Origin of the sequence: Candidatus Pelagibacter communis (assembly GCF_001179965.1) — a bacterium.
GTDB lineage: Bacteria > Pseudomonadota > Alphaproteobacteria > Pelagibacterales > Pelagibacteraceae > Pelagibacter.
Window position 1 is genome coordinate 1 of sequence record NZ_CVSH01000060.1, and the last position, 56,618, is coordinate 56,618.

The 56,618-nt window shown below is 28.0% G+C and carries 64 protein-coding genes and 1 tRNA gene; 30 read left to right on the top strand and 35 right to left on the bottom strand.

Annotation, left to right across the window (positions count from 1 at the left end; translation table 11 throughout):
- The first annotated feature begins 68 nt into the window (after positions 1-68).
- From AMN73_RS03990 to AMN73_RS04000, 3 genes are read left to right on the top strand one after another with little or no spacing between them, the layout of a single operon-like run.
- Positions 69-1,070: a 3-deoxy-D-manno-octulosonic acid transferase gene (locus AMN73_RS03990; protein ID WP_256997845.1), complete on the top strand. Its 1,002-nt coding sequence runs from the start codon at positions 69-71 to the stop codon at positions 1,068-1,070.
- Positions 1,067-2,005: a tetraacyldisaccharide 4'-kinase gene (lpxK, locus tag AMN73_RS03995; RefSeq protein WP_075534989.1), complete on the top strand. Its 939-nt coding sequence runs from the start codon at positions 1,067-1,069 to the stop codon at positions 2,003-2,005. The genes AMN73_RS03990 and lpxK overlap by 4 nt, the downstream gene beginning before the upstream one ends.
- The gene (locus AMN73_RS04000; protein ID WP_075534990.1) at positions 2,002-2,865 is read left to right on the top strand and encodes a lysophospholipid acyltransferase family protein; all 864 of its coding nucleotides are present in this window, start codon (positions 2,002-2,004) and stop codon (positions 2,863-2,865) included. Before lpxK ends, AMN73_RS04000 begins: the two co-directional genes overlap by 4 nt.
- A gap of 4 nt (positions 2,866-2,869) precedes the next feature.
- On the opposite strand, the gene AMN73_RS04005 is transcribed toward AMN73_RS04000, so the two are convergent.
- Positions 2,870-3,058 carry a DUF2093 domain-containing protein gene (locus tag AMN73_RS04005; RefSeq protein WP_075534991.1) on the bottom strand — a complete coding sequence of 63 codons (189 nt, stop codon included), beginning with the start codon at positions 3,056-3,058 and terminating at the stop codon, positions 2,870-2,872.
- Between the two features lie 26 nt (positions 3,059-3,084).
- Here AMN73_RS04005 and purD point away from each other — a divergent pair, with 26 nt between their 5' ends.
- Both purD and rsmD read left to right on the top strand, forming a co-directional pair.
- Positions 3,085-4,344 carry a phosphoribosylamine--glycine ligase gene (purD, locus tag AMN73_RS04010; RefSeq protein ID WP_075534992.1) on the top strand — a complete coding sequence of 420 codons (1,260 nt, stop codon included), beginning with the start codon at positions 3,085-3,087 and terminating at the stop codon, positions 4,342-4,344.
- Between the two features lie 3 nt (positions 4,345-4,347).
- The gene (gene rsmD / locus AMN73_RS04015; protein WP_075534993.1) at positions 4,348-4,908 is read left to right on the top strand and encodes a 16S rRNA (guanine(966)-N(2))-methyltransferase RsmD; all 561 of its coding nucleotides are present in this window, start codon (positions 4,348-4,350) and stop codon (positions 4,906-4,908) included.
- Here the strand turns inward: rsmD and AMN73_RS04020 are convergent.
- Genes AMN73_RS04020 through AMN73_RS04045 form a run of 6 tightly spaced genes read right to left on the bottom strand, consistent with a single transcriptional unit; the run spans position 4,905 to position 11,299 of the window.
- Positions 4,905-6,017 (bottom strand): glucose-6-phosphate isomerase, encoded by a 1,113-nt coding sequence (locus AMN73_RS04020; protein ID WP_075534994.1) that lies wholly within the window; start codon positions 6,015-6,017, stop codon positions 4,905-4,907. The two genes, rsmD and AMN73_RS04020, sit on opposite strands and share 4 nt — an antisense overlap.
- Complete coding sequence (locus AMN73_RS04025) at positions 6,017-6,334, bottom strand: DUF3035 domain-containing protein (protein WP_075534995.1); 318 nt, start codon at positions 6,332-6,334, stop codon at positions 6,017-6,019. The genes AMN73_RS04020 and AMN73_RS04025 overlap by 1 nt, the downstream gene beginning before the upstream one ends.
- Positions 6,327-6,827 (bottom strand): signal peptidase II, encoded by a 501-nt coding sequence (gene lspA, locus AMN73_RS04030; RefSeq protein ID WP_102133242.1) that lies wholly within the window; start codon positions 6,825-6,827, stop codon positions 6,327-6,329. Before lspA ends, AMN73_RS04025 begins: the two co-directional genes overlap by 8 nt.
- 7 nt (positions 6,828-6,834) lie before the next feature.
- Positions 6,835-9,561, bottom strand: a complete 2,727-nt coding sequence (gene ileS / locus AMN73_RS04035) for an isoleucine--tRNA ligase (RefSeq protein ID WP_075534996.1) — start codon at positions 9,559-9,561, stop codon at positions 6,835-6,837.
- Entirely contained in the window at positions 9,558-10,490 is a 933-nt protein-coding gene (locus AMN73_RS04040) for a bifunctional riboflavin kinase/FAD synthetase (protein ID WP_256997841.1), read from the bottom strand. The genes ileS and AMN73_RS04040 overlap by 4 nt, the downstream gene beginning before the upstream one ends.
- The gene (locus AMN73_RS04045; RefSeq protein WP_075534997.1) at positions 10,484-11,299 is read right to left on the bottom strand and encodes a TIGR01459 family HAD-type hydrolase; all 816 of its coding nucleotides are present in this window, start codon (positions 11,297-11,299) and stop codon (positions 10,484-10,486) included. Before AMN73_RS04045 ends, AMN73_RS04040 begins: the two co-directional genes overlap by 7 nt.
- Before the next feature lie 122 nt (positions 11,300-11,421).
- Between AMN73_RS04045 and groES the strand changes: the two genes are divergently transcribed.
- The 4 genes from groES (at position 11,422) to AMN73_RS04065 (ending at position 14,909) form a co-directional block, all read left to right on the top strand.
- Positions 11,422-11,715, top strand: coding sequence for a co-chaperone GroES (gene groES, locus AMN73_RS04050; protein WP_075534998.1), 294 nt, complete (start codon positions 11,422-11,424; stop codon positions 11,713-11,715).
- 19 nt (positions 11,716-11,734) lie between these two features.
- Positions 11,735-13,387 carry a chaperonin GroEL gene (gene groL / locus AMN73_RS04055; protein ID WP_075534999.1) on the top strand — a complete coding sequence of 551 codons (1,653 nt, stop codon included), beginning with the start codon at positions 11,735-11,737 and terminating at the stop codon, positions 13,385-13,387.
- 98 nt (positions 13,388-13,485) lie between these two features.
- Positions 13,486-13,848: an HIT family protein gene (locus AMN73_RS04060; protein WP_075535000.1), complete on the top strand. Its 363-nt coding sequence runs from the start codon at positions 13,486-13,488 to the stop codon at positions 13,846-13,848.
- Positions 13,849-13,853: 5 nt separating this feature from the next.
- The gene (locus tag AMN73_RS04065; RefSeq protein ID WP_075535001.1) at positions 13,854-14,909 is read left to right on the top strand and encodes an HNH endonuclease; all 1,056 of its coding nucleotides are present in this window, start codon (positions 13,854-13,856) and stop codon (positions 14,907-14,909) included.
- A 26-nt stretch (positions 14,910-14,935) separates the two neighbouring features.
- Here the strand turns inward: AMN73_RS04065 and AMN73_RS04070 are convergent, their stop codons facing one another.
- The 3 genes from AMN73_RS04070 to AMN73_RS04080 form a co-directional block, all read right to left on the bottom strand.
- Positions 14,936-15,376 (bottom strand): hypothetical protein, encoded by a 441-nt coding sequence (locus AMN73_RS04070; protein WP_143323197.1) that lies wholly within the window; start codon positions 15,374-15,376, stop codon positions 14,936-14,938.
- A 319-nt stretch (positions 15,377-15,695) separates the two neighbouring features.
- On the bottom strand, positions 15,696-16,379 hold the full coding sequence (locus AMN73_RS04075; RefSeq protein ID WP_075535003.1) for an FkbM family methyltransferase: 684 nt from the start codon (positions 16,377-16,379) through the stop codon (positions 15,696-15,698).
- An 18-nt stretch (positions 16,380-16,397) separates the two neighbouring features.
- The gene (locus tag AMN73_RS04080) at positions 16,398-17,045 is read right to left on the bottom strand and encodes a membrane protein YczE (protein ID WP_075535004.1); all 648 of its coding nucleotides are present in this window, start codon (positions 17,043-17,045) and stop codon (positions 16,398-16,400) included.
- Between the two features lie 49 nt (positions 17,046-17,094).
- Between AMN73_RS04080 and AMN73_RS04085 the strand changes: the two genes are divergently transcribed.
- Positions 17,095-17,781 (top strand): DUF6134 family protein, encoded by a 687-nt coding sequence (locus AMN73_RS04085; protein ID WP_075535005.1) that lies wholly within the window; start codon positions 17,095-17,097, stop codon positions 17,779-17,781.
- On the opposite strand, the gene AMN73_RS04090 is transcribed toward AMN73_RS04085, so the two are convergent.
- Genes AMN73_RS04090 through AMN73_RS04100 form a run of 3 tightly spaced genes read right to left on the bottom strand, consistent with a single transcriptional unit; the run spans position 17,771 to position 21,042 of the window.
- On the bottom strand, positions 17,771-18,943 hold the full coding sequence (locus AMN73_RS04090) for a hypothetical protein (RefSeq protein ID WP_075535006.1): 1,173 nt from the start codon (positions 18,941-18,943) through the stop codon (positions 17,771-17,773). The two genes, AMN73_RS04085 and AMN73_RS04090, sit on opposite strands and share 11 nt — an antisense overlap.
- A gap of 24 nt (positions 18,944-18,967) precedes the next feature.
- Positions 18,968-20,161 (bottom strand): SAM-dependent methyltransferase, encoded by a 1,194-nt coding sequence (locus AMN73_RS04095; protein WP_075535007.1) that lies wholly within the window; start codon positions 20,159-20,161, stop codon positions 18,968-18,970.
- A gap of 17 nt (positions 20,162-20,178) precedes the next feature.
- Positions 20,179-21,042 carry a dihydrodipicolinate synthase family protein gene (locus AMN73_RS04100; RefSeq protein ID WP_075535008.1) on the bottom strand — a complete coding sequence of 288 codons (864 nt, stop codon included), beginning with the start codon at positions 21,040-21,042 and terminating at the stop codon, positions 20,179-20,181.
- Positions 21,043-21,088: 46 nt separating this feature from the next.
- Here AMN73_RS04100 and AMN73_RS04105 point away from each other — a divergent pair, with 46 nt between their 5' ends.
- Complete coding sequence (locus AMN73_RS04105; RefSeq protein ID WP_075535009.1) at positions 21,089-22,054, top strand: glycosyltransferase family 9 protein; 966 nt, start codon at positions 21,089-21,091, stop codon at positions 22,052-22,054.
- Here the strand turns inward: AMN73_RS04105 and AMN73_RS04110 are convergent.
- Positions 22,051-22,560, bottom strand: coding sequence for a DnaJ domain-containing protein (locus AMN73_RS04110; protein ID WP_075535049.1), 510 nt, complete (start codon positions 22,558-22,560; stop codon positions 22,051-22,053). The two genes, AMN73_RS04105 and AMN73_RS04110, sit on opposite strands and share 4 nt — an antisense overlap.
- A gap of 13 nt (positions 22,561-22,573) precedes the next feature.
- Between AMN73_RS04110 and AMN73_RS04115 the strand changes: the two genes are divergently transcribed.
- Positions 22,574-24,649: a S9 family peptidase gene (locus AMN73_RS04115; RefSeq protein ID WP_075535010.1), complete on the top strand. Its 2,076-nt coding sequence runs from the start codon at positions 22,574-22,576 to the stop codon at positions 24,647-24,649.
- 94 nt (positions 24,650-24,743) lie between these two features.
- Positions 24,744-25,190 (top strand): Hsp20 family protein, encoded by a 447-nt coding sequence (locus AMN73_RS04120; protein WP_075535011.1) that lies wholly within the window; start codon positions 24,744-24,746, stop codon positions 25,188-25,190.
- Between the two features lie 36 nt (positions 25,191-25,226).
- On the opposite strand, the gene AMN73_RS04125 is transcribed toward AMN73_RS04120, so the two are convergent.
- The gene (locus tag AMN73_RS04125) at positions 25,227-25,520 is read right to left on the bottom strand and encodes a hypothetical protein (protein ID WP_075535012.1); all 294 of its coding nucleotides are present in this window, start codon (positions 25,518-25,520) and stop codon (positions 25,227-25,229) included.
- Between the two features lie 125 nt (positions 25,521-25,645).
- Here AMN73_RS04125 and AMN73_RS04130 point away from each other — a divergent pair, with 125 nt between their 5' ends.
- On the top strand, positions 25,646-26,956 hold the full coding sequence (locus AMN73_RS04130) for an NCS2 family permease (protein ID WP_075535013.1): 1,311 nt from the start codon (positions 25,646-25,648) through the stop codon (positions 26,954-26,956).
- A 26-nt stretch (positions 26,957-26,982) separates the two neighbouring features.
- Here AMN73_RS04130 and AMN73_RS04135 read toward each other — a convergent pair whose 3' ends face one another.
- The gene (locus AMN73_RS04135) at positions 26,983-27,510 is read right to left on the bottom strand and encodes a phosphoribosyltransferase (RefSeq protein WP_075535014.1); all 528 of its coding nucleotides are present in this window, start codon (positions 27,508-27,510) and stop codon (positions 26,983-26,985) included.
- Positions 27,511-27,552: 42 nt separating this feature from the next.
- On the opposite strand from AMN73_RS04135, the gene AMN73_RS04140 reads away from it, so the two are divergent.
- Genes AMN73_RS04140 through AMN73_RS04165 form a run of 6 tightly spaced genes read left to right on the top strand, consistent with a single transcriptional unit; the run spans position 27,553 to position 33,260 of the window.
- The gene (locus AMN73_RS04140; protein ID WP_075535015.1) at positions 27,553-28,443 is read left to right on the top strand and encodes a glycosyltransferase family 17 protein; all 891 of its coding nucleotides are present in this window, start codon (positions 27,553-27,555) and stop codon (positions 28,441-28,443) included.
- 1 nt (position 28,444) lies between these two features.
- Positions 28,445-29,056 (top strand): phosphoribosylanthranilate isomerase, encoded by a 612-nt coding sequence (locus AMN73_RS04145; protein WP_075535016.1) that lies wholly within the window; start codon positions 28,445-28,447, stop codon positions 29,054-29,056.
- A gap of 15 nt (positions 29,057-29,071) precedes the next feature.
- The gene (locus AMN73_RS04150; RefSeq protein ID WP_075535017.1) at positions 29,072-30,262 is read left to right on the top strand and encodes a pyridoxal-phosphate dependent enzyme; all 1,191 of its coding nucleotides are present in this window, start codon (positions 29,072-29,074) and stop codon (positions 30,260-30,262) included.
- On the top strand, positions 30,255-31,058 hold the full coding sequence (trpA, locus tag AMN73_RS04155; RefSeq protein ID WP_075535018.1) for a tryptophan synthase subunit alpha: 804 nt from the start codon (positions 30,255-30,257) through the stop codon (positions 31,056-31,058). The genes AMN73_RS04150 and trpA overlap by 8 nt, the downstream gene beginning before the upstream one ends.
- Positions 31,059-31,117: 59 nt before the next feature.
- Complete coding sequence (locus AMN73_RS04160) at positions 31,118-31,990, top strand: acetyl-CoA carboxylase carboxyltransferase subunit beta (protein WP_143323198.1); 873 nt, start codon at positions 31,118-31,120, stop codon at positions 31,988-31,990.
- A gap of 13 nt (positions 31,991-32,003) precedes the next feature.
- Complete coding sequence (locus AMN73_RS04165) at positions 32,004-33,260, top strand: folylpolyglutamate synthase/dihydrofolate synthase family protein (protein ID WP_075535020.1); 1,257 nt, start codon at positions 32,004-32,006, stop codon at positions 33,258-33,260.
- Here AMN73_RS04165 and AMN73_RS04170 read toward each other — a convergent pair.
- On the bottom strand, positions 33,257-33,559 hold the full coding sequence (locus tag AMN73_RS04170) for a thioredoxin family protein (protein ID WP_256997842.1): 303 nt from the start codon (positions 33,557-33,559) through the stop codon (positions 33,257-33,259). The genes AMN73_RS04165 and AMN73_RS04170 overlap by 4 nt on opposite strands.
- A gap of 114 nt (positions 33,560-33,673) precedes the next feature.
- On the opposite strand from AMN73_RS04170, the gene AMN73_RS04175 reads away from it, so the two are divergent.
- The gene (locus AMN73_RS04175; RefSeq protein WP_075535022.1) at positions 33,674-34,438 is read left to right on the top strand and encodes a PD-(D/E)XK nuclease family protein; all 765 of its coding nucleotides are present in this window, start codon (positions 33,674-33,676) and stop codon (positions 34,436-34,438) included.
- A 4-nt stretch (positions 34,439-34,442) separates the two neighbouring features.
- On the opposite strand, the gene AMN73_RS04180 is transcribed toward AMN73_RS04175, so the two are convergent.
- From AMN73_RS04180 to AMN73_RS04210, 7 genes are read right to left on the bottom strand one after another with little or no spacing between them, the layout of a single operon-like run.
- The gene (locus AMN73_RS04180) at positions 34,443-37,775 is read right to left on the bottom strand and encodes a TM0106 family RecB-like putative nuclease (protein ID WP_075535023.1); all 3,333 of its coding nucleotides are present in this window, start codon (positions 37,773-37,775) and stop codon (positions 34,443-34,445) included.
- 29 nt (positions 37,776-37,804) lie between these two features.
- A complete protein-coding gene (locus tag AMN73_RS04185) occupies positions 37,805-38,365 on the bottom strand; it encodes a hypothetical protein (protein ID WP_075535024.1) in 561 nt (186 codons plus the stop codon).
- A 7-nt stretch (positions 38,366-38,372) separates the two neighbouring features.
- Positions 38,373-39,512: a DNA recombination protein RmuC gene (locus AMN73_RS04190; RefSeq protein WP_075535025.1), complete on the bottom strand. Its 1,140-nt coding sequence runs from the start codon at positions 39,510-39,512 to the stop codon at positions 38,373-38,375.
- Between the two features lie 23 nt (positions 39,513-39,535).
- A complete protein-coding gene (locus AMN73_RS04195; protein ID WP_075535026.1) occupies positions 39,536-41,125 on the bottom strand; it encodes a hypothetical protein in 1,590 nt (529 codons plus the stop codon).
- A gap of 6 nt (positions 41,126-41,131) precedes the next feature.
- On the bottom strand, positions 41,132-41,425 hold the full coding sequence (locus tag AMN73_RS04200; protein WP_075535027.1) for a hypothetical protein: 294 nt from the start codon (positions 41,423-41,425) through the stop codon (positions 41,132-41,134).
- Between the two features lie 2 nt (positions 41,426-41,427).
- Positions 41,428-41,664 (bottom strand): WGR domain-containing protein, encoded by a 237-nt coding sequence (locus AMN73_RS04205; RefSeq protein WP_075535028.1) that lies wholly within the window; start codon positions 41,662-41,664, stop codon positions 41,428-41,430.
- Positions 41,665-41,675: 11 nt separating this feature from the next.
- Entirely contained in the window at positions 41,676-42,092 is a 417-nt protein-coding gene (locus tag AMN73_RS04210; protein WP_075535029.1) for a hypothetical protein, read from the bottom strand.
- Between the two features lie 115 nt (positions 42,093-42,207).
- Between AMN73_RS04210 and AMN73_RS04215 the strand changes: the two genes are divergently transcribed.
- From AMN73_RS04215 to AMN73_RS04230, 4 genes are read left to right on the top strand one after another with little or no spacing between them, the layout of a single operon-like run.
- Entirely contained in the window at positions 42,208-43,515 is a 1,308-nt protein-coding gene (locus AMN73_RS04215) for a hypothetical protein (RefSeq protein ID WP_075535030.1), read from the top strand.
- A 3-nt stretch (positions 43,516-43,518) separates the two neighbouring features.
- On the top strand, positions 43,519-44,982 hold the full coding sequence (locus AMN73_RS04220) for a hypothetical protein (protein ID WP_075535031.1): 1,464 nt from the start codon (positions 43,519-43,521) through the stop codon (positions 44,980-44,982).
- A 4-nt stretch (positions 44,983-44,986) separates the two neighbouring features.
- Entirely contained in the window at positions 44,987-45,544 is a 558-nt protein-coding gene (locus tag AMN73_RS04225) for a hypothetical protein (protein ID WP_075535032.1), read from the top strand.
- A complete protein-coding gene (locus tag AMN73_RS04230) occupies positions 45,537-46,175 on the top strand; it encodes a hypothetical protein (RefSeq protein ID WP_075535033.1) in 639 nt (212 codons plus the stop codon). Before AMN73_RS04225 ends, AMN73_RS04230 begins: the two co-directional genes overlap by 8 nt.
- A 6-nt stretch (positions 46,176-46,181) precedes the next feature.
- Here the strand turns inward: AMN73_RS04230 and hisG are convergent, their stop codons facing one another.
- From hisG to AMN73_RS04280, 10 genes are all read right to left on the bottom strand, one after another.
- On the bottom strand, positions 46,182-46,862 hold the full coding sequence (gene hisG / locus AMN73_RS04235; protein WP_075535034.1) for an ATP phosphoribosyltransferase: 681 nt from the start codon (positions 46,860-46,862) through the stop codon (positions 46,182-46,184).
- Positions 46,859-47,902 carry an ATP phosphoribosyltransferase regulatory subunit gene (locus AMN73_RS04240; protein ID WP_075535035.1) on the bottom strand — a complete coding sequence of 348 codons (1,044 nt, stop codon included), beginning with the start codon at positions 47,900-47,902 and terminating at the stop codon, positions 46,859-46,861. Before AMN73_RS04240 ends, hisG begins: the two co-directional genes overlap by 4 nt.
- On the bottom strand, positions 47,880-49,268 hold the full coding sequence (hisS, locus tag AMN73_RS04245; protein WP_075535036.1) for a histidine--tRNA ligase: 1,389 nt from the start codon (positions 49,266-49,268) through the stop codon (positions 47,880-47,882). The genes AMN73_RS04240 and hisS overlap by 23 nt, the downstream gene beginning before the upstream one ends.
- A 317-nt stretch (positions 49,269-49,585) precedes the next feature.
- Positions 49,586-49,801 (bottom strand): cold-shock protein, encoded by a 216-nt coding sequence (locus AMN73_RS04250; protein ID WP_075535037.1) that lies wholly within the window; start codon positions 49,799-49,801, stop codon positions 49,586-49,588.
- Positions 49,802-50,084: 283 nt separating this feature from the next.
- Positions 50,085-50,297, bottom strand: a complete 213-nt coding sequence (gene infA / locus AMN73_RS04255; RefSeq protein ID WP_256997843.1) for a translation initiation factor IF-1 — start codon at positions 50,295-50,297, stop codon at positions 50,085-50,087.
- Positions 50,294-51,565, bottom strand: coding sequence for a histidinol dehydrogenase (gene hisD / locus AMN73_RS04260; RefSeq protein WP_075535038.1), 1,272 nt, complete (start codon positions 51,563-51,565; stop codon positions 50,294-50,296). The genes infA and hisD overlap by 4 nt, the downstream gene beginning before the upstream one ends.
- Positions 51,552-51,959 (bottom strand): DUF2948 family protein, encoded by a 408-nt coding sequence (locus AMN73_RS04265; protein ID WP_075535039.1) that lies wholly within the window; start codon positions 51,957-51,959, stop codon positions 51,552-51,554. The genes hisD and AMN73_RS04265 overlap by 14 nt, the downstream gene beginning before the upstream one ends.
- Positions 51,956-53,233, bottom strand: coding sequence for a UDP-N-acetylglucosamine 1-carboxyvinyltransferase (gene murA, locus AMN73_RS04270; protein ID WP_075535040.1), 1,278 nt, complete (start codon positions 53,231-53,233; stop codon positions 51,956-51,958). The genes AMN73_RS04265 and murA overlap by 4 nt, the downstream gene beginning before the upstream one ends.
- Positions 53,234-53,236: 3 nt before the next feature.
- Complete coding sequence (gene dcd, locus AMN73_RS04275; protein WP_075535041.1) at positions 53,237-53,794, bottom strand: dCTP deaminase; 558 nt, start codon at positions 53,792-53,794, stop codon at positions 53,237-53,239.
- 101 nt (positions 53,795-53,895) lie between these two features.
- Positions 53,896-54,051: a hypothetical protein gene (locus AMN73_RS04280; protein WP_256997844.1), complete on the bottom strand. Its 156-nt coding sequence runs from the start codon at positions 54,049-54,051 to the stop codon at positions 53,896-53,898.
- Between the two features lie 127 nt (positions 54,052-54,178).
- On the opposite strand from AMN73_RS04280, the gene AMN73_RS04285 reads away from it, so the two are divergent.
- Positions 54,179-54,256 (top strand) — tRNA-Thr (locus AMN73_RS04285).
- A 7-nt stretch (positions 54,257-54,263) separates the two neighbouring features.
- Here AMN73_RS04285 and AMN73_RS04290 read toward each other — a convergent pair.
- Positions 54,264-54,974: a TVP38/TMEM64 family protein gene (locus tag AMN73_RS04290; RefSeq protein ID WP_075535043.1), complete on the bottom strand. Its 711-nt coding sequence runs from the start codon at positions 54,972-54,974 to the stop codon at positions 54,264-54,266.
- A 96-nt stretch (positions 54,975-55,070) separates the two neighbouring features.
- Here AMN73_RS04290 and rpmH point away from each other — a divergent pair, with 96 nt between their 5' ends.
- The 4 genes from rpmH to yidC all read left to right on the top strand — a co-directional run.
- Complete coding sequence (gene rpmH, locus AMN73_RS04295) at positions 55,071-55,205, top strand: 50S ribosomal protein L34 (RefSeq protein WP_075535044.1); 135 nt, start codon at positions 55,071-55,073, stop codon at positions 55,203-55,205.
- A complete protein-coding gene (gene rnpA / locus AMN73_RS04300; protein WP_075535045.1) occupies positions 55,202-55,546 on the top strand; it encodes a ribonuclease P protein component in 345 nt (114 codons plus the stop codon). Before rpmH ends, rnpA begins: the two co-directional genes overlap by 4 nt.
- Before the next feature lie 8 nt (positions 55,547-55,554).
- Positions 55,555-55,779 carry a membrane protein insertion efficiency factor YidD gene (gene yidD, locus AMN73_RS04305; protein WP_075535046.1) on the top strand — a complete coding sequence of 75 codons (225 nt, stop codon included), beginning with the start codon at positions 55,555-55,557 and terminating at the stop codon, positions 55,777-55,779.
- On the top strand, positions 55,779-56,618 hold an 840-nt coding region (yidC, locus tag AMN73_RS04310), incomplete at its 3' end, for a membrane protein insertase YidC (protein WP_143323199.1). The genes yidD and yidC, both read left to right, overlap by 1 nt.

Consider the following 56,618-nt stretch of genomic DNA (forward strand, 5'->3'; position numbering starts at 1 on the left):
AAAACCGTTTTTCCAATTAATTCTTTCAAGAATTTTTAAAGCGTCTTTTTTGCTACTCTCAAATATTAATTACAAGTTCAACTATTAGCTCAGCTAAGGTTTTTAATAAATTTAAATTTAAAAAAACTGTTCATCAGTTTTTTCCAATAGATGCAAATATAATTTCAAAAAAATTTCTTAATTATTGGAAACCGTGTATGGCAATTTTTATAGATTCTGAAATTTGGCCAAATACAATACACAACTTGAATAAAAGAAAAGTTCCTACAATATTATTAAATGCAAGAATAACTAGAAAATCTTTTAAAAGATGGCGCCATCTGGGAAATTTTGGAAAAAAAATCTTTCATAGTTTTACATATGCATTCCCTTGTAATAAAGAAACTCTTAATTATTTGAAATTTCTAGGAGTGATTAATATCAAACTGATTGGAAATTTAAAATTTACTCAAAAAAGATTTAAAAAAGATATTGCTCCATCTAAATTAATTAAATTTTTAAGTAAAAAGGTTTTTTGGTGTGCATCTAGTACCCATAAAGGTGAGGAGGAGTTTTGTATTGAAATACATAAAGGGTTAAAAAAACTTCATAAGAATATAGTTACAATCATTATTCCCAGACATGTGAATAGAAAAGATGAAATAATTCAAATTATAAAAGAAAAAAACTTAAACTTTTATTGTCATAGTTCTAATAAAATAATTCCAGTTAATACCGATATATATTTAGTTGATACTTATGGTGAAACTGAGATTTTTTATAATCTTAATAAAATTGTTTTTATGGGTGGATCAATTGTAAAGCACGGTGGTCAGAATCCATTAGAGCCTGTTAGATATGGATGTAAAATCATACACGGACCAAATGTAGAAAATTTTAATGATGTTTATAAATTATTAAATATAAATAATTTATCAAAAAAAATTTTGTTAAAAAAAAATTTTATCAGTGAAATAGAAAAATCTTTTAAAACAAAAAAAAGTTCAAGTTTGATTGTTAAAAAAATAGAGGATATAGGTATAAAAATACTTAAAAATACTACAAAGGAATTAAAAGCATTTATTAAATGAAATTTTATAAGCCGAAATTTTGGGATAAAAAAAAACCAAATCTTCTTGCTTTAATTCTTCTTCCATTAACCATTCTACTTTTAGCTAATAATTTACTTAGAAATTTTTTTAAAGCAAAAAAAAGTATAGATATCATAAAAATATGTATAGGAAATATTTATGTTGGAGGCACAGGAAAAACTCCTTTAGCAATAAAATCTGAAAATATAATGAATGCTGCAAAATTAAATTCTGTGATAATTAAAAAATTTTATAAAAATCAACTTGATGAACAGTTACTTATTAAAAAATATTCAAAACTTATTTGTAAAAAAAAAAGATTGGATGCTGTCAAAGAGGCTAAAGTCAAAAATTTTAAATACGCTATATTTGACGATGGATTGCAGGATTATTCAATTGATTATGATATAAAAATTGTTTGTTTTAATAATATTCAATGGATAGGAAATGGCTTTCTTATTCCCGCAGGACCTTTAAGAGAAAAATTAGACTCAATAAAAAAATACGATGCAATTGTTATTAATGGCGATCCAAGACTCAATGGTGACTTAGTTAATGAGATAAATAAAATAAAAAAAGATTTGCAGATTTTCGAAACTAAGTATGAAATATCTAACCTGGAAGAATTTGATAAGAAACTTAACTATGTTATCTTTTCTGGAATTGGAAATCCAAAAAACTTTTTGAAAATTTTAAAAGAAAATAACTTAAATATATCGAAAGAATTTATTTTTCCAGATCATCACAATTATACTGATAATGATTTGGGAGACATTATAAATTATTCTAAAACAAACAATCTAAAAATAATCACCACAGAAAAAGATTATTTTAAACTTAATGAAAAGTTTCAAAATGAAATGTTATATTTAAAACTAAAACTTAAAATATTTAATGAAAAAAAATTTCTAGAATTTTTAACACACAAAAAATGAAAATTATTCTTTATTTTTTACAATATATTTTTATTAAATTATTTTTTTTAATTTGTAAAACTATTGGTTTTAAAAAAGCATCTAACTTTGGAAAATTTGTTGGTGAAAAAATTGGTCCTATATTCAAATCAAAAGAGATTATTAAAAAAAACATAAATTTAATTTTACCTAACACAAGCCAAGAGAATATAGATATAATTACAAAAAAAATGTGGGGAAACTATGGAAGAATATTATCAGAATATGTTTTTTTAAAAGGTTTTAGAAAAGGCAACTTGGAAAAATATCTCAATATATCTGGACTAGAGTATTTGAATGAAATAAAGAAAAAAAATATCCCTGTTGTTTTTATATCTGGTCATTTTAATAACTTTGAGTTAATGGCGATGCAAATTGAGAAATCTGGTCTAGAACTTGGGGCAATATATAGACCTCTAAATAATTTTTTCTTGAACAGCACTATGGAGAATATTAGAAAAAAATTTATTTGTAGAAATCAAATTAAAAAAGGATTGTCTGGTATTAGAGAAATTTTAAATTTATTTAAAAAAAATATTTCAATAGCATTAATGATTGATCAAAGAGTTACTGAAGGTATAAAATCTAACTTTTTTAAAAAAGAAGCTTTCACTACTACAATACCTGCTCAATTAGTCAAAAAATTTGGTTGTCCAGTAGTTAGTATTTATATCGAAAGAATTGATGGGCATAATTTTAGAATGACTATAGAAAAACCAATATATTTTTCTAAAGATAAAAGCACAGAAGATATTACTCAACATTTAAATTATTTACTTGAAAAGATGATTTTAAAAAATCCCGAACAATGGATTTTAACTCACAATAGATGGAAAATTTAATTACTTATTTGCTTTCCTTTTTTTTTGATGCCTCCACATAAGAGTAATAAGCTTCTTGGTCTTCAACATTCCAGTAAGTCAAGTTTTCTATAGGTATTTTTTTATTTGAAATAGCGCATAATACGTAATCACCAGGCTCAATAATTTCAAAATTATTAGGCAAATATCTCAATTTAGCTAATTTATTTTCCATACTTAAGTTATATAAAATATATATATATGAATATTGGAATTATTGGAAGTGGTGGACGTGAACATGCGCTGTGTTTGAAATTGAAAGAGTCAGACCTCGTTAACAAAATTTATTGTTTTCCTGGAAACGCTGGAACAGAATTACTAGCAGAGAATATTGATATAAATATTGACGACTTTAACGAGATTAAAAAAAAATCTCTAGAAAAAAATATTACCTTATTAGTTGTTGGCCCTGAAAAACAACTCGTTAATGGAATAGTAGATTTTTTTAAAAATACTGGTATCCAAGTGTTTGGTCCAAATAAAATTTCTTCTCAACTTGAAGGTTCAAAAATTTTTACAAAAAAACTTTGTAAAAAGTTTAATATCCCAACTTCAAAATTTGAGATATTTATAAAAAAAAGTGATGCTATTAATTATTTGGAAAATTCAAAATACCCTATAGTGATCAAGGCCGATGGCCTGGCATCAGGAAAGGGCGTTTATATTTGTAAATCAAAAAATAACGCAGAAGAAGCCGTAAATGAAATATTTAATGGAAAATTCGGTAAAGCTGACTCAATTTTAATAGAAGAATTTTTAGAAGGAGAGGAAATGAGTTATTTTGTTATATGTGATGGAAAAGATTATAAATTTTTTCAAACTGCACAAGATCATAAGAGAGTTGGTGAGGGAGATACAGGTCCTAATACTGGTGGGATGGGAGCATACTCACCATCTAGATTGAATAATGATAGTCTTCAAGACAAAATCAATAAAAAAATTATAGATCCAACCATGGCTGGGTTGAAAGAACTTAATACAAATTATATCGGCTTCTTGTATGTTGGACTTATGATATGTGAAAATGAACCATACCTAATTGAATTTAATGTTAGAATGGGAGATCCAGAGTGCCAAACAATTCTCCCACTACTAAAGTCAGATTTAGCAAAAATCATTCTATCATGTTGTAATCAAGAGCTAGGGGTGGAAAATATTGAATGGCTAGAAAAAAAAAGTTTGTGTATCGTCTTATGTTCAAATGGATATCCAGGTGATTATAAAAAAAAAGTAATTATAAATAATGTAAAAAATTTAAGAGTTAAGGAGGGTCAATTTATTATTCATGCTGGTACTAAATTTATAAAAGAGGATTTATATTCTTATGGGGGTAGAGTGTTAAATATAGTGGTAACCTCGGATAGTTTTGAGAGTAGCAAAAAAGACGCTTTAAAAATTCTTGAAAGAATTAATTGGAAAAACGGTTTTTATAGAAAAGATATTGGATACAAAGTTACATAATGCATGAGAATAATATCTGGAAAATTTAAAGGGAAAAAATTGCATCATCCTTTAGATAATTTAACTAGACCATTGAGAGACATGGTAAAAGAGGCGATCTTTAATTTTCTTGCTCACTCAGAACATATCAAAATCAATATGAAAGAAGCTTGTATTTTAGATCTTTTTTCTGGTTCAGGATCTTTTGGTATTGAATGTATTTCAAGAGAGGCGAAAAAGGTTGTTTTCTGTGAAAATTATGAGCCAGCATTACGTGTATTAAAAAAAAATATTAAATCTCTTAACGAAGTAAAAAAAATTGAAATAAATACACAAGATATTTATGAAATGCTGGATTCTCAAAATTTTAAAAATAGATTTAATTTAATTTTTTTAGATCCGCCATTTAAAGAACAAAAAGTCAATGAGCTTTTGTCATTGATAAATAAATCAGATATTTTGGAGAAAGATGGTCTAATTATTTTGCATAGAAACAAAAAAAGTAAAGATACGTTAAATATGAAATATGATATTTTGTTAGAAAAAATATATGGAATATCAAAGATATATTTTATTAAATTTTAGATGTTTAATATTTTTTTAGTTTCAATTTTTATTAATTCGACTGCTGGCTGATCAAAAGGATCTAGATTTAAAGCCTCTCCTATCAAAATTGTTTCCAACATAAAGAAGGTAAACATCTCTCCTAAAGAACTCTCGGATCTGTCTAATAAATCAAAAGATCTAAACGGTATTTTTTTTCTCTTAAAGATCGTTTGTGTTGCATATTTTTGTGCTAATTTTATATTTGCTAGATGATTATTTTTTGAATGATCTAGAACATCGAAAAAAGTGTAAAAATTTGTGCTTGGTCCATCTAAATATAGTTGCATCATACTGTGGTTGTCTCTTGGTAAATTTGAGACCACTGGCAAAAGTCCTTTTGATTTTTTTCCTAAACTTTCTGCTATAAGTTGCTGATACCAATGAAATAAACCTTCTGAGTTTTCATCAAAATTCAGAACGATTGAATTATATTTTTTTTTTCTAATTAAAGCGACAGTTGAAATTACATTGCTAATTAATGAATTAATAAATCTTTTATTTTTAATTAAATTATCAAATCTCTTAAATTTTTTTGGATTAAGACCCATTAATAAAGCTGGCAGCATACCAACTTCAGACAAAACAGAATACCTTCCTCCAATATAATTTCTATGATCAATTATATCACTTTTAAGTTTTTTTGCTAAATTTCTAATTTGATTGTTTGAATTTTCACAAATAAATAAATTATTCTTTTTATTTTTTAAAGACTTGAAGTTAGAAATTGTTTCTAATGTATTTCCAGATTTTGAAATTACTAAATTTAATGGTTTTAAGTTTTGATTGTAGTTTTTTTTTAAATTTATATTATCAACAAAAGTAAATTTTTTTTTTATTTTAGGGCTAAAAAAGTTATAAATTGCTTTAGCACCAAGCGCCGATCCCCCCATTCCGATTAAATTAATATTTTTAAAATTATTATATTTTTTAAAGTTAATATTTTTATATGAATATTTATATTTTTGAGAAAAGCTTTTTATAAGTTTTTCTTGAACACAGGTATCAAGTTTTTTTTTTAGCTTTATTTCAAGATTTCTGTTTTTTTTTATGTTTACAAAATTTTTAAAATTTACAAAATGCTTTTGCATTAATCTTTATTTATTTGATCTATTACAAATTCTTCAGCAGATCTGTTACCTGTCTCGTTGCTCTTCACACTTTTCGAATTAATAGATTTAATTAAGTCTTTAATTTCTTCATCAACTAACTCAGATTGATCATTTATTTTTTCTGATTGTGGAACTGGTAGTTCGTCAAAATTTGGTGGAATTTCTAATGGATTTTTTTTTATTACTAAAAATTCATCACTATTCTCCTGTTTTTTTCCTGTTAAACCATCTTTAACGGTTTGACAGGAGTATAAAAATAAAAAACAGGAAAAATAGAGTAAAATTTTTTTATTCATTAGCTTTCTTTTCAACTTTATTAAAAATTATTTCAACAAAAATAAGGCATACAACACCTAATGTGATAAAAACATCTGCTACATTAAATATAAACCAATGAAAATCATTGTAATTTAAATCAATAAAATCTGGAACTGCAGAATAATAAAGTCTGTCGAATAGGTTGCCAAGTGATCCACCCAAAATGACAAAAAATATAAGTCCTTTTAAATTACTTGACTTTACACCAAGGTATAAAATTACAAAATTAACTAATACAATTATTAATGTTATTAAATTATAAATAAATTGTTTTTCAAATGACAATAATCCAAACCCAATTCCTGTATTCCAAACTAAAATAATATTTACAAATTGATTTAGATAAATATCCACTTTGCCATATGTTTCAGCAATATTTATTACATAAATCTTTGAAATTCTATCTAAAGTAAAAATTAATAATGTAATTAAAAAATAAATAATAATTTTCTTATTTATAAAATTTATCATTTAATTTTTATGTTGGATGCCTTTCGCATTCTGCTTCAGTAATTTTCCAACAAACAGGACATTTTTTTCCTTTTGCTTTTGAAGTTTTTACTTCTATGTTGTCTTTTGCATTTTCATCCAAAATAGTATTTGCAAGTGAAGTTATGCATATTTCTGAAAAATCATATTTTTTTGCAAGGTCATATAGATCCTTGGTCAATCTGATATCAATTGCGGTTTCTAAACTAGATCCTATCGTTTTGGCTGCTCTTTTTTCCTCAATACTGATATTTACTATATCTCTTATTTTATTTATTTTATTCCAGTTGTTGTTAAGCTCATCATCTTTCCAAGATTTTGGAAATTCTGGAAACTTTTTTAAATGAATGCTATTTTTTTCATCTTTGTTTAAAAGACTGAAAATTTCCTCTGTAGTAAAAGATAAAATCGGTGCAAACCATTTTAGCAAGGCGTCTAATATCGTATTTAATATTAAAATACAACTTTGTCTCTTATCTGAATTTTTTTTATCACAATATAAAGTATCTTTTCTAATATCAAAATAAAATGAAGAAAGATCTACAGTGCAGAAGTTTAATAATTCTTTGTACAAAACATGAAAATTGTACTCTCTAAAATTTGCTTTAAATTTTTCATTCAAAATATACAATTTGTGTAGCATTAATTTTTCGAGTTCTGGAAGTTTGCTAATATCAATATTAGCATATTCTTGCTCTGAATAATTGTCATTTATATTTCCCATTAAGTATCTAAATGTATTTCTTATCTTTCTATATGCTTCAGCATGTTGCTCTAAAATTGAGTAGTCTATTCTTAAATCTTCAGAGTAATCGGATGCAGTCACCCAAACTCTAAGGATATCTGCTCCATATTTTTTTAGAATATCCTCAGGAAAGATCTGGTTCCCTAAAGACTTTGACATTTTCAAACCTTTACCATCCATCACAAATCCGTGAGATAAGATACTTTCAAATGGAGCTCTGCCTCTTGTTCCACAAGATTCTAATAATGAGGAGTGAAACCATCCTCTATGTTGATCAGATCCTTCTAGGTACATAGATGCAGGCCATTTTAAGTCTCCTCTTTTTTCAAGAACAAATGAATGTGTAGATCCACTGTCAAACCAAACCTCAACGATATCTTTTAGTTTAACAAAATCTTCAGCTTTATAATGATCTCCTAAAAACTTTTGAGGGTCATCTGAAAACCAGCAATCTGATCCTTCTTTTTCGTAAATAGACGCAATATTTTCAAACACATCCTCATCTACTAAAACCTTGCCATCTGATTTAGAAATAAATATAGGCAATGGTACGCCCCAAACTCTTTGTCTAGAAACACACCAATCTGGTCTTGTTTCAATCATTGATCTCAATCTTTCTTTCCCTTTTGCAGGATAAAATTCTGTATCATCAATGGCTTTTAAAGCTTTATCTCTTAATTTGTGGCTTTCCATAGAAATAAACCATTGAGGTGTAGCTCTATGGACTAACGGAGCTTTAGATCTCCACGAATGAGGATATGAGTGGTTTAGTTTTCCATTCGCTAATAAATTTTTTTCATTTTTAAGCTTCTCAATAACAATTGGGTTTGCTTTAAAAATATGAATGCCTTCAAAATTTAAAACATGTTTTGTATACTTTCCATCATCATCAACTGTTTCAACAGCTTTAATATTATTATTTAAACATAAATTAAAATCATCTGGTCCATGGCTTGGGGCGCAATGTACTATTCCTGAGCCTTGTTCTGTCGTAACAAACCTTGCCTCAAGCATCGGTATATCATAATTGTAGCCTATGCTCTTAAATGGATGGGAGCAAACTACTCCATCAAAATCGGATCCATTTATTTCAGTAATAATTTTGTAGTCGTTAATTTTACAATCTGCAACTACACTTTTTAAAAGATCTTTTGCAACTATAATTTTTCTTGTGTTAAAATCACCTTTATCGTTAATTTGTATTATAACATATTTCAAAGATTTGTTGTAAGCTAAAGCTTTATTTGCTGGTATCGTCCATGGTGTAGTTGTCCAGATAATTACCTCAGTATCTAAAAGATTTTTTAATTTTGATTTTTGAATAGGAAACGAAACATAAATTGTATCCGATGTATGATCCATATATTCAACCTCTGCATCAGCTAGAGCGGTTTTCTCTACAGTGGACCACAAAACTGGCTTGTAGCCTCTATATAAACTACCTTCTTTTAAAAATTTACCTAATTCTCTTACTATTTGAGCCTCAGCGTCATAACTCATTGTAGAATAATAATTTTCCCAGTCTCCAACAACTCCAAGCCTTTTAAATTGTTCTTTATGAACTTTGATCCATTTATTAGCAAAATCTCTGCATTCTTTTCTAAATTCAACGACTGGAACGTCATTTTTATTTTTTTTATTTTTTTTATATTGTTCCTCTATTTTCCATTCAATCGGCAAACCATGACAATCCCATCCTGGAACATATACTGAGTCTTTACCATCCATTTGATGAAATTTTGTGATTATGTCTTTAAGAATTTTATTAAAAGCCGTACCCATATGAATATTACCATTTGCATAAGGAGGCCCATCGTGAAGAACGAACTTTTCTTTGCCTTTATTATTTTCTCTTAATAAATTGTAAAGATCAATTTTATTCCAATGTTCAACGATTTTAGGTTCTTTCAATGGAAGATTTGCTTTCATTGAAAAAGCCGTTTTTGGAAGATTTATTTGATCTTTGCTCATTTTAGTTTTTTAGCTATTTTAACATCTATATTTATCTGTTTTTTTAATTCATCTATACCATTAAATTTTTTTTCACCTCTGATAAAGTTTAAAAACTCAACTGTTAGCTTTTTATTATAAAGATTTTTTTTAAAATTAAAAATATTTACCTCAAGAAGAATTTTATTTTGGTTAAATGTAGGTCTATAGCCCAAGTTTGCTATTCCACTTAGTTTTTTTTTTGTATTATTAATTAAGATTTTAACTGCATAAACTCCTGGTTTAGCTATTACATAATTTCCAATATCTATGTTGCAAGTTGGGAATCCGATAGTTTTACCCAATCTTCTTCCAGGTTGTACAATTCCCTGGATTGACCAATTTCTGTCTAAGTATTTATTGGCAGTATGGATTTGTCCTTTTTCTAAAAGTTTCCTTATAGATGTTGAGGATATAATCTTTTTCTTTTTTTTTAAAGGTGAAGGATTTATTATTCTATAATTAAATTTTTCTTCAAAAAACTTTAATAATTTTACATCTCCCTCGCGCTTATTACCAAATCTAAAATTATTACTTACAAAAATTAATTTTGCAGATAATTTTTTGTAAAGGAATTTTTCAATAAATTGATTACATGTTATCTTTGAAAATTTTAGGTCGAATTTTTTGTTAATAACAAAATCAACTTTAAATTTTTTTAAAATTTCTAACTTTTGATTTAAGTTGGATATTCTATAATTTCTAATTTTTTTAAAAAAAAACATTTTAGGGATTGGATCAAAAGTCACTACCCCAATTTTATATTTTTTTCTTCTTTTTAATATTAAAGCTTTTTTAAACAATTTTTGATGTCCTAAATGAACACCATCAAAATTACCAATTAATATAATTGAGTTTTTGTGTTTTTTGTGAACATCAAAATTTTTGTAATATTTTATTTTACTTACCATTTTAAAAGTGATTGATAATAATTAATCTTTACATTGTATTTTAATTGAACTTTTTCAATATTTTTATCTATTTCTTTTTTATGTATACCTGAGGATATTAGCATAGAGTCGAAATTTTGAATATTAGCACCTTTAATATCAGTATTAAGATTATCTCCGATACATAATATTTTTTTATCTTTTATGTCTATAGCTTGTTGATATACAGGTGGATAAGGTTTTCCAAAATATTCAACCTTTCCTCCAAGATCCTCAAATATTTTTGCTACTGAGCCTGCACAATATTCTGTAATATTGCCTCTATCTACAATCAAATCAGGATTTGTACATATCATTATTTTACCAATTACACTTTTAAATAATTCTTTGTAATATTTTAGATCTTCTTCATATTCTTCGAAAAGTCCAGTGCACAATATAAAGTCGGATTGTTCTAAATTATCAATTTTATTTTTTTCAAACAGTTTAAAAAGATCAAAATCTCTTGGGGGTCCGATATGATAAAATTTTTTTTCTTTATAATTTTTTTCTAGATGTTTAAGTGCAGACTCCCCAGATGTATAAACTTTTTTACATTTATTTTCGTCTAATCCCATATTTTTTAAGAATTCAATTACTGTCCTATTTGGTCTTGGTGCATTAGTAAGCAAAATATAATTCTTATTTAATTTTTCTAATTCGTTTAAAACATTAACAGAATTTTGATACAGATTTATTCCGTTATGAAGTACTCCCCAAATATCTATAAAAAACACATCGTAGCTGTTCGCTACTGACTTCAGTCCTAAATCATCTAAATTTTTTGGCATTTAGGAGATATAGCTTAAAAATACCTATATTTCTTTGATTTTTTTACTTGATATATTTCTATGAATATCTTGAAAAATTATATGCTTACCTCTATATGACATTCATATTTTAAGGAGTTTTTATGAAATTTAAGCCTTTGCACGATAGAGTGTTAATAGAAGTTTTGGATAGCAGTGAAAAAACTGCTGGAGGAATAATAATACCAGATACCGCTCAAGAAAAACCACAAGAGGGAAAAGTTGTTGCCGTAGGTGGAGGCGCAAAAACTGAGGATGGTAAAATAATACCTATGGATGTTAAAGTAGGTGATAAAGTCTTATTTGGTAAATGGTCAGGAACAGAAGTCAAAATAGACGGTAAAGAATACAGTATAATGAAGGAATCAGACATTATGGGTATTTCAAAAACAAAATAATAATCTAAGGAGATTTATAATGGCAAAAATAGTTAAATTCGACTCTGATGCAAGAACATCAATGCTAAAAGGTGTTGATATTTTAGCAAACACAGTAAAAGTAACATTGGGTCCTAAAGGAAGAAATGTAGTTATTGATAAATCTTATGGTGCGCCTAGAACTACGAAAGATGGTGTTTCAGTGGCAAAAGAAATTGAGCTCGAGGATAAATTCGAAAATATGGGTGCTCAAATGGTTAAAGAAGTTGCAAGTAAAACAAATGACGAAGCTGGAGATGGAACAACAACTGCAACTATACTTGCACAAGCAATTGTAAAAGAAGGCTGTAAATATGTAACTGCTGGAATGAATCCAATGGATGTTAAAAGAGGTATAGATGCGGCAGTTGATCATGTTAAAGAAAAATTAATCTCATCAGCAAAGAAAGTAAAAGATAGTGATGAAATAGCTCAAGTAGGTACAATTTCTGCAAATGGTGATAAGGAAATTGGAAATATGATTTCAAAAGCAATGCAAAAAGTTGGTAATGAAGGAGTAATTACTGTCGAGGAAGCAAAAGGTATTGAGACTGAACTTGATGTTGTTGAAGGAATGCAATTTGACAGAGGTTATTTATCTCCATATTTTATAACTAATGGTGACAAAATGACAACGGAATTAGAAAATCCATTAATTCTTTTGCATGAAAAAAAGTTAACAAACTTACAACCAATGGTTCCACTATTGGAAGCCGTAGTACAAGCTGGACGACCTTTGATGATAATTTCAGAAGATGTTGAGGGTGAAGCTTTAGCAACACTAGTTGTAAATAAATTAAGAGGTGGTTTAAAAGTTGTAGCAGTTAAAGCACCTGGCTTTGGAGATAGAAGAAAAGCAATGTTGGAGGATATTGCGATTTTAACTGGTGGACAAGTTATATCTGAGGACTTAGGGATTAAACTTGAAAATGTAAAATTAAATGATTTAGGATCTGCAAAAAGAGTAAAGGTCGATAAAGAAAATAGTACAATTGTAAGTGGCTCAGGTAAAAAGTCAGATATAGAGGCAAGATGTGCTCAGATCAAACAGCAGATTGATGAAACTACATCAGACTACGATAAAGAAAAGCTTCAAGAAAGATTGGCTAAGTTAGCTGGAGGTGTTGCAGTAATTAAAGTTGGTGGTGCAACTGAAGTTGAAGTTAAAGAAAGAAAAGATAGAGTTGAGGACGCACTAAATGCAACAAGAGCAGCAGTTGAAGAAGGAATAGTAGTCGGTGGTGGATGCGCATTACTTTATGCATCACAGGATCTTGACAAAGTAAAAGTTAAAGGTGATGATCAAAAAGCTGGGGTTGAAATTGTAAAAAGTGCACTTCAAGCACCAATAAGACAAATTACAAAAAATGCTGGGGTAGACGGATCAGTAGTAGTAGGTAAGCTTTTAGAAACCAATAAAACATCTAATGGTTACGATGCGCAATCTGAGCAATATGTTGATATGTTTAAAGAGGGAATTATAGACCCAGTTAAAGTTGTAAGAACAGCGCTTCAGGATGCTGCTTCAATTTCTGGATTATTAGTAACTACTGAAGCAATGGTAGCCGATAAACCAGAAGAAAAAGACTCAACACCTGCAATGCCCGGCGGTGGAATGGGTGGAATGGGTGGAATGGGTGGTATGGGAATGTAATACGTTTCCATTTAGAGAACACTCCAAATACATACACTAAACAAAATTAGAACCCTCGGAGCGAATGTTTCGGGGGTTTTTTTATGGTATAATTTTTTATGAGCAGTCCTTTTCTCAAAGTAAAAGAGAGAATATTTGAAAATTCAGTTGGGTTTGTAATCTATGACAAATTTGCTGTAAACAAGGGTCATTGTTTAATCATTCCTAAAAGAGAATATGCAGATTACTTTGATTCAACGGATGAAGAGATAATAGGTCTAAATAAGTTATTATTTCAAACAAGAGAATATTTAAAAGAGAAATATAATCCCAATGGTTTTAATGTTGGAATAAATTCTGGTGAATATGCGGGTCAAACAGTATTTCATATGCATATTCATCTTATTCCAAGATATAAAAATGATGTTAAAAATCCTCGTGGAGGAGTAAGAAATATTATCCCTGGTAAAGGTGACTATTAATATTAATGTATAGAAAAACATTTTCAGATTTTAAAAAAACTTTAGATAACGATATTAGAACAATAATACATAAAGGTAAGAACGTAGCGTGTTATAAATTTCCATGGTTTCAAACAATATTAACTTTTGCAGAGCAGGGAAAAACTCATATTAAAAAAGAACAATTATCAAAACCTTTTGTTGAAAAAATAATAAAACATACAAAAAAAAGTCCATTTCAAGGTCAGACTAAAGTTAGAGATGGAAAGATGCTTAAAAGTGTAAAAGACCATGTTGATGGAAAAATCAATATGGAAGAGTTATTGTTAATAACAGAAAAAGAAGGATTTAAGGACGTAGTTAGAGCATTACCAATTATCGGTTCCAAAAAAATCACCGACGATTTGTATATTGATGAAATGAAAGTGAATAAAAGAATAATCCTTCAGGACAGTTTCTTAAAATTGGCACAAGATAAAAACCTAGTTAAATTATTAGATGCAGGAACCGACTCAAGATGGGATCTTCAACAAAGAGTGTGGGAAAAGAAGATACATCCTAGCGCACTAATATCATTTGATGAAAATAATGAAATGCTTTTTGAAGAACGTTTCAATCAAAGAATTTACCTTACATCCACCAAACCAACATTAACTAATTATCAAGGAGATGTTTGTTTTTACTGCAGAAAACCATATTCATTAAATGACTTAGAGGTAGAGCACTTTATTCCATTAGATTTGAATAAACAATTTTATTTACATAAAAAGAAAAAATTAAATTACAATCTTAATAATATTGGAAATCTAGTTAATGCATGTCAAAAGTGTAATGGACCAAAAGGAAAATGGCATATTTACTTTCCCAAAAAAGAGTTTTGGTATGAACTTCACTCAAGAAATGAACAAATGTGTAACTCTGAAAAACCTCTTGAATTAACTCTTCAATCGAACTTAGGAAAAACAACAGAGCAAAGGTTGCAAAAACTTATAGAATTAAGAGATTTATGTTTTGAACTTTATTTGAAAGAATGGGAAGGTCCAATAGAAATATATGGTCCATTGCATTATTACAAAAATTAAAAAATAAAAATTTATAAGTTTTATTTCTACGATCTACTTTTATGATGTTCAATCATATCTTTTAAATAAATTCCCGCAGGAGTACCAACTAGTAAAGAGTATAAATAATCAGAGGAATTTTTAAATTCAACAAATAAAAATCTTAGCACCGGGAAATCTCTTTTTAATTCTTCTAAACGTGATATCTGATCATCTGTTAATTTTCTCAATTCAACACTAATTTCGTCAATAATCTTTCTTTGCATTTCTTTTTCCAAATCTCGATAAATTGGAGCAATATACCTTTTTTCTTCATCAGTTTTTGATAATTTTGTAATATTGGGAATTTTCCTATAAATTTTTAATTTAGAAATTAGAGTTGCTCTAAATGCAATTGCACCACAAGTTCCGCAATTCCATTTTGTACAAAATTCACCTTTTTTTTCCTTTTCAATTATATCCAACAAAAACTTATACAACCAACTCATTTTACTATTAATCACATTTTTAAAAACCAAAAAATAATTTAGCAATATAAAACAACCCAAAACCTAGAATAATAAATAATATTATTCCACTTAATAATTGCCAAATAAAACTGAACATTGAGTTTTAGATATTAATTTTTTTTTAAAATTCAAGATTACTTGAAAGTTGTATCTTTTAACTTACTTTTAAATTAGAGGGTTTTCTCAATGAAGTTTTCAATGAAGTTCTTAAATAAATGAGTATTGGCGTACTAGAAATGAGAATGTAGGCGAATGTAATCCCCCATTTATTTCAAACAAAATTCAAAAAGGGCAGTTTTTACTGCCCTTTTTTTTTATTTCTATAAAGTACATCTTTATAATGTAACGTAGGATAGTAAAAACTCTTTACTGCCTCAAAGTCATTCTTTTTTAAAAAATTGTCTACTAAACTAAAATTATTGTGATATTGGCTAAACGTATGTTTCTCAATAAGTAGGAAAGGAATTTCTTTAATCTTATTTTTTGCTCCCAAAAGTACATTAAGCTCGTATCCTTCAACATCAACCTTAAGAAAGCTTTCTTTAAGTGAAATATTTTTAAAAACTGTATCAATTTTTTTTTGGTTTACTGATTGATATAAATTAGTTTTATTTCTATCACCAACAATAAATTTTTTAATTTTGAACCATAATGACTTATCATTGATTTTAGACATTGTAGAAAGAGATGTAAGATTTGATAAATAAATTTTTTTTTTACTATTACTATTTCCCAATGAGCAGTTATTCATTATTATATTTTTATTATTTTTAAATTTTTCTTTTAAATATTTAAAAATTTTTTTTTGTGGTTCAAAACAATAAAACTTGGTAAATTTTTTTGTTTTTAAAAAACTATTTAAAAAATCTCCTTTATGGCAGCCAACATCTATAAGGGTTTTGCAACCTAAATTTTTTGCATATGATGAAATTTTGTGATGGTGATAGTAACTTATAAAATCAAATATTTTCTCTATAAACATATTTCTTCTACTAAACTATTACGAAAAAATTCTATTCACAAGATAAAGTCCAAGAGCAACTGCGGGGCCTATCCCAAACGCGAATATTAATGTTCCTGGGCCTACAGTTCCACCTAAGTACCAACCAATACTTACTACTGATATTTCTAAAAAAGCTCTTACAGAAGCAATTGGTAGATTTGTTTTCTTTTGCAAACCAACCATTAAACCGTCTCTTGGTCCCGCACCAAGATTAGCAACAAGATAAATTCCACCTCCTAAACCAACTGTTAAAACTGCAATAATGCCTAAAAAAATTTGATAATAATAGTTTTCTGGTGTCGGTACAAATTTAATACAAAGGTCTATCATAATTGCAATTATAAAAGCATTTAGAATTGTACCTATTCCTGGTTTTTGCTTTAGAGGTATCCAGAAAATTAGAACTGTTATGCTAATTATGAAAGTCATTAAACCAATTGATAAATTAACATTTAATGAAATTCCTTGAGCAAGTACGCTCCAAGGAGATGCCCCTGAATTAGAAACAATTAGTAAGCCCTCTCCAAAGCCAAAAATTATAAGACCTAGACAAAGAAAAAATAGGGATGAAATTTTTGGTTTTAGGTTAAGTGGTTTCTTTGAGCTCCAAAATACCTGTGGAATTTTTTTAATTTTGAGAAACATTTTTTAATGTGGTGTTTACAATTTGTTTATATGAAATACCATAACTTTTATGAAAAAAATTTTACTGTGTTTTATATTGCTTATATATCCCCAAGCTTTAAGCAGCCATGTATCTCACTATAAAAATATTAAAAAAATTGAAATGGAGATTTTTAAGGATGGGAAAAATATAGGATACTGTAATTATGAATTTTCAAAAAATAATGGCACTATAGAAATATTTAATGAAACAAATTTTGAAGTAAAATTACTTGGTATCAAAGTTTTTTCAATAATAAGCAAAGGTAGAGAAGTTTATAAGAATAATAAATTATTTTCATTTAGCTCAAACACACTTCAAAATGATAAAAAAAAATTTGTAAATTTAGTATTTGATGAAACTGAAAATGTATTTAATATTAAAGGTTCCTCCTACACTGGTAAAGCTAATCGAAACTATATTATTGGTAATTGGTGGAATCATAGAATTTTAGAAAGCGAAACTCAAATAAGTCCAATGTCAGGAAGTATTAAGGATCAGGTTGTAACATTTTTAAAAAAGGAAAAAATTCAAATTTATGGAAAAGAATACCTTGCTCATAAATTTTCTTTAAAATCTAAAGATGAAAGCTTAAATGAGAATAAAAAATTAGACTTTGAAATATGGTTTGAGCCAAAAAAAAATTTAATATTAAAAGTAAGGTATAATAAAATGGGTACTTGGGAGTATGTTTTAAGAAATGTTATCACAAATTGACATTTATTTTTTTCTTTCTAATTTTAGATATTAATTGTGTTAAAGAATCTACCATCAAATCTGAGGCTTTAAAAATCTCTGTATGTTTAAATTCGTGAGATATATTTCTATCCGGATTTGTTTTATCCTCAATAATTATACCTTCATCTGGTGAGTTGTTCTTAATATATATTAACAAAAGCCATTTATCATCCTCGCTTTCGTCCCATTTAATAAAAATTTCTCCAGTTTCAAATCTTCTATCTATGCATCTTAGAATTGACATATGTCGTGTTATATGTCTTTTATTTAATTGAAATACAAGACTACTTGAACTTCTATAAAAACTCTCAAGTGCAAACTCTATTTTTTGTCTGGCTAAAGTATAATCTCTTTCTTTTTGTAATAGAGTTTCTCTATCCTCATCTCCTAAAGTTTTTATACCAAGAGCCTCTACTCTTTCTCTGATTTTTTGGTCTCTAATAATCTGATATTTTTGTTTTAAATTATCTATTCTTTCTTGAAGACTCGCATAATCTTCGCGTTTCTCTTTTAGAGAGATCTTTTCTAACTGCTCCAACTCTTTAATTTCTCTAATTCTAAACTTTTCGATTTGCTTCTCTATTTTAATTTGTTCTAAAAATTTTCTCTGTTTTTCTGCTTGCTCTTGACGAATAATTGCCTGCTCTTTTCTAAGGAAAAGTTTTATATCTTTTGCCCTTTCTTTCTCTAATTTTACCTCATCTTTTAAAATTTGTTCTTTTAGTTTAGACTGAAGATCTTTCTCTTCTTTGATTCTTTTTTCTTTTTCTAGTTTTTCTTTTTCAATCCTCTCAAGCTCCTTGATCTTTGAAATTCTTTTTTGTTCTTTCTTAAGTGATTTATATTCAATAATAGTATTAGACACATTCTCAAAAAATCTTTGTAAAAATCTGTCAATTGATACAAAGGGGTTAAATTTGATTTTGATATTTGGTTTAATTTTTTCTTGAAAATTAATTATATCTATAAGTATTTTTTTTTTCCCTTTTAAACTAAAATTATTTTTTTTTTTTAAAGATGTTTTTTTTTTCTTGAACTTCTTAATTTTTCTTTTTACTGAAAATTTTTTCTTATTTTTTCCTAATTTTTTAATATTTTTTTTTTTTGTTTTATTGACTTTCTTTTTACGCTTTTTTTTCATTATCAGAGCTTAAAACTTATCAATTTATAACTGATAAATATAGTCTCTTATATTTGGAATGGTGTTATTTTTTTTTGTAAGTTGAAATTGAAATACAACCTGGTCGCCCCATTTAAATGCCATTTCACAACCTGCTAGATAAAATTCCCACATTCTTAAAAAACGTTCATCAAACATTTCTAAAACCTCGTTTTTTTTGCTTAGGAACCTTTCTTTCCAATTTTTTAAAGTATACGCATAATGCATTCTTAAAACTTCGAGATCTGTAATAATCAAACCTGACTTTTCTATGGGAAGAGAAACTTCACTTAAACTAGGAGTATATCCTCCAGGAAAAATATACTTGGTTATCCATGGATGAGGGTTTCTGGGTGGCATACTTGAACCAATTGTATGTATTAATGCAACACCGTTATCATTTAGTAGCTTTGAAACAATATTAAAATACGTTTGATAAAATTTTCTACCTACATGTTCAAACATACCTACACTTACAATCCGATCAAACTTTTCGTTTAGTTGTCTATAATCAATTAGACGAAAATCTACCTGATTTTCTAAATTCAATTCTTTTGCTTTTTGCTTGCTATATTTAAGTTGATTTTCTGAGAGAGTAATCCCAACAACCTCACATTTAGATTTTTTTGCTATTTCAATAGCTAGTGTTCCCCATCCACTTCCTATATCTAAAACTCTTTGATTTGGTTTCAAATTAAGTTTTTTTATTATATGATTCATTTTATTCTCTTGAGCTTGTTCTAAAGTTTCATTTTCATTTTTAAAGTATGCACATGAGTATTGTCTGTTCTTATCTAAAAAGAGATCATACAATTTTTCAGATATATCATAATGATGAGCAACATTTTGTTTTGATTTTTTAATTAAATTAAAGTTTGTTAAAGATCTATATAATCCTTTTATTTGATTTAACGCTCTGCTGTAAAAATTTATTTCACCTCTACCAACATTTTTTAGAATAATTTCTAAAAATTCAGTTAGACTTCCATTTTCTATTAATACTGATCCGTTTGTATAAGCCTCTCCAAAATATAAATCTGGATGCAATAGAAGCTTATGATGCAAATTTTTATCCAAGATTTTTAATTTTATTGGGTCTTTTTTTTCTGGTTTGCCAATAATGTACTGATTTTTGTCAGCATCTATTAGCATAAAACCATCTTTTTTAATAAGCTTATTTAAAAAGTTAATAAGTTTCATCGGCTACTTCCAAAAAACTAATTAAAATCTAATTTTTTTAATTCTTCAAGTAGTTTTTTTTTATCATTTTCTTTAAGTAAACTAAGCGGTGGTAATAAATTTTGAAAAGATTTATCTTTTTTAGATAAATAAGTATGTAATCCAGAGATTAGGTTGTATCTATCAAAAGCTATTCTTACATTGCATAATTTATTATTATGTGTTTGATTTTTTTTATTTATAAAATCATCATAAACTTTCCTCGATAAACTAGCTGTAACGTTACATGTAGCTGTTATAATGCCAGAACAACCTATTTCTAATCCTTTAAGAAGTTTTAATTCAGATCCAGGTAAAATAGAGAAGTTTTTTAATTTTAAATGCTCAAATAAATTATATGAACTATCTTTTACACCAATTATATTTTCAGGAAAAAGACTTGCTAATTTTTCTACACTTTCTTTACTAAATTTATAACCAGAAAGTTTTTCAAAGTTGTATAAAATTATTTTACAATTAGATAACTTTTCAATTAATTTTATATAAAATCTAATTACATCTTTATCTTCATACATATAATAGGCTGGTGGCATTATCAAAAAATTGTTAAAATTATATGAGTTGCTTATTTTAATTAGGGATATAGTGTCTTGTAAGGAATTAAGTCCAGTCCCAATTATAAATTTATCTTTAAATATACTTTTTGAAATATTTTGAATTAACTCAAATTTTTCCTCTAATGAAATTAGTTGAGACTGCCCAGTGCTACCAAATATTACAACCCCGTGACATCCACTCTTTATTAAATTTTCTGCGTGTCGAATTGTTTTGTGTATATCTAATTTGAGATTTTCATCTAAAATAGATACTGAAGCCGCATAAATGCCATTAATTTTACTCATAAATTAAGCTTATATAAAAAGAAAAAATTAGTAAACATATTAGAAAATGAAAATTTTAATTGTTCAAAATAAAAAAGGTATTGGCGATTTAATTATTTTTTTACCGTTTATTGAGGCTTTAGCAAAAAAATTCGAAACCCAAGTTTATCTTCTTGTAAAAGAAAATTCTAAAGCTTTGGATATAGTAGAGGATAATAAATACATTAAAGAAATAATAGTATTAGATAGAGATAATCAAAGTAATGATGGTATTCATGAAGGAGTATTTGGGACTTTTAGATTAATTAAAAAACTTAAACAATATAAATTTGATAAAATTTTCATTTTTAATTCTTCTCTAAGATTTAATTTAATAGCAAAACTATGTTACATTAAAGATGTATATCAATATCCATTATTCTTTAAAAAAAATCAAAATATTACACTCGCAGCTCAAAAATTACTTGAAAGTAAAATGGGTATTAAGGTTAAGAGTGATCCTCAAATTCTAGTCGATGAGAAAAAAATAAATAGCATAAAAATTATTAATAATATTTCTAGTAATGAAAAAAACATTCTACTTGGCATTGGGGGATCTGGTTCCACAAAGCGTATCCCAGCAAAGACTTTTTTAAAATTTATGGATTATTGCGATGAAAATTATAAGTGTCGTTTTTTTTTAGCTACTGGCAAATTACATGAAGAGCAAATTATATTAGATGAGATTTTAAATTCTAAATTCAAACAAAAGTGTATAAGACTGGATAATCTAAGATTAAAAGAAACATTGCCTTATATAAAAAATTGTAACATTTCGATTTGTAATGACTCAAGCTTTAGTCACTTATCAGCTGCATTAGGTATACCAACAATTGTTCTAATGGCTGATACTCCAATTATATATGGAAGTTACAGTCCTAGAATGCATCCAATACTACCTGATGGAGTTAAAGAGGTTAAGCATGATACTTTGGGTAAAGATAAAATAAATGCGCAAAAAATTTACGAAAAATTCGAGTTTTTAATTAATTAAGCTATATCCTTAATTACAATTTCTTTTGCTTCATTGACAATCGATGCTAGCCTTGACAACTCAGGGCTAACATCAGGGTGAATTTTTTTCATAATTTTTTTGTATGAGTTCAGAATTTCCTCTTTTGAATATTTTTTACCTGGTTCTAAATTTAAAATTTTATAAGCTTCATCACGTGACATATTTTGATTATTTAAGTTTGAACCTGTCTGATTAAAGTTAAATCTTCCTGAATTTTTTAGAATTCTTAATAAGCTCCAAAACCTCAAAACCTGTAGTAATGTAAAACCAGCTTTTGTTTTAACTAAAGGTAATATCATCATTAAAAAAGGTAATGAAAAAATGAACCTTCCCGCATAAGCCATTATCACGGCCAAAACTATTGAGGAAATAATAACAAAAGTTCTTATGCTCTTTGAAATTTTGGCACTAGACGTTTTTATAAACCAGTTAAGAACTAGGTAAATTAGGACAAAAATTAATAGTGTCAAAAAAAAAATATTCATATAATAAGCTCTCATGAAAATACCACAATTAGCAAAAAAACCTGAGAAAAAATCTTGTCACGGTATTGAATGGGAGGATAATTATAGCTGGATACATCAAAAGAATATTCTTGAAGTTTTAAAAGATGGATCAAAATTAATACCAGAGGTTAGGGATTATTTAGAAAAAGAGAATGCCTATACGGAATTTCATCTTAAAGATACGAAGGAAATTCAAAAAAAACTTTTTGACGAGATAAAAGGTAGAATTAAACTAGATGACGAGTCGTTACCGTTTAAAGATCTAAAATATTTCTATTGGACCAAAACAACTGAAAAAGGAAATTATTCTATAAAGCTTAGAAAAAAAATTGGAACTGATGAAGAGGAAGAGATTTGGAATGGAGATAAAGAGAAAAATAAATTAAAAACCGAATATTTTGGTGTGGGTGATCTTGAGGTTAGTTGGAATGATGAGTTTTTAGGATACTCCTTGGATTTAAAAGGATCCGAGTATTATACAATTTTTGTTCGAAATATAAAAACCGAAAAATTTGTTACTGAAGAAATAAAAGATACTTCTGGTTCAATTTTATTTAGTCTGGATGATAGATATATTTTCTATTCGAAACTAGATGAAAATCATCGACCAAGAAAAATTTTTAGACACAAATTAGGTACATCCGTCAACGAAGATGTTTTAATATTTGAGGAAAAAACTGAAGCATTTACTGTAAGTATAGGATTAAGTTCAGATGAAAAATATTACTTTATATCAACTTCAGATCATAACACATCAGAACAATACTATTTTTCTGTGAATGAGGAAAAACCAAAGCCTAAGTTAATTCAAAGAAGGGAGAAAGGTATTATTTACAGTGTTAACTCTTGGAACGATAGTTTTTATATGCATACAAATAAAGATGCCGAGGACTTCAAAATTGAAAAAACTAAAGACATAAATTTTAAAAAATGGGACACCTATGTGCCTGCAAAAGATGAAACATTAATTGGTGGTTTAACCTTTCTAAAAAATTGGGAAATTAGATCAGAAGTAACAAATGCATTAGGAAAAATATTCGTTAAAAATTTAAAAGATAATAAAGAGGAAGAATTAATTTTTTCAGATGAGGAAGTATTTGATGGTGGGGTTTCTTTAGTTCAAAAAGATAAAAATACTGATTTAATTCATATTTCTTACTCAACTCCAAAGACACAATCCAGAGTTTATTTATATAATTTGAGAACTAAGGAGAAAAAATTAGTAAAAGAACAGATTATCCCATCAGGACATAATTCAAATGATTATGTTGTTGAAAGACTAGAATGTTTGTCTCATGATGGAAGAAAAGTTCCATTAACTATTACAAGACACAAAAAAACTAAAATTGATGGAAATGCTAATGTATTGCTTTATGGATACGGATCTTATGGAAATTCCATGTCGCCTAATTTTTCATCTACAAGACTTAGTTTAATAAATAGGGATATTATTTGGGTAACAGCCCATATTAGAGGTGGATTGGAGAGAGGCATGAAGTGGTGGAAAGAGGGAAAACTGCTTAATAAAAAAAATACATTTAAAGATTATCTAGCAGTTGCAAAATTTTTGATTGAGAAAAAGTATACATCAAAAGGTAAAATTGTTGGAATGGGTGGTTCTGCAGGAGGGTTATTAATGGGAGTAGCAGTAAATGAATCTCCTGAATTATTCTGCGCAGTTGTTATGGCTGTCCCATTTGTGGATAGCTTGACGACTAATTTAGACCATTCCTTACCTTTAACTATTGGCGAGTTTGATGAATTTGGTAATGCAAAAGATAATGAAGAGCATTTTAATTATATTTATTCTTATGCTCCATATAACAATATAAAAAAAATGGATTATCCAAACATTTTAATTACAACAAGCTTAAGCGACAATAGAGTTCTTTTTGATGAACCTGCAAAATTCACTGCAAAATTAAGAGAATATAAAACTGACAATAACATTTTATTGCTCAAGACAGAAATGAATGCTGGTCACGGTGGAAAATCTGGAAGAGATGGTGCAATCGAAGAAATAGCTTTTGATTATAGTTTCATTCTTAAAATGACAAAAAAAATATAATTTTTGTAGCTTGAATTATTAAAATTTATTCCCATATAAATAATGTAAATCGCCTAATGGGGTTTACGCTAACCTTGCTAACAAAGGAGGAAAAATGACAAGTAAGGATCTATCTATATTTAATTCTCTACGACCTTTTTCAATTGGTTTTGACGACATGTTTGACCAATTTGAAAATATGTTAGGGAATGGGAATTTGGCTATGCAGTCAAATTATCCACCATATAACATAAGGAAAACAGGTAATGATAAGTACTCAATTGAGGTTGCTTTAGCTGGTTTTTCAAAAAAAGATGTAGAGGTTGAGTTTGAGGATAATTTGTTAACAGTTAGAACAAAACAAGTTAACAAATCAGAAGATAAGAATGTAAATGGTGAAATTCTTCATAAAGGCATTTCACAAAGACAATTTGCAAGATCATTTACAATAGCTGATGATGTTAAGGTAAATGGTGCTGAGCTGAAAGATGGTCTTTTAACAATTGCATGTGAAAGAATTGTGCCAGAGTACAAAAAAAAGAAGTTAATAGAAATTAAGTAATCTTTAACCTTGCTTGTGGGGGTAACCCCACAAGTTTTAAAAACAGCCTTTAGACATAAATCCTATTACAATTTCTTTGTTATTTATCTCAAATTTTCTCTCGCAAGGGATTCCATATTTTTTAGTTTTATATACAAAGATTTTTTTTCCTGTGTCACTCAATTCTTCCGAATCCGGTATTCCCATTTCTATTTTTAATTCCTTTGATGATTTTCCTATAAATTGACTTAGTTTTTCGTTTTCTTTCTCAACAATCTCATCCGTTTTATTTTTTACAGTGCTACAGTTTGAAATTATTAAAAATATTACAATCAGAGCAATTTTTTTCATAATTTTTAATTTATCATGATTTTCTTAACAAGAAACTAACTCTTGAGTTGAAAAATGTTAACAACCAAAAGTTTTAAAGAGATAAATTTCAGAGAATCGAATAATTTTAACATTTAGGAGGAATTATGCTTGATAAATATTTTGAATATAAAAAACATAAAACTGATTTTAAAACTGAAGTAATTGCCGGTGTAACGACTTTTTTAACAATGGCATACATCATGTTTTTAAATCCATTTATATTAAGTGGTGAGTTTGCTGGACCTGACGCAGGATTTTTTGATTTTGGTGCAGTTTTTACAGCTACAATTTTAGCAACTGCTTTGGCTTGTTTTATAATGGCTTTCTACGGAAAAACTTGGCCAATTGGTTTAGCGCCAGGGATGGGAATTAATGCTTTTGTTGCATTTGGTGTTGTCGCTGGAATGGGTTATACCCCTCAAGCAGCGTTAGGAGCTGTTCTTGTTGCGGGTATATTATTTTTAATTATTTCATTAACACCGATTAGAGCATGGTTAATTAACTCAATACCAAGAAGTCTTAAACTTGGAATTGGAGCTGGTATTGGATTATTTTTAGCGATAATTGGATTAGAAATCATGGGCGTTGTTGGAGATCATCCCGTTACTTTAGTCACCTTAGGAGATATTAAAAATCCACTAGTTTTGTTAGGTTGTTTAACATTCGTAGCAATTGTTGTTTTGGAAAAACTTAAAGTAAAAGGAAATATTATTATTGGTATAATTGCCTTTAGTATAATTGCGTGGGTCACAGGTCTTGCAAAATTTAATGGAGTAGTTGGTTCAATACCTCCAATGACATATTTATTTGATTTTGATATTAAAGCTGCACTTACTGCAAGTATGTCTACTGTGGTATTTACTTTATTGTTTATAGATTTTTTTGACACTGCAGGTACTCTAACATCTGTTGCAAATGTAGCTGGTAAAGTAGATAGCAAAGGAAGGGTTAAAGACATTAACAAAGCAATGTTGTCGGACAGTGTTGGAACAGTTGCTGGAGCGTTAATGGGAACTACAACCGTTACAAGTTATGTTGAGTCTGGTGCTGGAGTAAAAGCAGGTGGTAGAACTGGTATGACATCTTTGGTTATTGGAATTCTTTTTTTAATGTGTTTGTTTTTTGCACCTTTAGCTACAAGTCTACCAAAAGAAATTGATGGTGCAGCACTTCTATATGTTGCAGTATTATTTGTAAGAAACATAACTGATATTGAGTGGGATGACATAGCAGAGTCAGCTCCTGCTATAGTAGCTATGATTGCTATGCCATTAACTTACAGTATTAGTAATGGAATAGCTTTAGCATTTATAGCTTATGCTCTTATAAAAATTTTGACAGGTAAATTTAGTTCAACTTCTCCTGCAATATGGGTGATTGCAATTTTAAGTGTAATAAGTTTTGCAGTTGCTTAAAATTTTCTAAAAAGGGCTAGAGAGATCTAGCCCTTTTTTTGTTTAGAAATTATTTTATCGATAGATAGCTCTTCATAATGCTCTGTGGGTTGTACAATCCAAGGATCGCTATTAAGCATCACTGGGCAATAATCTGGATTAAATTTCGAGGATTTTTTCTTCCATAAACAGGCTGTTTTAATATCTTTAATATAATTTTTAACTGGCTCGTATTTTTTTAACCAATCAATACTTTTATTTAAAGTTAAACCAGTATCTGAAAGATCATCTACTAGTAAAACCTTTTCAAAATCTTTTTCGCTAGCTATTGAGCTTATCTCACGTGCAAAAATTAATTCACCTTGTCTATCTTCTGTGCCTTTTCCTGAATAGGATTGAATAACTATGTAAGCAGTCGGTAATTTAAAAATTCTTGATAAAATATCTATTATTTGTGCTCCACCTCTCATAATACCAACTAGAACTGTTGGTTTAAAACTTTTACTCACATCTATTGCGAGTTTTTCTACAGTATCAAGATACTCATCAAAGCTAATTATTAATTTTTTTCCCATTTAATTCTTTTAATATAGTATTAAGTTGAATTAAATAAATTTATGAAAGTATACGACTGTTTCATGTATTTTGATGAAGATTTAGTTTTAGATCTAAGACTTAATTTGCTTGATAAATATGTTGATTATTTTGTAATTGTAGAGAGTAAATATAACCATAAAGGGGAGACTAAAAAACTTAATTTTAATATTCAAAATTACAAAAAGTTTGAAAAAAAAATAATATATTTAGTCTTCGATCAAGAGCCATCAGATCTTTTTAAATTTGAAAAAAGTGATACTCAATCAGATATTACCAGTAAGTACATATTTAATGCAGGCAAAAGAGAAAATGGACAAAGAAATTTCATTACTCAAGGTTTAAAAGATGCAGCCAATGAAGATATAATTATAATTTCAGACTTGGATGAAATACCAAATCTTACGGAAATAAATTTTAATACAATTAAAAACGAAATAATAATATTTAGGCATGAGATGTTTTACTATAGGTTTAATCTGAAACTACCTAATTATAAATGGACAGGTTCAAAAGCCTGTAGGATGAAGAATTTAAAAAGTCCTCAATGGTTAAGAAACATTAAAGATAAAAAATTTGGTTTTTACAGAATAGATACTTTTTTTTCAGATACAAAGTACAGAAATCTAATTATTGTTGATAATGGTGGTTGGCACTATACAAATATTAAAACTGCAAAAGAAATTGAGCACAAATTAAGATCATATTTGCATCATCAAGAATTTGATCAAAATCCACTTAGTGTAGAGCAAATTGAAAATATAATTAAAAATAGAAGAGCAATTTATAATCTGGAAGTAGATCAAAGACAAAATAAATTTGGAAATGGACCATCTCTTATTAAAATTGGGCAACAAGAAATTCCTGATTATTTAAAAAATAATCCTGATATTTTTAATAAGTGGTTAGATTAAAATGAAAGCAAAAATTTGTGGTATTAAAGATGAAAATACATTACGATTTTTAATAGATCACAGCTACCCACCTGAGTTCATAGGCTTCATATGCAATTTTCCAAAATCAAAAAGATTTGTTGAAATAGAAAAGCTCAAATATTTAACAAATATAAATAAAAAAAATTCTAAATTTGTGGCAGTTTTAGTTAATCCTTCAGAAAAAACCCTTGAGGAAATTAAAAATTTTAACTTTGATTTTTATCAACTTTACGATGTTCCAGCAGAAAGAACAAAAGTTATTAAAAATACTTATAAAAGAAAAATCATCACCGCATTGACAATAAAAGAAAAAAACGACGTCAGTAAGTACAAAGATTACTTAAATATTTCTGATATTTTTTTATTTGATGGAAAAGGTTATGAAAAATCAATAAGTTTTCAGCACTCTTTTTTAGAGGACTTGCCAAATAATATTGAAAAAATGATAGCTGGAGATATAAAATACGATGACAACTTTGATAATTTAAAAAAATTTGCAGAAATAATTGATTTATCAGGAAGTCTCGAAACTAAAGATAATAAGGATTTTAAAAAAATTGATAAGTTTTTGAATACAATACATAATATATAATTATTTAAAAAAAATATGACAAAAAACTCACTTAAAACTGGTCCAGACGAACTAGGATATTACGGAGAAGATGATAACGCTATGGGCGGAATGGCGGTTGGAGAAACGTTAATGCCAGCTTTACACGAGTTAAATAAAGGTTTTGAAGATGCAATTAAAGATCAAGAATTTTTAGATGAATATGCTTACTACTGCAAACACTACATAGGAAGACCTTCGCCTTTATACTTTGCTGAAGGCCTTACAAATAGTTTGGGTGGTGCAAAAATATTATTTAAACAAGAACATCTTAATCACACAGGGAGCCATAAGATAAATAATAGTTTGTTTCAAGTTTTGCTTGCAAGAAGAATGGGGAAATCTCATTTAATTTGCGAGTCTGGTGCGGGTCAACATTTTTCTGCAACTGCTGCTGTGGCTGCTAAATTCTCAATGCCTTTAATTGGGGTGATGGGAAAAACCGATGTCGCTAGAGTCAATCAAAATGTAATAAAAGCTAAACATTATGGTGCTAAGTTGAAAACTGTCCCAGGAAGTCTTCGGGAAGCTATAACTTTTGCAATTAAAATGTGGACCAGTAATCCTGATTATGCATATGTAATTGGATCATGTGTTTCTAGCTCGCCCTTTCCAAAGATAGTAACTTTTGCGCAAAGTATTATTGGTAAAGAAATAAGAGAACAGTCAATGGCTCAAGAAGGAAAAATTCCTGATATGATAATTGGTTGTCTTGGCGGCGGCTCTAATTTTGCAGGAAGTATTTATGAATTTTTAGATGAACCGAGCGTTAAAAAAATTGGAGTGGAAGCTGCGGAAACGGCTGCTTTAAGTAATGGAACACCCGGGATAATGCAGGGTATGAAAACGTATATGCTGCAATCCAAAGATGGTTCAAAATCATTGGGAGGTTCGTCGCTGGGAGCAGGGATACAATATTTTAGCGTTGGTCCAATGCATGCATATCTTAAAAATTTAGGGGCAGTTGAATATACGTCTGCAACTGATAAAGAAATTTTAGATGCTTATAAATTAGTAGCTAAAACTGAAGGAATTTCTTCAGCACTAGAACCAATGGCAGGAGCAGCGGAGGTAATCAAGCAGGCAAAAAATAAATCAAAAGATTATATAATATGTCTAAGTCTGTGTGGGAGAGGTGAAAAGGATTTAGACACAATTCAACAACATATTGGTAAAGACTTTGAGTAAAAGGCTTAAAAAAATTTTTGAATCTAAAGTTCCAAAAACGAAATTAATTGCATATTTTGTTGGATGTTACCCAAATTATAAAACTAGTCTAGAAATAATTAAAAAAGCAATTGATAATGGAGTTTCAGTGGTAGAAGTTGGTTATGTTACATCAGAAGCTTCAAGCGAAGGGCCAATAATTAAAGAGGCTCATGACCACGTTTTAGCGAATGGAGGGACACTTAATGAAACAATAAAATTAGTTAAAGAAATAAGAAGCTATAATAATGATGTTGGAATATTATTAATGGGATATATTGCAAACTTATATAAATACCCAATAAACAAATTTGTAAAAGATATTAGAGATGCTGGTGCAGATGCATGTTTAGTTGTTGATGCCCCTCACGAGCTTAAAGAGGAAAATCAATTAAGAGAACAATTAGATAAGCATAATTTATCATTAATTAAATTGGTTGCTCCAACAACTGATGATAAACGGTTAAGGGATATAATAAATATTTCATCTGGATTCATTTACCAGGTCAATGTAGCAGGTGTGACGGGTGTAAAAGATGCAAAAAATGAAGATGTAAGAAATTTCATAAAGAGAATTAGAAAACTAACAGATATTCCTATTTGCTCAGGTTTTGGGATAAAAACACCGAAAGATGCAAAAAATATTGCTAACAGCGGTGCAAATGGAATTGTAATTGGATCTGCATTTGTTAAATATATACAAGAGAATATGAAAGCCACAAATTTACCACAAAAGCTGGGTACTTACATCTCATCTTACTCGAGGATACTAAAGTGAATTGGATAACGCGGATTATAAAAGCTGGTCAAAATTTAAAGACCAAAATCAAAAAAACAATGGCAACTAAAGCTGAACAAATGGCTAGTCCATATATGTCTTGTCATGGTTCGCCTGTACTTAAAAAAAATATTTATGATAATGATTTTGTTTGTCCTGAATGCAACTTTCACCATAAGATGGAGCCTAGGGACTATTATGAAAGAATTTTTTTTGGAAAAAATAATTATACAAAAATTAATCATGGCATTCCTTACGAGGATGTTTTGGGTTGGGAAGATACAAAAAAATATACTGATAGATTAAAACAGGCAAAAAAACTATCTGGACTTGAATGTGGAATTTTATCAGTTGAGGGAAAAATTAAAAATATTGAAGTAGTCATGTCATGTCAGTCTTGGTCCTTTATAGCTGGATCAATCTCCATGCCAGAATCAGAAAGTGTACTTGCGGCTGTTCAGAGAGCTATAGAAAAAAAAGTGCCATACATTTTTATAGCAAAGTCATCCGGCATGAGAATGATGACAAATAATCTATCATTAATACAAATGAGCCGCATGACGATGGCAATAAATGAACTAAAAAGAAATAATTTACCATTTATTTCAATAATTACGAATCCCACCACGGGTGGAACTTCTGCGAGTATTGTTCCAATCGCCGATATTATTGTTAGCGAAAAAAATGCAGTTTACGGTTTTGCTGGAAAAAAAATTGTTCAAAATTCAAGCTCGGAACCTTTACCAGAGGACTTTCAAAGTTCTGAATGGGCTCAGAAAAATGGGCAGATTGATAAGATCGTAGACAGAAAAGAACTAAAAGACACTATCTACAATTTATTATCAATTCTACTTAAACGTGATTCAAATTTGAATTCCTTAAAAAATGATGATGTTTCTGAAATAAATATTAAAATAGAAAAAGCCTCTTAATTAGTTAATCAAAATGATTAACTCAGAGATTTATTACAATCATTTACAAAAAAAATATTCTAGGAGTATTACATTAGGAACATCAAGAATTAAGAAAGCGCTTACATTGCTTAATAATCCCCATGAAAAATTAAACAATCCTATAAACATAATAGGTAGCGATGGTAAGTTCACTTGTATTAAAGCGCTCCAATATTTCTTTGAAGCAAATGGCAATACTGCAACTGCTAACTTTTCACCTCATCTTTATGATTTACGAACTCGTTTCTGGTTAAAAAATAGATTTATTTCTCTAAAAGAAATTAAAAAATATGAAAAAAAAATCTCAAAACTCAAAATTAAACTTAGCTTATTTGAGGTTTTAACTTTAGTTCATATCTTAGCAGCCTCAAAAGAAAATGCTGATTTTTCTTTGCAGGAGGCGGGACTTCTGTTCAAGGGAGATGCATCCCGAGTATGGGATAAGCCTTTTATACAGATATGTACAAATTTAAATAAGCAGCACCTTGAGTGGGTTTATCCTAAAACTATTAATGAAATTTGTAGACAAAAAGTTGGGTATATGAGCAATAATACAAATATTTATATAGGAAAACAGAAGCCAAAAGTTTTAAGAATAGTAAAAAAAATACTTAAAAAGAATAAGAGTAATATTACTTACCCCTCTTCTTGGAAAATAATAAAGAAGAATAGAAATATTTTTTATAAAGATAAAAATAATATAATTAAAATTAACTCAAAATATATTCACAGTAATGGTTTGATTGAAAATTTAGGACTTGCTATTAAAATAGCTTTGGATCTTAAAATCAGCAAAATAATAATTGAAAAAACTATACCAAAAATTAAATTTGAAGGTAGAATTGAATATATAAGACGAGGAAAATTAAGGAAATTACTTAATAACAAAGAAAACCTAATCTTAGACGGGGCACACTCTGAAACATCTGCAGAAAATTTATATAACTATTTAAATACTTTAAAAGGTCCAATATATGGAATTTGGGGTATGCAAAAAAATAAAATGCCTGAAAAATTTTTACAGAAATTCAAAAAGATATTTAAAAAAATTTATACATTGAAAATTGAAAATGAAATAAACTCTTGTAATCCACTTAAATTAAAAAAAATTGCAAAAAAACAGGGCTATGACACAGAAGATGTTAAAAATCTTAAAATGGCTTTATCGAAAATACATTCGAAGCAGCCTAAAACAATTTGTATTTTTGGATCCTTATATTTAGTAGGATCAGTTCTGAAAAAAAATTAATCTTTAAGAAAAAATTCTTTTAGGTCCTGTTCAGAAGAACCACCAACTTTTCTTTTTGACTCATTTCCGAATTGATATTTAACTATAGTGGGAACGCCACGAATCCCAGCATCACTACTAGTATTGATATTCTCGTCGACATCACAGTAATATATATTTATATTTTTAAATTCCTCAGAGTTTGACAACTTTTCTAATAAAGGTAATTGTCTTTTACATGGAGCACACCAACTTGCACTATAATTGATATATGCAACTTCTTCTTTAGAAATTTTTTCTTTAAAATCAGTGTCATTCATTTTTTTTATCATAATTTTTTTTATTTAAATTTTAAAACAATGTCAATTTATCATTTTAAACTTGTTAACAGTTAAAGAAAGTTGTTTAATAAATAAAATCAACATTATTAATATATGGATAAAGATTTTCCTTGGTCAATCAAATACTATCCAGGTAGCAAAGATCCTTTTATAATTAGTAGATCCAAAATCGACCTATATTTAAGATGTAAAAGATGCGCTTATCTTGATATGAGACTTGGAATAAAAGGGCCAAAGCCTTTTCCTTATAATTTAAATTCAAGAATTGATACACTTTTAAAAAATGATTTTGATGAGGCACGTAATAAAAATGAAAAAACCAAATATCAAAAAGAAGCAAAGATAAACTGTATTCCATATAGTCACGCTGAGCTTAATATTTGGCGTGAACCTTTTAAGGCAGCAAGGTTTCATCACAAAGAAACTAATATTATTGTAGCAGGATCAGTAGATGATTTATGGCAAGATATTGATACTAAACAGATATCTGTTGTAGATTATAAGTCAACCTTTACAGATAAGTTTGATAAGTTAAAAAAATTTGATGCTCCTTATTTGATTAATTATAAAAGGCAAGTTGAAATATATCAGTGGATATTATCTAATTTAGGGTTAGATATAAGTTTAACAAGCTATTTTTTATATGTTAATGCCAAGATAGATCAAAAAACTTTTGATGATAAATTAGATTTTGAATGGACAATTATCCCTTACAAATCAAAAGATTACAGCTGGGTGAGTAAAACTATTATAGAAATTAAAAATTTTTTAGAAACAAATAATATTCCATCATCTTCTAATGATTGCGATCTTTGTAAATATATGAGCAAGTTTTTTGATTTTATCAAAAAAAAATAAATAGTTAGTTAATTTGAAATTTTAATAATTTATGAAAATTATTAAGCAATTTAATTTCCTCATAATCTGATGGGGCTGTTTCTAAAAGTTTTGGATTAAATAGAATGATTGAGCTGCACTGACTTCTTGATAATGCTACATTTAATCTATTTCGATTAAAAAACCATGCTTTATTCCTAGGTAAACTATCAGTATCAGAGGATACCATCGAAATTATTGTAATTGGCGCTTGTTGCCCCTGGAATTTGTCCACAGTTCCGCAACGTGACCCTTCAGGTAAATTTGCTAATAAAAAGTTTACTTGAACATTGTAAGGACTTACAATTAAAATATCCTGTATATCTAATTTTCTCTCAATACCATTATCTAAAAATTTTACTCCAAAAAGTTGTTTTGTTAATTTTTGAATTACTTTTAGCTCTTCCTCGCTTTTTTGAGAATTATCTGTATGATCCATTGGAACAAAATGGATACCATCATTTTGAATTATACAGTTTTTTGGATATTCTATTTTTCTATTCTCTGATTTTTTATTAGTTAGAAGTCTACCATCATAAAAACTAGATGAGGTAAAACTGTTTATTTTAGGATGAAGTCTAAATGTTTTATTTAAAAATATTCCCTTACCTTCACTAATAGTATCTTTATTCTCTAATAGGTAGTCTAAAATAGATTTTCCAGAATCATTAGGATGACTTCCGCGGTTCGGTTGACCGAGTTGTAATTGATCGCCAACTAAAATTATATTTTTTGCCATTACACCTACTGCTATAATATCTGTGATATTTAATTGTCCAGCTTCATCTACAAATAAATAATCTATTTTTTGATGATAATAAGCATTTGATAAATGATATTTTGTTCCTGCATAAAGGTTAACGGACTCTTCGTGAAGGCCTTTTAGAAATGGCCTATCATCTGTGGCTGTAACAATAAACTTTCCTTGAAAATGTGTTTCTTCATCATCTTTATTACCCTTTTTTATCCCTGAAAAAGTAAATTTTTTTTCAATTGCTATTTGCTCAATTTTTTCAAGTAAATTATGAATTACTTTATGGCTATTTGCAGTTACTGCTACAGTTTTTTTGTTTTGCATAAGCTCAACTATTGCAGACGCTGCTTGAAAAGTTTTTCCTGTTCCTGGTGGACCTTGGCAAAAAAGGTAGCTATCCTTTAAATTTAGAAGAATTTTTGGTATTTCATTTTCAAAATTGTCAGTTTTAATAATTTTTTCACCTAATTGAATCCCTTTTATATTTGGGAAATCTTTATTTAGTAATGTGGTTATTGCTTTGTAGGTATTTTTATTTTGAATAACATCATCACAATACTTATAGATATTTGAATTTAAATTTTTATATCTAGATGCTTTTGGAGGTTTTTCACCAATCGAGAGAATGTTTGGAAGAGATTTATCATTCTTAGAAATTCCTTTTCTTAGAACAACTATCTTTTTAATAGGATCTAATTCTTCTATTTTTCCAGCAGCATCTGATCGATCCAGCTCAACATTGTTAGCTATAGAGACCTGTTTTCCTTTCTTTAATTTAAATTCTTGATCAGGGTACATATACTTATAAATTATAGATCTACGTCTAGGGGTTGGATCTTTATAACTTGAAATTAATTTCATATTTGCAATAACCTCTCTATCCTCTATAAGTTCAGCATCAGTTAGATCCCTTCTATCAAAAAATTCTCTCCACGAAGGTTTATCCTCTCTTGTATAGAAACCAATAATATCTAGCAAAATCTGTTTCAATTTTTTATTTTTTAATTTGGAGTCTTGAATTTTATTTGAATATTCGATCATTAACTCTTCGTGAGGTCGAATTTCCTCATGTTCTTCAGTTGTTTCAAACCATTTAATTCCCTCGGGTTTTATTTTCAAAAGCCACTGTCTTAGCTCAAATGTAGACTCACAGTCCTCCTTATTATAAAATTCAATCTCATCAAGTAATTTTTGATTTTTTGTCTTGGTCCATTCAACATAGAATTGTTCTGATTGCTCTCCTTTTTTTACATCTCCTTGACGTTTAAAATTATAAAATTTTTCTAGATTTTTGATGCTGTAGCTATTCTCTGAAACAAGTATAGCTTGTTTAGTAACTCTGAATAAGTCTACAAACTTTTCTGATCTGAGATAAAAATCATATTCTATACCTTTAACTTTATGTAATGAGGTAAGTCTCTCCAAAGCATTTATCTCATAGGCTGCATAGTGATAAATTTTTGCATTTGGGTATTTTTTAAAATGATTTTTAGTAAGATCAAAAAATTTAATTAAATTTTTTTTTTCTTCTTCTTTGTTATGTGACCATAAAGAAATATATTTTTTTTCATTATTTTCATAATAAAAAATACCAAACAAATATTCTATTTTTGTATCATAAGCGTATTGAGAGCTTTCAAGATCAAAAAATAGATCTCCATCAGAGGGCTTTGGAAGAAGATTAAATCCTTTTCTTACATATAAGTTTTCATCTATATTTTTAAAAATAGGACTTCCAGTTTTTTCAAAATCTAATTGTAGTTTTGCTTGTTGGATTCTTTTATTTATTATTTCATCTCTTAAACCAGATAACCTTGTATTTGGTTTTAGTTTACCAAGATCATCAATTGTTTTAATGCCATTGTTTTTAAATTTTTTTATATTAGATTTATTAATTCCACCCACTTGATTAAGATGCCTTTTTTTTTTCCAATCCTCCTCACAAATTTCTTGCCAGTCGCAAAATTTACAGAAGTTACATTTTTCAGGCTTTGTGCTAATAATTTCTTTCGCTAAAAATTTTTCGTAACTTTTTTTTTGTGAACTATATACTTCAAATACATCATTTAAATTTACTTTTTCTTTTGATCCATCTTTTAATAAAATAAAAAAGTTTTCTGGCAATATCCCTTGAGCCTTTTTTAAAAGATCACAATAAATTCCAACTTGATATATATGATCTCCTTTTATTTTACTCGAATTTTTAGTATCAATTACTGAATAAGAGTAATCACCTAAATTTGATTTTATTTTTTTATTTATTTCAAGAAAATCGAATTCTCCTCTCCATTTCCCATCGGTTAACCAGCCACCATAAATAATTTCGAAACCATCCTTCATGGCTTTGGCTGTCTCTTTAAATTTATCTACATTTTTTAATTTTTTAATATCTTTTATTTTTTTATATTTTTTCTTTAATTCTTGAAAATAGTTCTTTTCATGAATATTACCTTTTTCAAAAATCAACTCATCTAAAATAGTTTTTTCCTTTCGCTTTAATTTCAATATTTTTTCATTTTTTTCATTAAAAATAATATGTTTGCAGCTTAGATACTTTTTAAGCATGCTAGGAGAATAAAAGTTCTTAGTCACAATTAGTTTGGTTTTTTTAATAATTTATCTAATTGTGATTTTCTACTTTTTTTTAAAACCGATGATACTAATTTTCTATTGCAGTTTACATTTAATAGTTTTGTTACTTCTGCAGCAATTTTTGTTGTTGTATAACATTTATTCCATTTTATATCTCTCAATTTTTGTTTTTCTTTTCGATTAGGAATTTTACTTATTTTATCTTCATAATCTTGTGCACTTGGTGCTGCATCAAAAATTTCTAAAATTTTTTTTTTTTTCTTTTCTAAAAATTCAGCACCAATTAAAGATGTATTATTATTTTTACAGTTTTGAAAAATTTCCTGGAGTTTCGTTTCAGTTGGTTTAAGGTAAATAGTTGGTGTAGATCCTGCTGAGCCAACCCTAACTAATCTTGACATTTTAATATTATTATTGTTTGCAAATCTAGGAAGGTTATCTTTTCTTTCGATTTTTATATTTTTACTGTTTAAAAGTTTAATTAATTCATCATCCGTTAAGTATCCTTGAGGTTTTTCCTTAAAAGGGTCTATATTATTAAGTTTTTCGTAATATTTTTGCATAAATTTTTTATTTTTTATAATTTATTACTTTTTTTTCTTCGGGGTCACTAATGTAGTCTAAGTTTTTATCATTTTCATTAGACACTTTTAAATCTCTTGTGTTTAGGCCATGTTCATTTTTTAATTTTTTTATTTTGCTTTCTAAACCTTGGTCCGAGCCAAACGCGCTATGTATTACATCTTTAAGAGCATTAGTATGAGTTTTATGTGAGTTTATTGCAGTTCTTAAGCTATCTTTTAATATTGAGTATTTATCATAAATATCCTCTGCTTTTTTAATCATTCCACCAACTTTAGAAATTTGTTTTTCCTGGTTTTTTATACTCGTGACTGTACTAATTAAACCCATTATCGATATTGGACCACAAAGTAAAATTTTTTTCTCAAAACATTTATCAAAAATAGACTCATTTTCATGTTCTAATACTGATAAATAACACGCATCAAATGGCATAAATAAAATTACATATTGAAAACTTTGTAAATTATAAATTTTTAGATAATCTTTATTTGATAATTCATCTATATGGTTTTTTACAGAGTCAATATGCTTTTTAATATATATATCTCTTGATTGCTTATCCTTGGAGTTTGCAAATTGTTCAAATGCTTTTAGTGAGACTTTACAATCAACTATAATTTTTTGATTATCAGGTAGATGTAAAATAAAATCAGGATTAATTCTTTTCTCTTTACCTGTAATGGGATCAATATTTTTTTTTCCTTTTCTTTCCTCAAAATCATCGTTCTCTTTAAGTCCATGCTTTTCAAATATTCTTCTTAGTTTTAATTCATTAAATCTACCCTGGTATTTTGCATCACCTGTTAATTTTTCATGGAAGTTTTTATGTTCAGTGATAACTGCTTGATATTCTTGAAAACTTTTTTGGCTTATCTCTTTAAAACTATTTACATCTGTCCTGCTTTGAATAAGCTCTTGTTTGTCTTGTTTTAGATCTAAAATATATTGATTTTTTATATTGAGCTCTTTGTCTAAACCCTCATAATCTTTTTGTAATTTAATAAAATCTGGATCTGTGTCTTTATCGATTAACTGATTATGCTTATTTTTTTTTACAAAATAAAAAATTAATCCAACTAATGTAAATGCTAGTGTAATGTTAATTATTGGTAAAAGTTCAATCATATATCACTGTTATTATTTATATACTAGTTTGTAAGTTTTCTCCATTCTTTTGAATATTTTTTTACCGAGTGATTGTTGTCAATACACTTTTGAATTAATATTGTTAAGCAGTCACTAAAACTTCTATCTCCATCATAACCACCTAAACTATGACTAAGCTCATGAAGAAAAGTTGAAAACATTTTACCGAAAGATTCTTTAAATAGCGATTTGTGTAAATAAATTACTTTATGATTGTAATCATATTTATCTTTTAGTTGTCCTAATAAATCTTTGCATGTAATAGTTTTGAATTTCACATTATATAAAGGATCGTCATAATCATCCGATGTAAATAATTTAGCAAAAGATGGTGAAATACTTTTTGCTGCTGAAAATAAAAAATCAATCGATTTTTGCTCTTGAGGTGTCAAATCTTTCGTTTTTTTATTTTTAATTCTATTTTCAGAGTTTTTCCTATTTTTAATAAAGCTTTCAAGAGCACTCATTACTCCAAAGTTTGTAAAATAAGCAGGTAAGATTTTCTTTTTCTTTTTTTCTCTTGCGGTTCTGCTTCTAATAAAATTCTGAGTACTTGTTGAAAACCAATCAGAGTAGCTTATATCTCTAGAATAAGTATATCTTGACTCAGCATAATAATTATTTCCAAATAATTCCTTAAGATTTTTATCATTCTTGAGGCGAGAGTAACTATTATTGGCAATTGCAGACAATAGTAAATGACCCTTTTCCCAAATAGGTTTGCTTTTTTCTAATATGTATTTTATTGCGATATTGCCTGGTAAATCCATATAATAAAAACCACTCCTAGCTAAAATCGAGAAATATGTTGCCTGTAATTTTGTATCAAAAGCTTTTCTATCTCTATCCATTTTTACTTTCTTATCCAAAGCTGCGTAAGATTTATTAATATGAACCACTACTGGAATTCCTATTATATCTATTCTTTTTAAATTTTTATAAAAACCTGCACCGTTTGCAGTATTTGATTTAAAAATTGTTATTCCGTTATATTCATTCAATACCTCGCCGATTTGATCGTTTTCCTTGTAGAAGAAATTTGACATGCCAAATTTAAAAGCTTTTTTTAATTTTTTATTAATAGTCTTAATTATTAAATAATTTCCCTTAAGTTTATTTATTTTAAAATAGTTATAAATTAATGGTCTTAACCCATCAGTATTGGGCACTTCTTCACCAACTGATATTATTAAGGCCTTATCGCCACTAATTAGAATTGGGTTAAAAACACCCATTCTAGCTAAGTCAGAAAATACTTTTTTTCCACCTTCACCATGTGCCCCTATCATTTGAATATCGGACTCTGATTTTGTGGACCCAATATAATATAGTTTTTCTAAATTAAATTCATTTGGTGCAAATATTTTAATTGTATCATTGTCTGTTGTAATCTTAATACTTGATATAGGCAAATTATTTTCTTTACAGCCGTCGAAATGGTTTTGCAAAGCATCTCTTGCGATCATATCTTCGGTCCATATCTCTTCTGACCAACTCGTTGTAATTGCAGAAGGAACTGATTTAATATGCTCTGCTTCTTTAATTTCTTTTACATCAAACAACAATTCTTTAATTTTTTTAATATCTGTCATATTTATTTACCTCCATTTTTGATTATTATTAATTATATCCAATTCTTCTTTTAAAACTGCTATCATACTTAAAACTTTCTTGTAAGAATGCTGAGCTCTTTTTTTTTGATAATATTTTAAAAGATTAATTGGTAAAAAATAAAAATTTAATATTGCACAAAAAAATCTTTTATCTTTGTAAAATTTTTTTTTTGCTTTTTCAATTATTTCTTGATTTTTAAACCAGTTTTGCCAATCAGCTTCCCAATCAAGATAAAATGATAACTTTTCTTGTAATAAATATTTATGGTTTTTTTTCATTATTAATTTATCTCAACATAGCCTTTGTTAATTTTTTCTCTTATTTTTTTTGTACGAAATTTTTCAGCATCTTCTTTTGTTTTAAAGCCTTCCTTTGTATTAGAAGTTGGAAACTTATAAGTTTTAATGACTGGAGTTTTACCTATACGTCCAAATGAAATGATTAATTTTTTAGACTCTAAATTTATTTTCCAGAACTTAAATGCGTTTTCATTATGGTTGATATATTCTAATCTCATATTATTTCTCCTTAATTTAATGTTTTATTTTTACTTGTTTTTCTTCGACCAAAAAGATCGTATTCCTCATCTGGGTCGCTAGTCCACTCATCAATAGAATTCATAAAATTTTTATGACTCTTTAATAATTGGCGTGATGTCCAATTTGTGTAAAATTTGAATGATGGGTACGACATTTCATGCTGCATTCTTTGCATCACTCTGAAATAAAATATATACCAACACTCTTCTGAGCTTAGAGCTTCCCTGGTGCTTTTTTCTTTAAATGCATCTACCAATTCCTTTGAAAAAGCATCCATTTTTTCCCAAATTTCATTATGAGTTTCGATTTTTTTTTCTTTTAAGGATTTAGTTTTAAAAGGAAGCAAATTAGTTACTTTTGAATTTCCACCTTTTAAATCCTTTTTTTTGTCGTTATTTTTGCTCATATAAGCCTTTTTATCAGGTATTTTGCTAATGTCAAGATTTTTTTGTATTAAACACAAAAAAAATTAATAAAAAGTCTTGAATTTTTGTTTTTTTAGTATATATAAAGAGTAATACATGAATAAAAATTTTTATAATAATAATTTATCAAAAAGTGCGAGATTGCTTAAAAACATTCTCGATTTATCGAACGTAGGCCAGAGAGAATGTTCAGAAAACATGGGAAAAAAAGAACAATTCTTAAGAAACTATATTTACACCGACAAAAATACAAAATTTGGTAGAGACTTTGCCTATAATTTTCTTGCGAGCATTTACCATGAAATTTCAATTAAGAGAAAAAAAAATATTAACGATGAATTTCAGACTATTTTAAAAAATAAAATAAATATTGATAATGATATAGAAAATAATTTAATTTTACCTTCTATAGAAAGACATGTTTTAGCACTAGCAAAAATCGATAAAGAGGTTTTTGATATTGGTGAGATAGCCATTCTAGATAATTATTTACAAAAAATTTTCCCGCAAGAAAGTGATGAATATATAAATTATTTAAGATCAAATGATTACCCAAGAGAAGGTTTTAAAAATATAGATAATTTACAATCTACTTTTGAAAATAATTTAAATACATCTGATGTGGCGAAATTTAAATTATTTGAGAAAAGAGCAGAGTCAATTAATAATTTTTATTTTATTTGTGAAAAACTTAGAGAAAGTTATTTACCTAACTTCATCTCGTTATCGGACTGGAAAGAAATTGAAATGGAATATTTTAATAAAGGAAATTTTTTGATCAAAAGAAGTAAAATTAATAACCTTAAGCAATCAAAGATTTCTGGTGGAGAAGTAATAATTAAAAGTGGTAAATTTACTTTCGAACCTCTTCGAAAAGACTCTAAAGGAATTAAAAAAACAAGCTGGTTTTTTGGAAACAAAAAAGAAGAAGTTTTTGAAGAAAAAAATTTAGAATTAAAAATTGAAAAAGCAAAACTCGAAGCTACAAGAATTGCAGAGGAAACTGCAAAAATTATCGAGCATGAGACAGCCAAAAGAGCTGCTGCAGCAAAAGCTGATATAGGTAAAGTAATAGAAAAACAAAATAAACAACAAGATATAATTAGTAAATTTACAAGCGAAAATTTAAGACTACAAAAAGAAGTTTCTCATTATAAAAAATTATTTGAAAAAAGAAATCGAAGACAAGATAAGAATTCCGATGAAGCAACTCTTGCCATAATTGATTTATGGCAAAAAGGAAAAGATATTAGAATTCATGAAATTGATCAATATATAAATAAATTTGGTAAAAATGAATTAATTAAAAACTTTGTAAAAAATTATTTTATGACAAAAATATTTGATAACAGTGATGAATTAAATTTGTTGAAAGATTTTAAAGAAGAAAAAAAGAGAGCTTAAATAATGAAACAAAAACTTGTAACATATTTTGATTGTGAAAGCACGTCTGGTAGAGCTAGCACTGCTTGTTGCCTTTCAGTTTCTTATATAACGTGTGATATAAACAATAATTTTAAAATAATTAATAGTTTATCAGGGACTATAAATTCTAAATTTAAAAAATCTCGTCCATTTGAGGTTGATGCGATGCTCGCTCATAATATTCCGATTGATAAAATTGAAAATGAAAAAAATTCAAATGCAGAGTTGGTAGATAAATGGGACAAGGCTTTTAGAGAGTTAAGTGATATGGGAAGTATTTTTTGCGGTTTTAATAATTTTAACTACGATAATATTCTTTTAAATAACTCTCTATTCATTAACTTAAAGTTTCCATTCATAATCAATAAAGAACAATGGGATTTATTACCTGCAATAAGAGCTGCCTCAGTTTTTGCTCCGGGGTCCTTAAATTATGAACTAAATGCAAAAGGTAATACATCTTATAAATTGCAATCGATGCTGAGGGCAAATAATATAATACCTAAAAAAGAACACGATAGCTACGAAGATACGCTGTCAACACTTAAACTGAGTAAACTTTTAAAAGATAAAGCTCCCCAAATATTTGATGCGGCATTAGCCCTTAGAAGAAAAATTGATGTACTGCCTAAAATTAAAAAAGAGGAGATTTTTTGTTGGCATGAATCATATTTCAGAACAAGGATATTTTGTGGGACATTATTAGGCGACACTATATTCCCAGGTTGGTTCTATTTATTTGATTTAAGAAAAAATCCAGATGAAATCTTGTCTTTAAATATACAAGATTTGAAAAGTGATTTATCAAATTCAAAAATAAAATATATACGTACTTTAAAATCTAATCGAGCACCTATCATATTAGATAAAAAATTTAGTGCTTTAGATGATGATTATAAAGAATTAGGAATGAAAGAAATTAAAAGAAGGTTTAACTTAATAAAAAATAATAAAGAAGAATTATCAAGTAAAATAAAATTAATTCAGGAAGAAAAATATAATGATAAACAAGAAATTAATCAAGATGAGCTACGTCCTGAAGAAAAAATCTATACATTAAACATCACTGCCGAAGAAAGAAATCTTGCAAATAATTTTAATCTCAACCCAAATCCAAAAGAGAAAAAGAATATTTATAATAAGTTTAAAAGAGATGATGTAAAACTTTTAGCAAAAATGAGAGTTTTTGATAATTTTGATGAAGATGTGTTTTGTGAAGTTTTTTCTAGAAGAGAGTACAAAACATTAAAAAAAGAAATCGCTGATTTAATTTTAGATACAAGTAATTCTCCAAGCCCATTTACAAAAATTCCTGAACAACAAGCTAGAATTGATACATTAAGGGTAATTGCAGAAAAAAGTGAAGATGAATTTAAAATCAATCAATTAAACAGTTTTGATAGATACTTAGAAGATATGAAAAATAAATTTTTACAAGCTTCTTAAACAAATGACTTCTTTAGATGAAAATACGGTAAAAAAAATATTTAATAGTTACTTTGTCCCAAGCTATGTGGGCCAATTAAAAGATATAAATTTAATATTAAAAATTTTAGTAGAATTACAAAAAGAACCTTCTCCAACTGCAACTAAAGTTGTTGAAGAAATAAAAAAAAGTACAAAAAATAAGATTAAATTAAATGAGAGCAATATTAAAAGAATAAGAATTAAGGCAAGAGAGCATAATTTGATCAATTACCCAAAAGTTAAATTTGAACACGCTACATCAAAAAATAAATATTTAAAAATTCTTCCAGTTGATAAATATAATTTTCCTCCATACGTACGAAAAGGTCAAAAAGTTGCGACACAAAATGATAGATATAAAGTTGATTTTAAAAACCCTCATGGGAAATCAAATATACCAGATTATTTAAGAGGTGTGCAATTTTATAAAAATAAAAGTGATGCTGAAAGTGCTATTAAAGAAAAAAAAAATTTTACAGATACATGGTTTAAAAGTAAAAAATTTAAAAATAAAAGAAAAATAAACAAGATTCATGACTAATAAACTTGAGGAATATTTAGAGCTTCAAATTAAAAATGGTAATATTAATTGGGATAGTAAAAGCAAATTAATTAGGTCATCTGGAGAAAAGGTTAACGGATATACAAATAAAATTATAAAAAAATTTGAAAATAAATTTAATTTTTCAATAGATCTTAAAAATAAAGAAATTAAAAAATACTTTGATAAATTACCAAAAAATAGCTTCGTAAACGTGTTAAAAGCAAGGGATGAAATTAATAAAAATTTGTCATCAAATAATCAAATAGGTGGAGAAAGAAGTTGTAAGATAATTTATGATCGTCTTGATGATCCAAAATTTAATACAAATGGTTTAAAGCCTCAAAGTTTAAAAAGAGAAAGTTCTCATAAATATCCAAGTGCTGTGTCAAAACAGATTGAGATGAAAATAAAAAAACTAAATGAGAAGCTCAAAGTAGATAAAAAATTTGCATTTGTATATTTAGAGAATACACAAGCTGGAAATCAAACTCTCAGGTTTCATTCATATAATACTGAATATTCACAAGACAAAGAAAGGGATATATTTGCTAAAACAAATAAAAGTACTTCTTTTTATCCAAATAATGAATCCTTAGAAAAAATTAAAAAAATAATTTATAAGAATTAAAATATTCTATTTTGATAATTGTTTTATTATTTTACTAACACCCTTTTTTTTTAAAGATTTTTTTGAGTAAAATAGGCATGCAGATGATTTCAAAATGGTGTCAATTACTTTTAAATTATTCTGACGTAAAGTTTCACCAGTACTCGATAGATCAGTGCAAATATCTGAAACCCCCAATTTATTCGCGACCTCGGTAGCACCTTTGGATGGAATTAATTCATATTGTGTAATACCCTTAGAACTAAACCATTTTCGAGTTAGATTTTGAAATTTTGTGGAACAACGCATAAGCCTTTTTTTCTTTTTATAAAATTCATAAGATATATCCTCTAAATCGGCGCTGTTAATACAATCTATCCAATTTGTGTCAACACAAACAACAAGATTACTTAATCCCCACCTATACTCTTTAGCAATTGATACTTTAGATTGAATATTTGGTTCACTCTCTTTCCAAAGATCTTTACCACTGATCCCGATATCACCTATATTTCTTGCTAAAGAAGGGATTATTTCAGATGTATTCATATATAATACTCTTAACAGAGGATGACCTTTTATAGTTGCCTCTAGTGTTCTTTTTCCTTTCTTAAGTATTTTCAATTTATTTTTCTTAAATAGTTTTTCAACCTGGTTGGCCATCCGTCCTTTTGCTTGAATCAAAATATTAATTGTTTGTTTCTTCATAAAATATCAGAATTTATAGCTGCCCCTACTGCTGGAATATTTTTATTACTTAAATCACTTACTAACTTATCAAATCTTCCACCACTAATAAAAATAATATCCTTTTTCTTTTTATTGACGGTAATATTAAAAGTCATGCCTGTATAATATTCTATTGATCTATTAATATTTGGTGAAAATAGCACTTTAATATTATTAATTTTGTTTTTTTTAATTGGAAAATAGTCTTTGGTAATAAAGATATTAAGATTATGTTTTTTAAAAAAATTATTTAAAATTGTTGGAGCGTTATTAATGGGACATAATATTTTCAAATATTCACGTAGAATTTTTATATCTCTTTTATAAGATTTATTACGGACATCTTTATAGTTTTTTAAATCAAATCGTTCTAGAATATCTGATAATGTTCTTCCTGAATAAATTTTATTTAAATTTGCTTTTCTCAGTTTGTCTGCACGATTTTTATCTATTTCAACAATTTTAGGATTTATATCTTTATCATCAGATAGTTTTTTTAAGAGTTCTTCAAAATATTCTTCTCTTGAGAAGTGTCGTTTAATTTTCTCGCGCCATCTATTTGGAAGAGAGGTCTTATCGACTAAAACATTAAATATCTCAATATTGCTTATGTTTAGTTTGCACTTGGTATAATTTGATTTTCTGAATAATTTAATCGAAGTTTGAATAATTTCACTATCATCTTTATTTTTGTTTTTTGAAATACCAAAAATCTCAAAACCAGTTTGTTTAACTATTGGAGATTTATTACTTTTATCTTGTTTCTTATATGCGTCACCACTGTAAAACCATTTAGTTTTCTTATCGGTTTTACTTTGTATATATTTTTTGACACTTGCTATACTTAAATCTGAAATAAGCGACCACTCTTTATTATTTTTATCAAAAAAGGAGAATAAATATTGACTTAAATTACCTCCTGACCTTTTTAAAACATATTTAGATTCAATTATATTATCAAGTTCTATATTCACAAATCCATTAGATTTTAGAATATTAGATATATTTTTTAACTTCATTGATTAAATTTTGTTTTGAGACTGTAATCTGATCGTTTTCCTTATCAGAATTTAATTTTTTAATTAAAAGTTTATTTTCTTTAAATTCATCTTCACCCATTATTATTGCAATATCTATATTTTTCCGATCAGCATATTGAAGTTGTTTCTTTAAATTTTTATTTTGATCTAAATATATTTCAGAAATAATACCATTTTCTCTTAATTTGCTCACAATCTCATAACAATTTTTTGTATATTTTGTATCTTGGATACACATTAGAACTTTTTGTTCTTTTTTTACTTTAAGTTGTTTAATTTGGTTGAGAACATATAATACTCTATCAATACCTATGCTCATCCCAGATCCTTTATAGTCGACACCTTTAAATCTAGAAATAAGAGAATTATAGCGACCTCCGCTCGCCAAGCTTCCCACTGATACCTCTTTTCCTTTGGAATTTTTTACTTTAAAATTAAGATTTGTCTCAACTAAAAACGAAGAATAGTAGGAGAGGCCCCTCGTAATACTTAACATAGGCTTAACCTGGCCTGAATTTGTTCCATATGATAATACTTCATACAATTCCTCTAATTCATTTATTCCTTCAATGCTCAATTTATTCTTCATGTTATACTTAAATTCACTTATATTTTTTAGATTAATTGTATTTTTTATTTGACTAACTTGATCATCAGAGAGTTGACATCCTTTTATAAATGCTCCTGAGCCATCTTTTCGACCCTCTTTAAGTAATTGCTCAACTCCTTCTAAACCTAATCTTTCAAGTTTATCTATCGTTTTAAGCACCTGGTACTGTTTATCCTTGGGAATTTTAATTTCTGACAACAAACCTTGAAGAATTTTTTTATTGGAAACATTTATAGTAAATTGTTCCTTTTTAAGACCACAATCTAAAAAAGACTCAGCAATCAAATTGCATATTTCTGAGTCAACTTGAGCCTCATTAGCATCACCAATAATATCTGAATCAAATTGTGTAAAAGATCTAAAACGTGTTACATCTGCTTTGTCTTGCCTAAATACATCTCCACAAGCGAATCTTTTAAAAGGAAACACTAAATCCATAAAATTTTTTGCAACAAATCTAGAAAGTGGGGCGCTTAAATCATATCTTAATGTGAGTTTCTCCTTTTCATCTGTAAATGAAAATACATCACTCATTGGGTTTGATGGGTCGTCTGCTAGAAATGAACCGATATTTTCGCTAAACTCGAAAGCAGGTGTCTCAAGCGGTTCATAACCATAGTTAAGAAAAATTCTCTCAATTTTTGAAATTATCTTTTTCTTTAGTTCTAACTCAGATCCAAACCTATCCTTAAATCCCTTTGGTAAGCTTGGTATTAATTTTTTATCTTTGGTCATTTTGTGATGTACCCGATCCAGTATTCGCAACTGGCCCTCAACTTCCACAGAGTTACGTGCTTCTACTACACCAATCGGGCATATACCTTTCTTAATTATTATACTAATTATTATGAAATTTAAATTTTTAAATGATTAATAAATGGCCCTACAGCCATGATGATAATGTCTGTGTGTAGATATCAATATAAATGTGATCTTAATCATTGGTGATTTACTAACATATGAAATTTAGAATGCAATCATAATTTGTATAGGAATAAAAAGCCTTTACACAAGACTTTTTAAATTCCTATACATAATTATTGATTTATAAATTAACCTAACTTCTTAAGTGAGACCGCCGAGGGTCCCTTTGGTCCATCTTCAATAGAAAATTCCAACTGGTCAGATTCATTCAAAAAGCGAAGCCCAGCATCACGAACAGCAGATGCATGCACAAAAACGTCCTTCTGGCCGTCCTCACGCTCTATGAATCCATATCCTTTTTTACCGTTAAACCACTTCACTTTACCCTTAAGTACTTCCGTCATTTTTACTCTTTCTTCTTATAGTTTACTTATAGCTAAAATAGCTGATGGTTTAGTATTAGATTTTAAAATTTAATGCAAGAAAATTATTCTCAATAATATTTTATTAAAATCACATCTGTATTAGGTACACCAATGTTAAATGTAACAAACCTTTTTTTGTTTGAGGTAAATAATTTATATAGAATTAATATATACAAAATTAAGGTGGAACCCCCTAAAATCGAATTAGGTCCTAACGCTTTTCAGGCGTTCGTGCGCACCAGCTACACCAGGGTTCCATTATTTAAAACCTAAACGTGATACGGCCAAGAGATAAATTGTACGGGCTGATGGACACTTTCACCTTGTCCCCTAATAAACACCGAATCCTATTTTTGCGAAGCTTGCCGCTTGCATGCGCCAAAATCACGTGGTTGTTCTCGAGACGAACGCGAAATTGAGCATTTTTCATAAGCTCAATAATTTCGCCGGAGAACTCCAAGGTTTCTTCTTTCAATCTTTGCCTCTTTTCATTCTAGATTTTATACTTAAAGCATGAAATTTTAAATTTTCATACTCGGCCAAAGTTATAGCTTTCTTGCCAATAACTTCAACGCCTTTTTTTGTTAAAGAAAACATACTTATTTTTTTATAATAATCGTTTAAATTTAAACCAGATGCAAATTTACTCGAGCCCATCACGCCTAAGGTGTGATTTACACCTACGGCATAATCACTTGAAGCAACTGGACTATATTTATTAAGACCAATACAGCCTGCATTTTTTATTTTGGGTATATATTTTTTACAGTCTTTATTCAGGAGTTCTAAATGTTCAGGACATATCATCAAATTTATGGCTTCTATAATGTGGCTATCCTTTTTTGCATAAATAATAATTCCATTTTTTCTTAATCCCTCCCTAACAATTTTTGCCCTTGGAAAAGTATTTATTGCTTTAAAAATTCTTTTTTTGAACTTTTGAATAAATTTTTTATCTTTACTAATAAGAATACATTGTGAATTTAATCCATGCTCTTGCTGGGCTGCAATACTGGTAACAGCATGGTCAACATTAGTTGCACTATCAGCAACAACTGTTACTTCTGAAGGTCCCATTATGGCTCCTTCAATACCAACATCACCAAATACTAATTGCTTTGCTCTTGCAACAAAATCATTTCCTGGTCCAAATATTTTTGATGTTTTGTGAATATATGCCATGCTTGCTATTGCTTGTGCACCACCAACACTCAAAATATTTTTTATTCCAAGTTTTTTTGCAACATACATGACTGCTGGATTTAACTTTCCATTATGTCTTGGGTTTGCTAGAATAATTCTTTTTACACCTGCTATCACAGCCGGTACTCCAACCATTAGTGCAGTGGATGGTAAATTAGCAGGTACATATAAACCCACGCTATCTACTACAACATTTCTATACTGTATTTTGTTCCTTAAACTATCTACATAATTTATGTCTTTTACTTTTTGTAATTTATGAAATTTTAATATTCTTTTATAAGCAAAATCTATTGCTTTTTTAACTTTTGGATCTAACAGCTTTATAGATTCATTAATTTCGCTTTTTTTAGGATAAATTTTAGTATTTTTACTGAATCTTTTTTCGTATTTTACAACTGCTCGGATCTTTGTTTTTTTAACGTCCCTTAATATTTTATCTACTATTGATAAATTAATATTTTTTCTAGACCTTCTTTTTTCTAGAAATTTTTCTAAATATTTCCTGCTTTTGTTATTATTATAATCAATTATTTTCATCTTTATCCAACTTTTGATCTTCTAAAATTACCTCAATAATTTCAGCGGACAGAGTTATAATTTTATTATCAGAAAATAAAAGCATTATTTCAAAAATATTATTTTTTTTAAATACTTCAATTGATAATAACTTTAATTCCTCATTGTGATTTTTTTGATCTATATTTTTTGACCTTGAATTATAAATATATTCAAACCTAATTATACTATTTATTCTACTTTGATCATTTTCTAATTCTTTAGCATTTCTATTGATTGATATGAGAAAAATTTGATTTTTTTTTAAAAATTTAATATCACTTATTTTTAAAGTTCCCTCTGAGCATAAAGCAGAAATTATTTTTAAATCCTCACCTGATTGAGCAATTATTTTTTTTAAATATGCCTTATTCATCCAGAAACTCTTTTTATATTTGCTCCAATTTTTTTCAGTTTCTTTTCAAATTGCTCATAACCTCTATCTAAATGATAGACCCTTGATATTGTAGTTATGCCCTTAGAAGTTAGACCTGCAAGTACCAAAGCAGCAGATGCTCTTAGATCACTACTCATTACCTCAGCGCCTATACCAAAGTTTGGATTTCCATTGATCACTGCTTTGGCATTTTTGATGGATATTTGAGCTCCTAACCTTTGTAACTCCATCACATGTAAAAATCTGCCTTGAAAAATTTTTTCCGTGATGGTGCTAATACCTTCTGCTTTACACAGCAGTACCATAAATATTGGCTGAAGATCTGTAGGAAATCCTCCATACTCTTTGGTAACAATATTTCTTATATTTTTAATTTTTTTTGGTCCTTCTATCAAAATTTGATTTTTTGACTCTTTAATTTTTGCTCCAGCTTTTTTTAATATTTTTAACTCAGTTTGAATTAATTTTGGATCAAAATTTTTAATTTTTAACTTACCCTTAGTCAGTGTTGCAGCAACACAAAATGTTCCTGTTTCTATTCTATCTCCCATCACCGAGTATCTAATTCCTTTTAGTTTTTTTACACCAATAATTCTGCATGTTCTTTTGCCAACCCATTTAATTTTTGCACCTGCTTTTTTTAAAAAATTAGTTAAATCTTTTACCTCAGGTTCAGTAGCTAGACCAGAAATCAACGACACTCCACTCGCTAGCACCGAGGATATAATTAGCTGTTGGCTTGCACCCACACTTATAGTTGGAAATTTTATAGACGTTCCTTTTAATTTTCCCTTTGAACTTGCTCGAATATATCCATTTTTAATGGAATATTTCATTCCAAGTTTTTGTAATGCACTTAAATGTAAATCAATTGGTCTGCCTGAATTTCCATTTAAAATACATCCCCCAGGAAAACTTGAGATTGATTTATGATACTTAGCAACCAAAGGTCCTAAAACCAAAATTCCAGCCCTCATTGTTTTGACGATGGAATAAGAGGCGAAATACTTCGGCCTTTTTGCCTTTGAAATTTTTACTATTCTCCTATTTTTAGAAAATTTAATAATTTTACCAAGTGATTTCAAAAGATTTAACATGGTATTGCAATCCTGTACTCGTGGAATATTTTCTAATATAACATCTTCATCAAACAATATTGTTGATGCAAGCAATGGAAGAGCTGAGTTTTTTGAGCCACTGATTGAAACCTGTCCCCTTACTTTACAAGGACCTTTTATAACAAATTTGTCCATTCCTTATTTTACTTTTGCTGTGACAATGGTTGTTTGGTTTTGGTATTTCCCTTTTTTTGTTTCATAGGAAGCATCTGGCATTGTCTCTGATTTAAAAAATAAAAATTGTGCAATACCTTCGTTAGAATACACTTTAGCAGGATTCGGAGTTGTGTTCGAAAGCTCGATCACGATGTTTCCTTTGAACTCATTCTCTATCGGGGTGACATTCACTATAATGCCACAACGAGCATACGTGCTCTTCCCAACACAAATACAAAGTACATTTTTAGGAATGCGAAAAAATTCTACTGTTTTTCCAAGAACAAATGAGTTAGGTGGAATAATGCAATAAGGTCCTTTTCTTTCTACAAAATTCTCTTCAGAAAAATTTTTTGGATCGACTAATGAATTATTTACATTGGTAAAAATACGATACTCATCAGATATTTTTACATCATAACCAAAACCACTTTGTCCATATGAAATTTTTCCTTTAGAAACTTGGTTTTCCTCGTAAGGTTCAATCATATTGTGCTCTTTGCACATTTTTTTTATCCAAGAATCCGGCTGAATAGACATTTTGATTCTTTATTTTTTTTGATTTTTTTTCTGGAAAATTTTTCTTTTTTTTAAATTCTTCTTTAACGCGGTAGCTAACTTTATATATTTTTTTTTATCTTTCATTTCTTGTCCGGTCGTGTCAAATCATCAAGTGTAATGGCTTTTGAAATATCGTGCATAGTAGTTTCATTATTTGGTTTCTTTGAACCCTCTTTAGCAGCTTTTCGCGCTCGTCGTTCAGCGAGTTTCTTTTCTTTTTTAGCCTGCTTCTCCATTTTCTTTGCAGATTTAAACGCCCCATATGTATAGTGTATGCCCACGTTAAGCCTCTCATTATTTATGTTTTATTTACAAATTGCTTTAATCTCTTATACATTTAATAGTCTAATATGGCAATAATATGCTGGAGCAGCACGAAGGTGGGTGCAATGCATTGGTAATGCATAGATTATCAGGTTCGAGTCCTGTTCTCCAGCACCATAATTTATCAACTTTTTTTAAATATTTTTTTTCTAACTGAGATTGAAAGCAAAATAAAAACTATGAATCCTAATATTGGTAAATAAATTTTTGGAAGAAAAATAATTTCCATAATAGATGGTGGAGTATCATTTGTATTTATTATCTCTGAAATAGAATTTCCAATTGTTGATATAATATAAATTTGTGGGACCATTCCTAAATGCGCAAAGAAAAAATTTTTCCATTTAACATTAAAAATAGTTGGGATTACATGGCTAATTGCAAAAGGTATGCCTCCCACTAGTCTATATAAGAAAAGATAAAAGAACTCATTTTTTTCAAAAAAACTTTTTAAATATGAAAATTTTTTACCAAACTTGTTCTCAACTAAATCTTTAACAAAAAAGTTTGCGAATAAGTAAAATGTTGTGGCTCCAAGCGCTAATGCAATTGTGGATAAAATTGTTCCCAAATAAGTACCGAACAAAAAGCCAGAAAATAAAACAACTGGGGATCCGAAACCAGCTAGCATAACCCATGCCCAAACTCCACAAATAAATATAATTATGGTAAATATCAAACTTCGTTCTTTAAATTGAACTAAAGTGTCTCTATTATCTTTGTAAAAATCGTAGCTTGTAATCTCATCAATGGAAAAATATTTGAAGAAAAATAATAGAAAAATAAATACAACCAATAAATAAATAATACCAATTATAATTTTATTTTTACCCATAAAATGTAGAATATACAATTATTTAGAATAACGAAATAATATGTGTACTTAATTTACTAAATTACTTATAAGTACTAAAAATTTTAAAAAAATTATATGAAACGAACGTATCAGCCAAGTTCAGTCAAACGTAGGAAGACAGGTTTCCGAGCAAGAATGAAGACAAAAGGAGGTAGGAAACTCATCGCCAGACGTCGAAAAAAGAAAAGACGTAAAATTATCGTTAAATGAAATTGAAAATAGTTAGTCTTAAAAAGAATACTGAATTTTTATCAGTATTAAAAGGAAAAAAAATTATCAACAAATACTCTACTATTTTTTATAAAAAAATTTCAAATAAAAGTAGTGAGTCTTTAAATGCTAGTATTATTGCAAAAAAAAAGATTTTTTCAAAAGCTGTAACTAGAAATCTTGTAAAGAGAAGATTAAAATCTATTATGCTAGATGCTCTAAAAAAAATTGATTTAGACCTAAGCTACTCTTATTTGTTTATTGCAAGAAAAAACTTTTTTGATAACGAATACAAAAATATCAAAGAAAGTATTTTTAAGGACTTAAGCAGAATAAGATAATGAAATATATGAATTTCCCTTTTATTGTTTTAATTAAAGCTTACAGATTTTTAATAAGTCCATTCTTTCCAAATTCGTGTAAATTTGAGCCTACATGTTCAACTTATGTGTTAGAGTGTTTTAAAAACTATAATTTTTTTAAGGCTACTTACAAAAGTTTTTTAAGAATATTAAAATGTAATCCATGGTTTAACACTGGTGGTTATGATCCAGTTAATAGAGAGAAAAATTAATGGATCAAAATTTAAAAAATGTTATAGCTGCCATTAGCTTATCAATTGCAGTTGTGGTCCTTTACTCGCTTTTTTTCCTAGACCCAAATAAGACCGCAGATCCTAGTGATAAAAAAAATAAAGAAATTTTGGAAAAATCTGAAGCCCCAACAGTTACTGAAAAAAAAGAAATTACCAAAAAAATTTCTAGAGAGGAGGCTTTAAAAGTCTCAAATAGAATTTATTTTGAAAATCAAACTGTTAGAGGATCAATCAACCTTGAGGGTGGAATGATTGATGATCTTGAATTAAAAAAATATGATAAGACTTTAAATAGTATTGAAAAAATAAAATTATTAAACCCAATCTCAACAGATAAAGGTTATACTTTTAATACAGGATGGGCAACAAATGATAATATTTCGGTTCCGGATACTAAATCTATATGGAAGGTCGAGGGTAATAATAAACTTCAGCCAAATAGCTCTGTAAAAATTTACTATGAAAATAAACAAGGGATTAGATTTGAAAGATTAATCTCCTTAGATGAAAATTACCTATTTACGATAAAACAAAGTTTAGTCAATAACTCAAAAGACTTCTTTAAATTCTATCCCTATGCCACAATAAAAAGAAATAATATTCCAGAAGACTTAACAGACTTTTATATCGTTCATGAAGGCTATTCAATAATAGATCCATCAAATAATGACTTAGATGAGGTTGATTATGATGATGTATTGGAAAAAGATTTCTCAAAAAAAGTTATAAATGGAGTTTTAGTTCAAGGAGATAAATATTGGATGACATCAATTTTACCAGAAAAAGGTAGAGAGGTAAGATTTGATATAAAATATAAC

Bases quoted from the DNA above. Each gene is read 5' to 3' on its own strand.
- AMN73_RS04170 (WP_256997842.1), bottom strand. From the start codon at position 33,559: ATGAATGACACTGATTTTAAAGAAAAAATTTCTAAAGAAGAAGTTGCA.
- purD (WP_075534992.1), top strand. From the start codon at position 3,085: ATGAATATTGGAATTATTGGAAGTGGTGGACGTGAACATGCGCTGTGT.
- AMN73_RS04130 (WP_075535013.1), top strand. From the start codon at position 25,646: ATGCTTGATAAATATTTTGAATATAAAAAACATAAAACTGATTTTAAA.
- AMN73_RS04125 (WP_075535012.1), bottom strand. From the start codon at position 25,520: ATGAAAAAAATTGCTCTGATTGTAATATTTTTAATAATTTCAAACTGT.
- AMN73_RS04110 (WP_075535049.1), bottom strand. From the start codon at position 22,560: ATGAATATTTTTTTTTTGACACTATTAATTTTTGTCCTAATTTACCTA.
- AMN73_RS04065 (WP_075535001.1), top strand. From the start codon at position 13,854: ATGTATAGAAAAACATTTTCAGATTTTAAAAAAACTTTAGATAACGAT.
- yidD (WP_075535046.1), top strand. From the start codon at position 55,555: ATGAATTTCCCTTTTATTGTTTTAATTAAAGCTTACAGATTTTTAATA.
- groL (WP_075534999.1), top strand. From the start codon at position 11,735: ATGGCAAAAATAGTTAAATTCGACTCTGATGCAAGAACATCAATGCTA.
- AMN73_RS04120 (WP_075535011.1), top strand. From the start codon at position 24,744: ATGACAAGTAAGGATCTATCTATATTTAATTCTCTACGACCTTTTTCA.
- AMN73_RS04165 (WP_075535020.1), top strand. From the start codon at position 32,004: ATGATTAACTCAGAGATTTATTACAATCATTTACAAAAAAAATATTCT.
- AMN73_RS04095 (WP_075535007.1), bottom strand. From the start codon at position 20,161: ATGAAACTTATTAACTTTTTAAATAAGCTTATTAAAAAAGATGGTTTT.
- AMN73_RS04195 (WP_075535026.1), bottom strand. From the start codon at position 41,125: ATGACAGATATTAAAAAAATTAAAGAATTGTTGTTTGATGTAAAAGAA.
- AMN73_RS04230 (WP_075535033.1), top strand. From the start codon at position 45,537: ATGACTAATAAACTTGAGGAATATTTAGAGCTTCAAATTAAAAATGGT.
- AMN73_RS04070 (WP_143323197.1), bottom strand. From the start codon at position 15,376: ATGAGTTGGTTGTATAAGTTTTTGTTGGATATAATTGAAAAGGAAAAA.
- rnpA (WP_075535045.1), top strand. From the start codon at position 55,202: ATGAAATTGAAAATAGTTAGTCTTAAAAAGAATACTGAATTTTTATCA.
- AMN73_RS04100 (WP_075535008.1), bottom strand. From the start codon at position 21,042: ATGAGTAAAATTAATGGCATTTATGCGGCTTCAGTATCTATTTTAGAT.
- AMN73_RS04045 (WP_075534997.1), bottom strand. From the start codon at position 11,299: ATGCCAAAAAATTTAGATGATTTAGGACTGAAGTCAGTAGCGAACAGC.
- AMN73_RS04190 (WP_075535025.1), bottom strand. From the start codon at position 39,512: ATGATTGAACTTTTACCAATAATTAACATTACACTAGCATTTACATTA.
- rpmH (WP_075535044.1), top strand. From the start codon at position 55,071: ATGAAACGAACGTATCAGCCAAGTTCAGTCAAACGTAGGAAGACAGGT.
- dcd (WP_075535041.1), bottom strand. From the start codon at position 53,794: ATGTCTATTCAGCCGGATTCTTGGATAAAAAAAATGTGCAAAGAGCAC.
- AMN73_RS04240 (WP_075535035.1), bottom strand. From the start codon at position 47,902: ATGAAGTTAAAAAATATATCTAATATTCTAAAATCTAATGGATTTGTG.
- AMN73_RS04160 (WP_143323198.1), top strand. From the start codon at position 31,118: ATGGCAACTAAAGCTGAACAAATGGCTAGTCCATATATGTCTTGTCAT.
- AMN73_RS04290 (WP_075535043.1), bottom strand. From the start codon at position 54,974: ATGGGTAAAAATAAAATTATAATTGGTATTATTTATTTATTGGTTGTA.
- lspA (WP_102133242.1), bottom strand. From the start codon at position 6,827: ATGATAAATTTTATAAATAAGAAAATTATTATTTATTTTTTAATTACA.
- AMN73_RS04090 (WP_075535006.1), bottom strand. From the start codon at position 18,943: ATGAAAAAAAAGCGTAAAAAGAAAGTCAATAAAACAAAAAAAAAAAAT.
- AMN73_RS04115 (WP_075535010.1), top strand. From the start codon at position 22,574: ATGAAAATACCACAATTAGCAAAAAAACCTGAGAAAAAATCTTGTCAC.
- murA (WP_075535040.1), bottom strand. From the start codon at position 53,233: ATGGACAAATTTGTTATAAAAGGTCCTTGTAAAGTAAGGGGACAGGTT.
- hisG (WP_075535034.1), bottom strand. From the start codon at position 46,862: ATGAAGAAACAAACAATTAATATTTTGATTCAAGCAAAAGGACGGATG.
- AMN73_RS04040 (WP_256997841.1), bottom strand. From the start codon at position 10,490: ATGGTAAGTAAAATAAAATATTACAAAAATTTTGATGTTCACAAAAAA.
- AMN73_RS04215 (WP_075535030.1), top strand. From the start codon at position 42,208: ATGAATAAAAATTTTTATAATAATAATTTATCAAAAAGTGCGAGATTG.
- lpxK (WP_075534989.1), top strand. From the start codon at position 1,067: ATGAAATTTTATAAGCCGAAATTTTGGGATAAAAAAAAACCAAATCTT.
- AMN73_RS04140 (WP_075535015.1), top strand. From the start codon at position 27,553: ATGAAAGTATACGACTGTTTCATGTATTTTGATGAAGATTTAGTTTTA.
- AMN73_RS04265 (WP_075535039.1), bottom strand. From the start codon at position 51,959: ATGAATAAGGCATATTTAAAAAAAATAATTGCTCAATCAGGTGAGGAT.
- rsmD (WP_075534993.1), top strand. From the start codon at position 4,348: ATGAGAATAATATCTGGAAAATTTAAAGGGAAAAAATTGCATCATCCT.
- AMN73_RS04020 (WP_075534994.1), bottom strand. From the start codon at position 6,017: ATGCAAAAGCATTTTGTAAATTTTAAAAATTTTGTAAACATAAAAAAA.
- AMN73_RS04105 (WP_075535009.1), top strand. From the start codon at position 21,089: ATGAAAATTTTAATTGTTCAAAATAAAAAAGGTATTGGCGATTTAATT.
- AMN73_RS04210 (WP_075535029.1), bottom strand. From the start codon at position 42,092: ATGAGCAAAAATAACGACAAAAAAAAGGATTTAAAAGGTGGAAATTCA.
- AMN73_RS04000 (WP_075534990.1), top strand. From the start codon at position 2,002: ATGAAAATTATTCTTTATTTTTTACAATATATTTTTATTAAATTATTT.
- AMN73_RS04250 (WP_075535037.1), bottom strand. From the start codon at position 49,801: ATGACGGAAGTACTTAAGGGTAAAGTGAAGTGGTTTAACGGTAAAAAA.
- AMN73_RS04135 (WP_075535014.1), bottom strand. From the start codon at position 27,510: ATGGGAAAAAAATTAATAATTAGCTTTGATGAGTATCTTGATACTGTA.
- AMN73_RS04085 (WP_075535005.1), top strand. From the start codon at position 17,095: ATGAAAAAAATTTTACTGTGTTTTATATTGCTTATATATCCCCAAGCT.
- AMN73_RS04075 (WP_075535003.1), bottom strand. From the start codon at position 16,379: ATGTTTATAGAGAAAATATTTGATTTTATAAGTTACTATCACCATCAC.
- ileS (WP_075534996.1), bottom strand. From the start codon at position 9,561: ATGAGCAAAGATCAAATAAATCTTCCAAAAACGGCTTTTTCAATGAAA.
- AMN73_RS04220 (WP_075535031.1), top strand. From the start codon at position 43,519: ATGAAACAAAAACTTGTAACATATTTTGATTGTGAAAGCACGTCTGGT.
- hisS (WP_075535036.1), bottom strand. From the start codon at position 49,268: ATGACCAAAGATAAAAAATTAATACCAAGCTTACCAAAGGGATTTAAG.
- AMN73_RS04150 (WP_075535017.1), top strand. From the start codon at position 29,072: ATGACAAAAAACTCACTTAAAACTGGTCCAGACGAACTAGGATATTAC.
- groES (WP_075534998.1), top strand. From the start codon at position 11,422: ATGAAATTTAAGCCTTTGCACGATAGAGTGTTAATAGAAGTTTTGGAT.
- AMN73_RS04180 (WP_075535023.1), bottom strand. From the start codon at position 37,775: ATGCTTAAAAAGTATCTAAGCTGCAAACATATTATTTTTAATGAAAAA.
- AMN73_RS04280 (WP_256997844.1), bottom strand. From the start codon at position 54,051: ATGGAGAAGCAGGCTAAAAAAGAAAAGAAACTCGCTGAACGACGAGCG.
- AMN73_RS04200 (WP_075535027.1), bottom strand. From the start codon at position 41,425: ATGAAAAAAAACCATAAATATTTATTACAAGAAAAGTTATCATTTTAT.
- AMN73_RS04060 (WP_075535000.1), top strand. From the start codon at position 13,486: ATGAGCAGTCCTTTTCTCAAAGTAAAAGAGAGAATATTTGAAAATTCA.
- AMN73_RS04185 (WP_075535024.1), bottom strand. From the start codon at position 38,365: ATGCAAAAATATTACGAAAAACTTAATAATATAGACCCTTTTAAGGAA.
- AMN73_RS04145 (WP_075535016.1), top strand. From the start codon at position 28,445: ATGAAAGCAAAAATTTGTGGTATTAAAGATGAAAATACATTACGATTT.
- AMN73_RS04175 (WP_075535022.1), top strand. From the start codon at position 33,674: ATGGATAAAGATTTTCCTTGGTCAATCAAATACTATCCAGGTAGCAAA.
- AMN73_RS04080 (WP_075535004.1), bottom strand. From the start codon at position 17,045: ATGTTTCTCAAAATTAAAAAAATTCCACAGGTATTTTGGAGCTCAAAG.
- AMN73_RS04025 (WP_075534995.1), bottom strand. From the start codon at position 6,334: ATGAATAAAAAAATTTTACTCTATTTTTCCTGTTTTTTATTTTTATAC.
- AMN73_RS04205 (WP_075535028.1), bottom strand. From the start codon at position 41,664: ATGAGATTAGAATATATCAACCATAATGAAAACGCATTTAAGTTCTGG.
- hisD (WP_075535038.1), bottom strand. From the start codon at position 51,565: ATGAAAATAATTGATTATAATAATAACAAAAGCAGGAAATATTTAGAA.
- AMN73_RS04225 (WP_075535032.1), top strand. From the start codon at position 44,987: ATGACTTCTTTAGATGAAAATACGGTAAAAAAAATATTTAATAGTTAC.
- AMN73_RS04005 (WP_075534991.1), bottom strand. From the start codon at position 3,058: ATGGAAAATAAATTAGCTAAATTGAGATATTTGCCTAATAATTTTGAA.